Raw genomic sequence first — 57,671 nt, 5'->3', positions numbered from 1 at the left:
ATAACTCGGGCGCTGGCCTTGTGGCGTGGCGAGCCGTTCGCCGGCCTGGACGCCCCGTGGCTGGCGTCGACGCGGCGGCTGTTGCTCAACGAACGGTTCGCCGCCGAACTCGACCGTAACGACGTGTTGCTCCGGCTGGGCCGGCATGGCGAGCTATTGCCCGCCCTGTCCGCCGCCGCCGCCGCGTATCCGCTGGACGAACGGCTGGCCGAGCAGTCGATGCTCGCCCTCTACCGGTGCGGCCGCCAGGCCGACGCCGACGAGCAGTACCGGCGGATCCGCCGCAGCCTCGCCGACGAGCTCGGCAGCGATCCTGGCGCCGCGCTGCGCCGGCTGCACGAACGGATCCTCGCCGCGGACCCCACCCTGGGCGTCCCGGCGGGTGACGCCCGTGCCCCGGGTGTCCAGCTCGCCGCTCCCACGACGGTGCCGGCGCAACTGCCGGCGGACGTGCGCGCCTTCACCGGGCGTACCGGGGAACTCGCCGCGCTGGACCGGTTGCTCGCGCCGCCCGAGGGCGACGAGCCGCCGCTGACCGTCGCCCTGCTTTCCGGTACGGCCGGAGTGGGCAAGTCCGCCCTGGCCGTCCGATGGGCGCACCGCGTCCGGGAGGCGTTTCCCGACGGACAGCTGTACGTGAACCTGCGCGGCTACGACGCCGAACAGCCCGTGGCGGTCGCCGACGCGCTGGCCGGGTTCCTGACCGCGCTCGGCGTACGGGGTCCGGAGATTCCGCCGGGGGTCGACGAGCGCGCCGGCCGCTACCGGTCCGAGCTGACCGGCCGCCGGATGCTCGTGCTGCTCGACAACGCCTCCTCGGTGGAGCAGGTACGGCCGCTGCTGCCCGGCACCGGATCCTGCCTGGTGCTGATCACCAGCCGGGACTCGTTGCCCGGCATGGTGGCGGTGCATGGCGCCGAACGGGTCAGCCTGGATCTGCTTCCGCCGGCGGACGCGGTGGGGCTGCTGCGCCGCCTGATCGGCGCCCGGGTGGACCACGAGCCGTCGGTCGCCGCGGACCTGGCCGCGGCGTGCGCCCGGCTGCCCCTGGCGCTGCGGATCGCCGCCGAGCTGGCCGCGGCGCGTACCGATGTGTCGCTGGCCGAGCTGGTCGCCGAGCTGGGCGATCACCAGCTGCGGCTGGACCTGCTCGACGCGGGCGGCGATCCGCGTGCCGCGGTCCGCGCCGTCTTCTCCTGGTCGTACCAGAACCTGCCGGCCGACGCGGCCCGGGCGTTCCGGCTGCTCGGCCTGCATCCCGGCGACAGCGTGCACGTCGAGGCCGTGGCGGCGCTGACCGGCACGGACGTCGGCGAGGCCCGGCGACTGCTCGGCGTGCTGGTCCGCGCCAGCCTGGTACACGTCGGCCGCGGCGGCCGGTACGGCATGCATGATCTGCTGCGGGCGTACGCGGCGGAACTCGCGACGGTGCACGACGCCGCGCCGGCCCGGAAGGCCGCGCTGACCCGGTTGTTCGATCATTACCTGGCCGGTTCCGTCGCGGCGATGAACGCGCTCTACCCGGAGCAGGCCCCGGCCGCCGGTGACCCGGACGCGGCCCGGAACTGGATCGAGGCGGAACGGCCCAACCTGGCCGCCGCCTGCACGTACGGTGCCGCCCACGGCTGGTATCGGCACGCCATCGACCTCGCGGGAACCCTGTTCCGCTATCTCGACGCCGGTGGGCCGGTCGCCGAGGCCGTCACCGTCACCGCGTCCGCCGTGTCGGCGGCCCGCGCGGTCGGCGACCGGGCGGCACAGGCCCGGGCACTGTCCGATCTGGGCCGGTTGCACCGGCGGCAGGGCCGCCTCGGCGAGGCGGCCGAGACCTACCGGCAGGCCCTGGCTCTCAACGCCGACCTCGGCGAGCGCGCCGCCGAAGCGGTGGCGCTGCGCAACCTGGGCAGCGTCCACTGGCGACTCGGCGACTACCGGCAGGCCGCGGACCACTACCGGCGGGCCTGGACGCACCACCGGCTACTGGGCGACGAGGCCGGGCAGGCCGACGCCCTGGTCCGGCTCGGGCTGGTCGACGCCCGGCTCGGCGACGAGGCGCAGGCGACGGAGCGTCTCCAGGCGGCCCTGGAACTCTCCGCGCGGCTCGGCGACCGGTTCAGCGAGGCGTACGTGCTCTCCCTGCTCGCCCGGCTGTCCCGCCGGCCGGCTCAGCTCGAACGGGCCGCCTTCCAGCTCGAACAGAGCCTCGCCGCGGTCCGGCAGGCCGGAGACCGCACCGCGGAGGCGTACGCGCTGACCGATCTTGCCGCGGTCTACGCCCGCGGCGACCGGCTCGCCGACGCGGCCGGTCACCTGCGTCGGGCCCTGGTCCTGCACCGGCGGATCGGGGACCGGGCCAGCGAGGCCGAGGCGCTCAACGACCTCGGCCAGGTCCTGCGCGCCGCGGGCGCCGCGGCGGAGGCCCGAACCCAGCACGACCAGGCGCTGGTCCTGGCCCGGGAGATCGGCGACCGGTACGAGCAGGCTCGCGCTCACGACGGCATCGCCGCCACGTACGGCGACCGCGACGGCGGCCGGCCGCACCTGGATCTCGCCCGGCGCATCTTCGCCGACCTCGCGGTGCCCGCCGCGCCGAGCCTCGGATTTCGCGCGACCCCCGGCCGGTAGTCAGGCCCGGAGCACGCCGTCCACCCAAAGCACGGTGACCGGGAGCCCACGGGCCCGGGCATACGTGACGATGTCCGCGGTCCCGCCCAGGCCGCGGGCCGGGCGGCCGTCCCAGACGGCGAAGAGATGATCGCAGCGCTCCACCAGGGCCTGACCGGCGGCGAGGAAGGCGTGCTCGTTGGGCTCCGAGTAGGGCATGGTGATCACCGTCACCGCCGCTCGCCTGAGGTCCTCGAACCGCGCCCGGCTGTCGTCCGCGATCAGCGAGCCGGCGTAGCCCTCGCACGGCAGCACCACCTCGAGGGTGCCGCCGGCCGCCAGGACCTGGGTGGCGAACAGCTGGTCGGCGCCGTCGGCGAGGTTCGACACCCCGTGCAGCCGGGTGCTGGCGGGCAGAACCCGGCGCCAATGGTCCACCGCGTGGTCGACGATGCTCTGCGGGAGAATTCGATGACCTGTGACACCGAATCGCACATCGACCTCCGTACCAGGTCTCGTCAAGCTCGAGAGCACCATGACGATACGGTCTCCCGCCTTTCTGATGGGGGCAGATGCAGGGCACAATCTGTCGTCGCCGTACGTGCCGACCGCCGGGGGACCTGTAATGACCTTCAATGGGTTTATTTCGTACAGCCATGCCGCGGACGGGCGGCTGGCTCCCGCCGTGCAGCGTGGTCTGCACCGTCTGGCAAAGCCCTGGCATCGTCGGCGTGCCCTGTGGATCTTCCGGGATCAGACCGGACTGGCGGTGACCCCGGGGCTGTGGTCCTCCATCCAGACCGCGTTGGACGGCTCGGAGTACTTCGTGCTGCTCGCCTCGCCCGAGGCCGCGCAATCGCAATGGGTGAACCGGGAGATCGAGCACTGGATCGCCACGAAGTCGGCGGATCAGATCCTGCCCGTGGTGACCGACGGGGAGTGGGCGTGGGACCAGGAGCGGCACGACTTCACCGAGGACTCGACGGCGGTGCCCGCGGCACTGCGGGGGGTGTTCGCCGAGGAGCCGCTGTTCCTGGATCTGCGGTGGGCGCGGGGCAGCGAGCATCTCAGCCTGCAACATTCCCGTTTCCGGGACGCGATCGCCCAGCTGGCCGCCCCGATGCACGGGGTGAGCAAGGACGAACTGGAGGGTGAGGACGTCCGGCAGCATCGCCGGGCGCGCCGGCTGCGGTCCGGTGCGGTGGCGACGCTTGTGGTGCTGACCTTGCTGGCGGCGCTGACCAGCGTGTCGGCGGTGCGCAACGCGGACCGGGCGACGGCCGCGGCGGCGGAGGCGTTGCGTCAGCAGCAGGTGGCGGAGGCGCAACGCAGCAGCGCCGAGCGGTCCGCGGAGGAGGCGACCCGGCAGCAGGAGGCGGCGCAGCGGCAGCAGGCGCTGGCGGCGTCCGCGGCGGCCGAGGCGGAGCGGTCGGAGCGGTTGGCGCAGGAGTCGGAGCGGTTGGCGCAGGAACAGCAGAGGCTGGCGGATCGGGCGACGGCCGAGGCCCGGCGGCAGCAGCAGATCGCCGATCAGGCGGCGAGGCGGACCCGGGAACAACAGCGGCTGGCGAACGAGGCCGCCGTGCGGGCGCAGGAGCTGGAGCAGGAGGCGCGGCGGCTGGAGGCGGAGGCACGGCGGCTGGAGAAGATCGCCGAGGAGAACCGGCGGGCGGCCGACGAGGCGGCTGAGGAAGCCGCCAGGCAGCAGAAAAAGGCGGAGCACCAGCAACGGATCGCGATCAGCCGGCGGCTGACCACTCAGGCCAAGGCGACGCTCGTCAGCGAACCGAAGACCGCCCTGATGCTGGGGGCGGCCGCCCAGGCGCTCCTGCCCGACGACATTGAGACCCGCGGCGAGGTCACCGGCATCGTCACGGCGACGAGCTACGCCGGCACGATCAGCAACGTGACATCGGCCGTGTATGGGCCGGGCGGCGTCGTGGCGGCCCTCGGCACCGACCGCAGGGTGTCGCTGTGGAACGTTAAGGACCGGACGAATCCAGCCCGGATCGCCACGATCAGCGATCCGGTCGCGGCCGACACCGCCCTGACCTTCAGCCCGGACGGGCGGACCCTGGCCGTTGTCGACCCGCAGGACGCGGCGGTCCTGTTCGACGTGGCCGACCGGTCCCATCCGGTCCGGCTCGTCAGGCTGCCCGGCGACGCCGTGAACGCGGTGGCGTTCAACGGTGACGGGACCACCCTCGCCGTTGGCGACGGATCTGGGGCCACGACCCTGTGGGACCTGGCCGACCGATCCCGGCCACAGCAGCTCGGCACGTACGACGCTCCGGCGCCCGTCCCGGCGAATGGCCTTGTGTTCAGCCCGGACGGACGCACCTTGGTCGTGCAGTCCCAATCCTTGATCATCTTGGACGTGACCGATCGGGCCGATCCCGTCAAACTCCACACGCTTCCCGGCCTGAACGTGAGCTCGATGGCGTTCGATCCATCCGGTTCAGTCCTGGCGGTCGGGCACTCCGACGGCTGGGTGCAGTCGTTCGCCATGAGGCGTCCGGCTACCGCCCGGGTCATGCAGGATCCTGCGCCGCCGGGCATGCCCCCCGAGGATACGGACCCTGCCGACAAGGACGACTACGAACAGGTCAACGTGCTGACCGGCGTTGCCGGCATCCGCGCGATCGCATACAGCTCGGACGGGCGCTATCTGGCCGCCGGCGGCGTGCAGGGCACCGCGATGGTGTGGGACATGACGGATGTGAGTGAGCCGACGCGGATCCTCACCGCGCGGACCAACGGCGCGATCAACACGGTCTCCTTCGACCCGGGCGGGGCAAGGCTGGTCACCGGCGACAGCTCGGCGACGGCGACCCTGTGGGACACCAGGCTCCCTGGCACTCCGGACCCGCGCGCCGCGCTCACCGTCCCGGTTGGGCCGATTCGGGCGACGGCGTTCCGCCCGGACGGACGTACCCTGGTCGCCGCCGGCTCCGACGGAACGGCGAGTTCCTGGAGAGTCACCGACCCTGCCCGGCCGGTCCCGGGCGCCGGCCTGACCATCCGCGGCGGAGCTGTCACGTCGGTGGCGTTCAGCCCCGACGGCCGCACGGCGGCGGCCATCGGGCGGGATCGGCTGCTGACGCTGACGGATGTGACCCGCCCGGAACAGCCGGTGGTGCTCCCTGCCTCGATCGAGGGAGGGGGCCCGGTCGGCAACGCGATGGTGTTCAGCCCGGACGGGCGCACCCTCGCCGTGGTCGCCGGGCCCACCAGGCTGCTGCTGTGGAACGTGGCCGACCGGACCCGTCCCGCCCTGCTGGCCACGCTGAGTGACGGCGTCAGGTTCGGAGACGCGGTGGCCTTCAGCCCGGACGGACGCACTCTGGCCGCCGGCGGCGGCAACCAGGCCCTGACGCTGACGCTGTGGGATCTGACCGACCGCTCCGCCCCGACCCGGATCGGCACGATGGCCGGCCATAGCCAATGGCCGGATTCGGTGGCCTTCAGCCCGGACGGGCGCACCGTGGCGAGCGGCGGCTGGGACGCGGTGATGCTGTGGGACGTCACCGACCGGGCCCGTCCGCGCCGGATCGCCACGCTGACCGACCACGACCACCTGGTGACCACGGTGGCTTTCAGCCCGGACGGGCGCACCCTGGCAGCCGGAGACCGCCAGGAAGTGTTCCTGTGGGACACCGCCAACCCGGCCGTTCCGATCCGACTCGCCTCGATGCCGAGTCGCGGCGGCACGGAGCGTGGGGTGCTGTTCAAGCCCGACGGGCGCACCCTGACCGTGGCCACTCAGATCGGCAGCGAAAGCGGGAACATCACGCTGCAGAGTTACACGAAGCTGAACAGCATCCGCGCGGACCCGGCTGAATCTGCCTGTGCCACTACCGGCCGCGGCCTCAACGCCGGCGAATGGGCCCGCTACATCCCCGAGATCCCGTACCGGCGTACCTGCACCAGCTGACGGCTCGCCGCTCGCGACGGTGCCCGGGAACCCCATGCGTTCCCGGGCACCGTGCGGTAGCGAGGCTTACCCGGGGTGCTTCGCCCGCCACAACTCCCCGTGCCAGCAGCGCATTGCCGAGGGCTGCAAGCGAGAACACCACGACCACGCCGGCCTGAGTCAGGTGTTCCTCCGCGCTGGAACCCAGCTCCAGGACGTGCGCCAGCACCCCGGTCGACAGGGCGTCAGCCCACAGAGCGAGATAGATGAGGACACCCGCGGGCAGGGTCAGTGCGGCGCCGGAGGCGGCTTCTAGGTGCGCCACGTCGGCGGTGAGACCGAGGCGCTGGCCTCGATGCCGAGCCGGGCCGTCAGGTTTTTCAACGCCTCCTCGGTGCGGGCCGCCGCCGTGAACGCCTGGTCGGACCCACCGGCCGTGGCATCGACGTAGACGATGGCGTCGGGCGCGCCGTACATCGTGACGTTCGACCCCAGTTGCCGCCATGGTCGCAGGCCCAGCTCGGGCAGGTCGGCGTCGGCGAAGCCGGGCGGCGCCTCGTCGAGTGTGGCGGTGAAGCCGAGTAGGCGAGGGATCCGGTACACGGCTTGATGCAGGAAGAACCCGGACAGCGTGTCGGCCTGTACCGTCCAGCCATCGTCGGTGGTGACCAGAGCGACGGGGTCGGCGTGTGCGGCCTGTGCGGCGGGGTAGCCCCATACGTTGCAGTACTGGTACTCGGCCATGAACACGCACACCCGCCGGTCGTCGGTGCCGTGCAGCAGCGGGTCGTCGGCCGGTATCGGGCCCGCGTGCGACGTCGCCTCGAACTTCGGTGGGTAGACCGGGTGGACCCAATACAGCCGTGGCTGGTACAGAAAAGAGTTGTACGGCAGCCGCCACCACTCGTCGAGCGCGCGTGGCACCGGCAGAGCGGGGTCGACGCCGTCCAGCATGTCGTCGCCATCGGGTGGCGGGACGGTTCCGGCGAGGGCCCGGCGCGCGGTGTCGTACCACAGCGGTGGCATCTCGTCGTCCGGGTCGATGCCCCACTCACGCTGGAAGCGTCGCAGCAACGTCCAGCGTGCGCCGCGCCCGTCGCAACCGGCCAGCCACGTGGCGAACATCCCGTAGTCGACGACCTCGGCCATCTGCGCACCGTACCGGATCAGTGCCGGAGGCTGGGGTGGCGCTCGTCCCGTTCGTGCGCCGCCGTGATCTCCGGCTTCCACCCCGGGTCTATCCGGGCGGCGAGGTCGCGCAGCGCCTGCCGGGTACGCCCGACGGCCCACACGACCTCGCCCGGGTACCGGTAGACGATGGCGTCGGGCGCGCCGTACACCTCCACGGACCAGTAGCCGTCCTCTTCCCACGGGGGCAGGCCCAGCTGGGGTAGCCCGGCGCCGTCCAGCGCAGCGTCCAACTCCGGGGTGGTCTGCGGGACCTCTATGGCGAACCCGTGCCGCCACGGCAGGCGCATCACCGCCAGGTGGACCACGAACTCCGACAGCGACCGGCTCTGCACACTGCCCGGACTCAGGTCGCTGTGAACCACCGGCGGGTCGGCCTGGCCGGCCAGCGCCGCCGGGTATCCCCACCTGCTGTCGCTGAAGGCGCGACCGAGGAACCGCACCATCCGCAGGTCGGTGGCGCCCGCCAGGATCGGATCATCCGGTTCTAGGTCGTCGTCCTCGTCTTCTTCCACCCGCGGTGGATAGATCAGGTACGACCAGTACAGGTGCGGCTCGTCGGTGTAGGAGGTGGCGGGCAGCCGCAGCCATTCGTCCAGCGCCGCCGGCACCGGCAGGTGGGCGTCGACACCCTCCAGGTCCTCATCGACCAGGTCGTCGATCCACGAGAAGATCTCCGACGGCTGTGGCGTGACCCCCCACTCCCGCTCGAACTGCGCCAACAACGCCCACCGGCCGGCCCGGTCAGTGCAGGCGGCCAACCGCTGCGCGAACCGCCCGTAGTCGACGACACCATCCACCCTGCCAGCCTATCGACCCCGCACCCCGATTGGTTCGCACGCTGTCGATGGCGGCGCCGTCCCGCGTGTGGTCGTTTCCGAAAAGGGCCGGTGCCGCCGCCCCGCACGGTTCTGACTGCGCACGCCGGTAATGGCCGTGGATGCACCGGTGGCCGAAATGAGGATTCCTCGCGTCTGTGTGCGGGGGAAGAATGCTGCGCCATGGACTCGTCATTGACGGCCGTCGGGCTGCCCATCGCGCTCGGCATCATCATGCTTGGTCTCGGTCTGACCCTGACCGTTGCCGACTTCCGCCGCGTCGTGGGCTATCCCAGGCCGATCCTGATCGCGCTCGGTTGCCAGGCGCTGTTGCTGCCCGCGCTCTGCTTCGGGCTGGTCGTCGCGCTGAATCTGCGGCCCGCGCTGGCGGTCGGCATGATGCTGCTCGCGGCGTCGCCCGGCGGCACGACGGCCAACCTGTACAGCCACCTCTTCGGCGGAAAAGTGGCGCTCAACGTGACCCTCACCGCCGTGAACTCGGTGCTCGCGGTCGTCACGCTGCCGATCGTCGTGAACCTCTCGGCCGCGTACTTCCTCGACGACGCCGGATCCATCGGCCTGCAGTTCGACAAGGTGCTGCAGGTCTTCGCGATCGTCCTCGTGCCGGTCGCCATCGGCATGGTGCTGCGGGCGCGATCCCCGAGGCTCGCCGACCGCCTGGCCCGGCCCGTCAAGATCCTGTCCGTCGTCGTACTTGTCGCGGTCATCGTGGGTACGGTGCTCAAGGAGCGCGAGAACGTCGCGGACTACTTCGTCGCCGTCGGCGTCGCGGTCCTGATTTTCAACGTGGCGAGCCTCGCCATCGGGTACGGCGTGCCGAGGCTGGCCAGGGTCGGCAGGCGCGAGTCGATCGCCGTCGGCATGGAGATCGGCATCCACAACAGCACCCTGGCGATCACGATCGCGGTCAGCCCTGCCCTGCTCAACAGCACCGAGATGGCGATTCCCGCCGCCGTGTACGGCATCGTCATGTTCTTCACCGCCGCCGCCTTCGGATACCTCGTCACCCGGCGGAGGAAGCGGGAGGGCATCCCCGCGTGACCTGATATGGACCACCGCGGCGCCCGTGCCTCCTTCGCGCTGTGCCGACCCGTTGCCGGCGCGCAAGCCGCATCAACTGACGACGGTGTGCCCATCCGGTCCTGGCTCGCCGCAAATCGCCAGGCACGCGCGCTCGCTGTCGGCCGTCAGGTCATCGACAGCGGGTCGGGCGGGAAGAGCCGGTGCCCGTCCCAGGGGTCGACCGGCGGGGGATAGGCGGGCTCCGCCTTGGCCGGCTGGGCGGGGGCGGGTTCAGCCAGCAGGTTCGAGGCGGTGGCGCGTTCGTCGTTGAGCCGGGCGCGCGCGGCCTCGAAGACCGGCCCCGTGAGGCCGGCCGGCGGCTCGTCCCGCCAGCTGTCGAGCGCCCGGCGTATCTCGTCGGTCCCGTGTTCGGTCCGCGCCAGCGCGGCGCGGAAGGCTTCGGCGTCGACGGCGTTCTCGTCGGCGCGGAGCACGTACCCGGCGTCGGTCAGCGCGATGAGCGAGGTCCGCTGCGGGTCGAGGGCCCGGCGCAGCGCGCCTATATGCCGCTGCACCACGTCGACGCCGTTCTCCGGCGGATCGCCGCTCCAGAGCGCGGCGACGATACGGTGCACCGGCACGGGCCGGCCGGCGTCAAGCAGCAGCATGGCGAGGACCGCCTGTTGCCTGGGCGGCCCGAGGTCCACCGGTTCGGAGCCCCGGTAGGCGCGGAGCGAGCCGAGGATCTCGAACCGCAGCGCCACGGCAGACGAGCCGTCGGTCATCTCGATATCCCCACAGAGCAGCGGTCCTGGACTGCGGCGGTGCGGCAGCCAGCAGCAGCATAACGGGCGGCGCGACGGCGGAAACTCGACGATGCGGTGCGAGGTGTGGCGATCCAGGCCGACGTCGCGGCTACGCGGGCGCTGCCGGTGTCGACCTGGTCGTTCAGGCGCATACGACCCCGGCCGCGGATCGCCGGTGGGCGATCCAGCTTTCGGGTAGCGGACCCATTCGCAGCAGATCCGCCGGATCCGCATCCGTCTGCCTTCTACGCGACGACACCAGGGGAGTTGACCGTGGGGCTGTCAGCCGGAAGGTCCCGGTGGGCGCGGGTAGCCAGTTCCGGACCTGCTTGTGGGCCGGTGGTGGACTCTGTGGACCGTCCGCCGGCGCGAGAGGCATTCGGATCGCCTAACTCAAAGTGATGCACGCAACTGGTACTGCGACCTTGACATCGATCTCCCTAATTCACTTATAGTCACCGTCGTGAGTGGGAGTGTGCGACCCGTGTGTGTACCGCAAATCCATCTTGAACTGGGTGAGGGTGAAGTCGGCGAGGCGTGGGCCGAGACGCCCGCTTTAACCGAGATCGATACTCTCCGTGTTGAATTTGATGGCGGCGCGGAGGACTCGCTCGGGAACCGAATTCCCACTCTGGGTGACGACGGCGGCGGCGTGACCCAGGAACCGGCCCGGAACGCATGGCACCGATGGTTCAGTTCGGCTCACGACGGAGACGACGTGGGGCTGGATCTGCTCCCCTTCGATGACGAAGACTGGCACCCGTCGGCGGCCGATCCCGAACCGGAACCGGCGCGGCCGGTTCCGTCCGGCCGCAAGGCGCGCCGAACCGGGAAACCCGGATCCCGGCGAAAGCGGATCGTGCTGGTCGGGATCATGTCGCTTGCCGTGCTCAACTTGGGGGCCTCGCTCAGCGGTCCTGCCGGGGCGCCGAGACGATCGACGGCGCCCGGCGGCGTCGCTGCGGACCGTCCGGGAACGCCGCAGAATCAGGCGCACATCGACGGCCTCCGTTTCTTCCCGCTGCCGGCCCGGTCGTCGCTCGGGGCGCCCACCACCGGAACCGGGCCCGTCGCGCGACGGTGACCGGGAAGTGATCTTGCCGGCGGTGAATCCGCTACGATCCTTCCGCCTGCCGCGCCGCGGTCTCGTGCCGCGTGCGCAGGGCCCGGCCGGGCGCGCGGCGACGTACCCGGACCCGGCAGGAGGCGGCGAACCACAGTGGCCCATTTGCACTACCGGCATGCGGCGATGAACAGCGGCAAGAGCACGATGGTGCTGCAGTACCGGCACACGTACGCCGCGTGTGGCCGCCGTGGGCTGCTGATGACCCGCCTCGACCGGGCCGGCACCGGCATAGTCTCGTCCCGCATCGGCCTCACCGCCGACGCCCTCGAAATCGGGGCGGAGGCGGACCTCACCGACCTCGTCCTGCTGCGGCCCGGCCCGAGCGTCGACCACGTCATCGTCGACGAGGCCCAGTTCCTGTCGCCGGAGCAGGTCGACCAGCTCGCCGCCCTGGTGGACGATCACGATATCGACGTCTTCGCGTTCGGCCTGCTGTCGGACTTCCGTGGCCTGCAGTTTCCCGGTTCGGCCCGGCTGGTCGTGCTGGCCGACGTCGTGGAGGCGCTGCAGGTGTACCCGATGTGCTGGTGCGGCCAGCCGGCGCGGATGAACGCCCGGGTGGTGAACGGCGTGATGGTCCGCGACGGTGACACCGTCGTGGTCGGTGACACCGAGGCCGGGGTCGGCTACGTGGTGCTGTGCCGGCGCCACCACCGGGCCGGGCGGCCGTACGCCCCGGAGCGGACGCCGGTCGGCGCCGGCCACGTCGAGTAAGCCTCATCGGCGCCGCGCCCGCGCGATTGGGGCTGGAAGACGGTTGATCGGGCCTCCCTCGAGGGGTTCGGTCCAGATCGCCATGAGCCTGAACGCCTCCATGATGGACCGAGACGCAGCGTCACACTCCCGCTTTCATCTGCCCAGGGTGAGGACATCCGATGTGGTGTGAATGACGCTTGCCCCCGGCCGACCGTTGGCGCGACTCACCATCAGGTCGGAACCTGAATCCGACCGCCCGGGAGGTCCCCATGTTCGGTACACCTCGGTTCGCCGCCGCGCTCGCCGCCGGTTTGCTGGTCGTGTGCCCGCTTGCGGTAAGTCCCGCCTGGGGCGCCGATGCGCAGGCCTGGAACCACGACGTCGCGGATCCGGTTCGCGGACCCGCGGCCTGGGGGCTGGTGGACCCCAGCTTCGAGGCCTGCGCGTCGGGGCAGGCGCAGTCGCCTGTCGAACTCACCGTCACGCGGTCCGCCCGGCTGGCGCCGTTGCGGCTCGACGACCCCGCTTCTCCGCTCGTCGTGGAGAACACCGGGCACGTGATCGAGGTTCCGATCGGCGCGGAGGTCGGTGCGGTGCTTCGGGTGGGCAACGACGTCTACCGGTTGGAGCAGTTCCACTTCCACGCCCCTAGTGAGCATACGGTGCTCGGGCGTCATGCGGATCTCGAGGCACACCTGGTGCATCGGGACTCGGCGGGCCGGCTGGCAGTCGTCGCCGTCCTGATGAATATCGGCAGACAACCGAACGCCCTCGTCGACCGGATCGCCGCCGCGGCGCCGATGGAGGCCGGCGAGGAGCGGGACACCGGAACGGTTGTCTGGCCGACCGATCTGCTGGCCGTTCGATCCCACGTTGGGCGGGCCAGAGTGGACCGCTACCTCACTTTCGCCGGGTCGCTCACCACCCCGCCCTGTACCGAAGGTGTCCGGTGGTTCGTGGCTGAGCAGCCGACAATCGTTTCCGCGACCGCCGTGCGGCGGCTGCACCTGCGCATCATGCACTTCCCCGGGTACAACGGATACTCCGACAACAACCGGCCGACCCAGCCCCGCAACGAGCGATCCGTGCTTCGCTCCCGGCGTTGATCCGGCCGTCCTGCGCCGCCGTGAAGTCCTCGCTGACCACTCCCGATCGCCCGTCCACGACCTTCCGGGCACCGGGCATGGGACCGCGCGGAGCCCGGGTATGGGCGGAATGTCTGCATCCAATGATCTTCGGCCCTTGATCAACCCATTTGCATGCAGGATGTCTTGCGGTTCTACGGCTCTCACGCCGCACTTCTTCCCGTCGATGTCCCTCATTCATGCACATCATTGAATGTCACGTACTAGTCACAAAGCGTCCTAGCCTAGTGACATCGAGGGGTGTGAAACCCAATGATCCGCGGAGATGTGCCCGTACCCCCCGGGCGCCCATCTCCTCGGAGGACCCGTACGTGAGACAACAATCTTCTCGGCGCCGGCGGACCCTCACGGCCCTGCTCGCCTCTGGCGTGACCATCGGCGCGGCGGCCCTGAGCGCCTCCACGCCCGCGAGCGCCGTGCCCTCTCCCGCCCCGGCGCCCGTCGCCGAGGCCGCCACCCCGAAGGAGGCGCCGGCCGACGGGCTCGACTCGCACGACGCCGACCTGCTGGCCCAGGCCGAGGGCAGTGGTGTCCGCAACGTCACCCTGATCATCTCCACCGATTCCGGCAAGGCGGACGACGTCGCCGGGCAGGTCAAGAGCCTCGGCGGCACGGTCACCCAGCGCTACGACAAGGTCGGCTACGTGCTGGCCTCGGTGCCGACCGCCAAGGTGGTCAAGGCCGCGAAGCTGCCCGGTGTGTCCGCCGTGGACCTCGATGAGAAGATCCAGCTGCCGGACCCCGAACTCACCCACGGCGGCGCCAAGGGCGCCGCGCAGGGCGGCACGCTCCCCGGCCCCGGCGCGGGCACCCCGGCCGCGAACCCGTACATGCCGACGGACGAGATCGGCTCGGTCGAGTTCAAGAAGAAGCACCCGACCTGGGACGGGCGCGGCATCACGATCGGCATCATGGACTCCGGCGTCGACCTGGACCACCCGGCGCTGCAGAAGACCACGACGGGCGAGCGCAAGATCGTCGACTGGGTCACCGCGACCGACCCGGTGACCGAGGGCGACGGCTCCTGGCGGGCGATGGTCACCCAGGTGACCGGCCCGACGTTCACGTTCGGCAACCAGAGCTGGACGGCGCCGGCGGGCACCTGGAAGGTCAACCGCTTCACCGAGGCCATCACCGCGGGCGACGAGGCCGAGGGCGACGTCAACCGCGACGGTGACACCACCGACGTGTGGGGCGTCCTCTACGACCCGGAGAGCCACGACATCCGGGTGGACACCAACCAGAACCGCGACTTCACCGACGACGCCGTGCTGCGCCCGTACCGGGAGAAGTACGACGTCGGCCACTTCGGCACCGACAACCCGGCCACCCCGGTCGTCGAGAGCATGCCGTTCGTCGTCGAGTACCGCGAGGACGTCGACGCGTCGGTGGTGGGTCTCGGCACCGTCGACTTCGTCAGCATCGGCATCCCCGAGGGCATGCACGGCTCGCACGTCGCCGGCATCACCGCGGCCAACGACATGCTCGGCAACCGGAACTTCGACGGCCAGGCGCCCGGCGCGAAGATCGTTTCCTCGCGGGCCTGCTCGTGGGGCGGCGGCTGCACCGTGGCCGCGCTGACCACCGGCATGGTCGACCTGGTCGTCAACCGGCACGTCGACGTCGTCAACGTGTCGATCGGCGGCCTGCCGGCGCAGAACGACGGCAAGAACGCCCGCGCCGAGCTCTACGACAAGCTGATCAAGGACTACGGCGTGCAGTTCTTCATCTCGGCCGGCAACTCCGGCCCGGGTGTGAACACGGTCGGCGACCCGTCGGTCGTCTCCGATGTCGTCAGCGTGGCGGCCAGCGTCAGCAAGGACACCTGGCTCGCCAACTACGGCTCGGTCGTGAAGAAGGAGAACGCGCTCTTCAACTTCTCCTCCCGTGGCCCGCGCGAGGACGGCGGCTTCAAGCCCAACCTGACCGCGCCCGGTTCGGCGATCTCCACGGTCAACACCTGGCTGAACGAGCCGGGCGTCGCGGAGGCCGGCTACACGCTGCCGATCGGCTACGCGATGGCGAACGGCACGTCGATGTCGTCCCCGCAGGCCGCCGGCGCCGCGGCCCTGCTGCTGTCGGCCGCCAAGGCGACCGACCGGGGCATCACCCCGGCCCAGCTGCGGCGGGCGCTCTACACCTCCGCGGAGAAGATCAAGGACGTGCCGGTCGCCGCGCAGGGCAACGGCCTGATGGACGTCAACGGCGCCTGGTCGCTGCTGGCGCGCAAGGTCGAGGCCCGCACCTACACCTCGTCGGCGCCGGTCTGCACCCCGTTCTCGGCCGGCTTCACGACGCCGGGCCAGGGTGTGGGCATCCACAACCGGTGCGCGGCCGGCCAGGGCGGCCTCAAGGCCGGTCAGTTCAAGACCTACAACCTCAAGCTCACGCGTACGTCGGGAGCGAAGCGTTCCGTGCTGCACCGGCTCTCCGTGGCCGGTGACAAGGGCGCGTTCCACGTCCAGCCGCTGGTCCTGCTGCCGCTGGACAAGACGGTGACCGTGCCGGTGCTGGTCACCCCGAAGTCGGGCCTCAACAGCGCGATCATCGAGGTCGACGATCCACTGACGACGGTCACCGACTTCGAGGTGCTCAACACGGTCGTCACCGGGGCCGAGCCGGCCAAGCCCGCATTCGACATCCACGCCGAGGGTTCGGTCGACCGCAACTCGTCGACCTCGTACTTCATCACCGTGCCGGAGGGCGCGACCGCGCTGCAGGTGGATCTCTCCGGGATCGCGACCGGCTCGCAGACGCGCTGGATCGCGATCAACCCGTGGGGTGTCCCGGTCGAGAGCACGTCCAGCCTGTCCTGCTACAGCAACTTCTCCGACGAGAAGGCCTGCAAGCCGCAGGAGCGGGCGTACGAGAACCCGATGCCCGGCGTCTGGGAGCTCGAGGTGGAGTCCCGGCGGACCTCGCCGATGCTGCACAACCCGTATGAGCTGTCCGCCAAGGTGCAGGGCGTGACGGTGGAACCGGCGAAGGTCGAGCTGCCCAGCGTCACGGCCGGCACCGCGACACCGGTCACCTGGTCGGTGAAGAACAACTTCGGCCCGCTCAAGCTCACCGCCGTCGGCGGCACGCTGGGCAGCGCGCTCTCCGCGCGGCCGACCATCGCGGACAGCGAGGACCAGGAGTACACGGTCGAGGTGCCCGCGGGTGCGCAGCGCCTGTACGTGGCGATCGGCAACGTCAGCGACCCGGCGGCCGACCTGGACCTGACGGTCTCCTTCGGTGGCGCGCCGGTCGGGCAGTCGGCGGACGGCGACTCGGAGGAGTCCGTGTCGATCCCGAACCCGGCGGCGGGCACGTACACGGTCGCGATCAACGGCTACGCGGTGCCCTCGGGCAGCACGCAGTACGACTACCAGGACATGTTCCTGAGCCCGGCCCTCGGTGCGATGACCGTGCCGAACACGGTGCTCACGCTCGCGAACGGTGCCACCGCGCCGGTCAACGGCTCGATCACCGCGGCGGCCGTACCGGCCACCGGGCGCAGCCTGTTCGGTGAGATGGCGCTGACCACGGACGAGGGCGCGGTCGTCGGCCGCGGCACCGTCACGATCGGCGAGGTCCGGTAACAGAACGCAACGAGCCCGCTCCCGGTCAGACCGGGAGCGGGCTCGCCCTCGTAGGGCGGGAAATGACTAGGCACCCAGCGAGAGTGCCAACGCCTCATCGAACTTGGCACGGATGCGCGCCGCGGCCGCGCTGTCGGCGGGAACGAGGATTTCCAGCACGGACCCCCAGGCATGCCGGGCCGCGGTCAGGTCCCCGGCCGCCCGGTGCGTGTCGCCGAGGTGATCCAGGATTATCGACTCGCCGGGCCGGTCTCCGAGGTCGCGGACCAGCTTCAGCCCCGATTGGTAGCAGGCCACGGCATCGCGGTACTGGCCGAGGTGGTGGTGCACGAAGCCGATGCTGTCCCAGGCACTGGCCTCGCCGTACCGGTTGTTGATCCGCTGGTTGAGCGCGAGCGCCTCCCGGCACTGGATCAGGGCCTGCTGATAGTCGCCGGCCGCCGCGTACGACCAGCCGATCGCGCCCCAGGCGTGCGCCTGGCCGGCCAGGCGACCGGCGAGGCGGTACAGCTCGAGGGCGGACTCGGCGTACCGGCGGGCCTCGTCGTGGGCGGCGTGCTGCTCGCGGAGCCAGCCGAGCTTCATCAGCACGCTGGCCTGGCCCGCCGGGTCGCCTTCGAACAGGTCGTATGCCTGGCGCAGGTGCTCCTGCGCGTCTTCCGGGCGGTTCAGCCGTACGTATGCCTGCGCCAGGTCGCGGTGCGCGCGGGCCCGCAGGGTCCGGTCGTCGATGCGTTCTGCCGCGGCCAGCGCCGAGCTCTGCGTGTCGGCGAGTTCGGGGGAGTAGCCCTGCCAGTCGAGGAAGACGGCGATGGCGGCCGCCAGTCGGCAGGTGTAGTCGTCCAGCCCGCGCGCTACAGCCAGCTCCACCGCCCTGACCAGCACCGGGTGCTCGACGGCGAGCCAGGCCAGCGCCGGCTGCCGGTCGGCGAACCGCTCCGGCTCGATCCCTGGCAGGGCCCCGGTCAGCCCGGCGCTGTCGCGGTGCGGGTCCAACGCCTGGGCCGCCGCGTCCGCGCTGTGCAGGTAGTAGTCGAGCAGCCGGCGTACCGCCTCATCCCGGTCCGGCTCGGTGTCCCGTTCCGCGACCAGCTCCCCGGCGTACGCCCGGAGCAGGTCGTGGCAGGTGAACCGGCCGGTCGAGGGTTCGGTGAGCAGATGCGCCCGGGCCAGCTCGGTCAACCCGGCGCGCGCCGCGCCGGCCGTGACCCCCGCAAGGCCCGCTGCCGCGGAGATCGACACCTCCGGGCCGGGATGCAGCGCGACCAGCCGGAAGAGCCGCTGGGCGGCCGGGCTCAACACGCGGTACGAGGCGTGGAACGCGGCCCGGACGTCCGTGGCCGGGTCGTCGCTGCCCAGCGCGTCCAAGCCGACCCGGGCCTCGCGCAGCTCGCGGGCCAGCGTCTCGAGCGAGAAGTCCGGGTTGACCGCGACCCGCGCAGCGACCACGGCCAGGGCCAGCGGCAGCCGCGCGCAGCGTTCGATCAGGTCGGCCACCGCGGCCGGCTCGGCCACCACCCGCTCCCGGCCCAGCCGGCCGGCCAGCAAGGCCCACGACTCCGCCTCGGTGAGCATGTCGAGCCTGAGCGCCCGCGCGCCCTCGCCGGCGACCAGGCCGGTGAGCTGGTTACGGCTGGTCACCAGGGCCAGGCAGCCGGGCGAGCCGGGTAGCAACGGCCGGACCTGCTCGGCGTCGCGGGCGTTGTCCAGCAGGATCAGGACCCGCTTGCCGGCGAGCAGACTGCGGAACAGGGCGGCCTGCGCGGCCAGGCTCACCGGGACCTGCTGCGGCGGCACGGCGTACGCGTCGAGGAAGCCGCGCACGGCCTCGTCCGGGCTCAGCGCGGTACCCGCCGGGTCGAAGCCGCGGAGGTTGACGTACAGCTGCCCGTCGGGAAACCGGTCGGCCATCCGGTGCGCCCAGTGCACGGCCAGGGCGGTCTTGCCGACCCCGGCGGTACCGGACACCGCCGAGATGATCACGGCCTGCGCGGCGGCGGCCTCACCGATGATGGTGTCGAGAGTGGTCAGCTCGGCGTGCCGGCCGGCGAAGGCGGCGATGTCGGCCGGAAGCTGCCGCGGTGGGTGGTAAGCCGGCCGCGGAGTGTCGCGCTTCGCGGCGGGATCGGTGAGCAGGGCCGGGGCTTGCCGCAGGATCTGCTGTTGCAGGGCGTTGAGGGCGGGTGTCGGCTCCACGCCGAGCTCGTCGGCGAGCCGCCGGCGGATCCGGGTGTAGCAGTCCAGCGCCTCGGCGGCCCGGCCGCAGCGAAAGAGCGCCAGCATCAACTGGCCGGCGAGCCGTTCCGCCAAGGGGTGAGCCGCCACCTCGGTGGACAGTTCGATCAGTACCTCGGCATGGCGGCCCTGCGCGAGTTCGGCGTCGAAGCACGCGCTGAGCAGGGTGAGGCGCTCGCGTACGAGGGTGTCCCGGGTCGTGGTCGCCCAGTCGCCGCTGATGCCGGCCAGCGGGGTGCCGTGCCAGAGGCTCAGGGCCTGGCGGTACAGCCCGGCGGCGACCGCCGGGTCGCCGTCGCGGGCGGCGGCCTGCGCCTGCCCGGCCAGGACTCGGGAGTGGTGCAGGTCGATCCGCTCGGCCGGCAGGTCCAGTAGGTAGCCGGCGCCCGTGCGGTGCACGGTCAGACCCAGGGCGCGTAGCTGCGACAGGTACTGGTAGAGGGCGTCCCGGGTGGAACGGGGTGGGCTCTGCCCCCAGACCCGGTCGATCAGGCTCTCGATCGGTAGCGGCTGGCCGGGGCTGAACGCGAGCGCCGCGAGTACGCAACTTTGTTTGGCAGGGCCGGCGGTGACGAAATCCTCGTCCGCGGCAACCTGTATCGGACCCAGTACGCGTACGCGCAAACCTGACCCCCCGAGCACCCGGCTCGACCTCCGCCGTTCGGTCGAACCGGGTGGCGACCGTCCGGTTTTAGATCCGCTACCAGATCAACCAAAGGCGCACCGGCCATCCTGGGCGGTGCGCCTGATCCTACACATTGGAGTGGGCGGAGAGGATGCGGAGCGATGCGGTCGGCCGCGGGAGCGGGCGGGCGTACCGTGGCTTCCGACTATCGGGGGGCCGGCCGCCGGCAACTGCCCGCGATCCTCACCGGCCGGACTTCCGGCGTTCCGTCGAGGCTCGACGGAACGCCGGAGGGCTGGACGGTCGATCACCCGCAAGGGAAGGTGCAGTCTCCGAGAAAAATTCATCTTAACTCTATGTCTACGGTGTGACGTTTCTTACACTCGCCTTGCCCGGCCATGATCGAGCAAGGGAGCTTCCATGACAAGACTGCGCCGACTGGTCGCGGGCCTACTGGTGTTGGGGATGGTCGGTGGGCTGCCCGCGCCCGCCACCGCGGCTCCGGCCTGGACCTCCGCAACTGACCTGGAGGGCAGGTGCGCGACGCTCCAGGTGTTCGACGGATCGACGTCCCGCGGATACGTCCGGCGTGCCTCGGTCGGCTACGGCTTTACCAGCACCGCGTCGAGTGCCGAGCCGTTCCGGTTCGAGGCCACCCAGCTCGGTCGCTACCTGCTCCGGGACTCCACCGGCAAGCCGCCGTACCAGAGCGTGCTCGGCTGGGTGTGGGCCGGCGAGTCGTACGGCGACCGTGCCGACTGGACGGTCAGCGCCGCGGACGGCCGCTACCGCTTCGTGTCCACCGCGACCGGCCAGCAGCTGGGCGTCTACCTCGGCGGGCTCGGCGCCGGCAACGCCGACTCGACCGTCGCGCTCGCCCCGGCGAACGGGTGCGCGACGATCCCGGACATCGCCACTGGCGTCAGCGGAACCCCGGCTCCCGGCGTGGATCCCGACGGCAGGCTCGTCGGCTGGATCGACGCACATGCGCACATCACCGCGGCCGAGGCGTTCGGCGGATCACTGCACTGCGGTGATGCGTACGCGTCCGGCGGCGCCCCGGTCGCGCTCCAGGGTTGCCCGTCGCACGGGACCCTCGGCTGGGGCGCCCTGCTCGAGGCGATCATCGCCGGCACCGATCCGATCGACTCGGCGGAGGACGGCTGGCCCACCTTCAACGACTGGCCGCAACACGACACGATGCTGCACGAAGCCTCGTACTTCCGCAGCCTGGAACGCGCATGGCAGTCCGGGCAGCGGGTGCTCAACGTGCTTCTGGTCGCGAACCGGGTGATCTGCGGGCTGACGCTGGAACACACGTCCTGCGACGAGATGGACCAGATCCGGGCCCAGGCCACCTATCTGCGCCGGATGCAGGACTATGTGGACGCCCGCAGCGGCGGTCCCGGCAAGGGCTGGTTCCGGCTGGCCACCACCCCGGCCGCCGTGCGCCAGATCGCCGCCCAGGGCAAGCTGGCGGTCACCATCGGCGTGGAGAACTCCGAGATCTTCGGATGCCGGGAGATCAACGACGTGCCGCAGTGCACCCGGGCCCAGATCGACGCCGGCCTCGACGAGCTGGCGGGCATGGGCGTCAGCGGCTTCTACCCCGTGCACAAGTTCGATAACGCGTTCGGCGGCACCCGCTTCGACGAGGGCGTCACCGGCGCCGCGGTCAACGTCGGCAACCTGATCTCCACCGGCCACTGGTGGCAGGCGACCTCCTGCACCGGCCCGTCCGACAACGAGCAGCCCCTGGTCAGCGACGACCTCGCCCGGCTGCTGCAACTCGGGGTCGGCCTGCCTGCCGGCGCGATCCTGCCGGTCTATCCGAGCGGCAAGATCTGTAACGTACGCGGCCTCACCGATCTCGGCCGTTACCTGATCGAGCGGATGATGGACCGCGGCATGATCATTCACATCGACCACATGAGCGTGAAGGCGGCCTCCGCCGTGCTCGACATGGCTGAGCGGGCCGGATACCCCGGTGTCGCCTCGGTGCACAGCTGGTCCGACCCGTCCATGGTCAACCGGATGCTCGGGGTCGGCGGTTTCGTCGCCGGCTACGCGTTCTCGGCCGGCGACGACGGCCAGGGCACGCCCACCTTCCTCGAACAGTGGCGGGCCAACAAGAGCCTGGCCAACGGCTCGAAGATCACCGGGTACGGCGTGGGCACCGATGTGAACGGCCTGGGTTCGCAGGCGGCGCCGCGGCTGGACGCCGGCTCCCGCCCGCTCGCGTACCCGTTCACCGCGACAAACGGCACCCGGGTCGCCAAGCACGTCTACGAGTCCCGCACGTTCGACCTGAATACCGATGGCGTCGCCCAGTACGGGCTCTACGCGGACTGGATCGTCGACCTGATCAACCAGGCCGGCCCCGACGGGACGCTGCTGCGCCGGCATCTGCTCAACGGAGCGGAGGCGTACACCGTGATGTGGGAGAAAGCGCGCGGGTAGGCCGCCCGCGATCGGTGACGCATCGGCGAACGGCTGCTCCAGGCGTGGTCGCGCCCGGAGCAGCCGTGCGGGAGCGGCTGGTCCTACGCCCGAGGATTTCGTCAGGTAAGGGCAAGGCTGTCGTAGGCGGCCGCGGCCGAGACGGCGTCCCTCACCATCGCGGAGATGGCGCGCTCCCGGACGAGGAGGACGACCTTGCCGCGCGGAACAACGGCGATGTAGGGAATGCTCCTGTCGCCACTGGTGACGGCGACGGCGCCGGCCGGCAATCCCTTCACGCGGATCTGCTTGATTCCGCTGTCGCACGTACCGGTCCTGATTTCGTTCGCATACGCCTTCGGGTTCACCCCCGCGGTCTGGTTGATGATGACTACCGCCCGGTCTGAGCCGTCCGCGTTCTCGACGAGGTGGAACGCGGCCTGCCCGGCAGGGAACGCGGCACCGCAGATCGTCCCCACGCCCAGCTCGTCGGCGCGCGCAGTTCCCAGCACCTCGGTCTTGCTGCTGTCCGGGAATGCGACAGCGGCGACGACCTTCTTCAGCTTCGCGGCGGTCAGCGCCTTGTACGCCGATGCGGCCTGAGCCGGCACGGAGAAGGCCACGGCGAACGCGGCTGCTGATGCGGCGCAAGCAAACCGGAAGGTCATGGTGGAGGTTCGCATTACGTCGTTCTTCCTTCAGTCCGCACGATCGAGATCGGATCCTCACGGTCCCATAGTCCGGGTTTCCGGAAGCAGAAATCGACGAAAGAGCCGGGCCTCGAACCTTCGATCGGGTGATTCGATCGGCCGGCAAGTGCGGGCGCTACGGTCAAGTCAGCGGGTAGCGGAGAGGACCAGCATCTCGCACGGTCCGGTGAACCCGTCCGGGCCCTCGAACTGCCGCAACGCCTCCTCGATCTCGGCCCAGGCCGCCTCCCGTTCCGCCGGGGCCAGGCCGACCAGCATTTGCTGCAGCGCGCCGAAGGACTCCCGCTCGAACCGGACGCAGTCCGCGGCGGAAGCCATCCGTACCGGCGACGGAACCACCTCGACGCCGACATCTTGGAAACCGGCCTCGGTCAGGACCCGCTCGGCGACTCCCGGGCCGCCGAGGCTGAACGGCCCCGGCTGACCCGCCTGCGGCGGCGGAAGCTGTGCGCGGCGGCGGATGATGCCGATCGGGATGGAGAAGAACCCGTTCCGGTCCGCGGTCGAGTAGACGAGCGCGGAGATCCGTCCGCCGGGGCGCAGCGCGGCGCGCATTCCGGCCAGGGCCGCCTGCTGGTCCGGGAAGTAGATGAGGCCGACCCGGGAGATGACCGCGTCGAACGTGCCGGCGTCGACGGTGAGCCGTTCGCCGTCGAGTTCGCGGGTGGCGACATTGGTCAGGCCTGCCTCGGCAGCCGTCTTCGCCGCGTACTCGAGGATCGTCGGCGAGAGATCGGTGGCCAGCACGTGACCGGACGCGCCGACGAGCCGGGCCGCCGCGAGACTCTGCCCGCCGGCGCCGGCCGCGACGTCCAGCACCCGGCTGCCGTCGCCGACCCGGGCTGCGTCGAGCATCCGTGCGGTGGCGTCGCCGAGCCACGCCTCGATGGTGGGACCCCACCGGTGCCACGCGTCGGCGGCCTCCTCCCACTGTGCCCGGGTGGTGGTCTTGTAGTGGATCGGATCGAACGTGCTGGTCATGGTGTCCTCCGGAGTCGATCGGATCGGTGCTGACCCGTACGCGCCAGAAAGTCCATCCCATCCGCCAGAACCGGACTGGCAATTCCCGAACCCGCCTCGACCGGGCCACAATGCGGTGGTGTCACGCTTCGTCGGCCGGACCCAACCGCTGGACCGGCTGCTTGCCGCCCACCGGGCGTGTGCCGCCCCCGAGCCGGACCCGCGGTGGTCCGGGCTGGTCCTGGTCACCGGCGAGGCAGGGATCGGCAAGACCGCGCTGCTGAGCCGGTTCGCGGCCGAGGCGGCCGCCGGCTCCGGCGCGATACTGCGCGGTACCTGCTGGGACGACGACCGTGCGCCGGCCTGGTGGCCGTGGACCCAGGCATTGCGTGGCCTGCTGCACGCCCGCGAGGACCTTCGGCAGGGCGTCGACCCGGCCCTGGCCGCGATCGTTCCGGAGGCGGTCGGCCCGGCGCAGGGCGCCGGGCCCGACGACGCCAATCGGGTACGCATCTTCGACGCGGTGGGCTTGCTGCTGTCCCGGGCCGCGTCCGCCGCCCCCGTGGTGGTGATCCTGGACGACCTTCAGTGGGCCGACGTGTCGTCGGTGGATCTGCTGCGCTTCCTCGCCCGGCAGGCCCGGCCCGCCGGGCTGTTGCTCATCGGCGCGTACCGGCCCGGTGAGCCATCGGCCGGTGTCGCGGCGGCGCTCGCCGATCTCGCCATCGCGGCCGAGCCCATCAATCTCCGCGGGCTGGCCCCGGAGGAGGTGGCGGACCTGGTGCGGACGGTGTCCGGAGACGACGCGGCGGTGCGCTGGGCCGCCCTGGTACATCAGCGCAGCGCCGGGCACCCGTTCTTCGCGCGCGAACTGTGTCACCTGCTGCAGGCCGGTGGTACGGCCGCCGGTGTCCCGGCCGCGGTGCGCGACGCCATCGAACGCCGCCTTGCCCGGCTTCCGGACGGCTGCTCGACGCTGCTCGACGCGGCCGCGGTCGCCGGCGCGGCCCTTCTGCCGGACGTGTTGAGCGACGTCTGCTCGGCGCCGGTGGCCACGATCGCCGACCGGATCGACTCGGCGCGGGCCGCCGGGGTGCTGGTCGACGGCGCGGACGGGGATCCGGTGCGCTTCGCCCACGACCTGTACCGCGAGACGATCTACGCGGCCCTGCCCGCGGCGCGCCGGCTCGACCTGCACGACCGGGTCGGACAGGCGCTGCAGCGGCGGCACGAGCGCGGCGGCCCGGTGTTCCCGGCTGAGCTGGCCCGGCACTTCGCCGCCGCGATCGGGCAGTCCGGACCCGGTCCGGCAGTCACCTGGGCGCACGCGGCGGCCGACGCGGACACCGCCCGGTACGCGTTCGCCGAGGCGGCCGGGCATCTGAGCCGGGTACGCGCCGCAGCCGCCGACGCCGGCTGCCGGCTCACCGATGGCGACCAGGTTCATCTCCTGACCCGCGGGGCCGACCTGCGGCTGCGGGCCGGGGACGCGCAGGAGGCGAGGGCACTGCTCGACACCGCCCGGCAGGCGGCCGCGGCCACCGGCGACGGCGACCTGCTCGGCGCGGTGGCGCTTGGCCTGGACCGGGTCGGCGCCCGGTTCGCCATGCCGCGTACCGATCTGATCGCGGTGCTGGAAGCCGCGCGGGTGGCGCTCGACGGGCGGGGTACCCCCGCCGAGGCTCAGGTGACCGCGGCGCTGGCCCGTCAGTTGCAGCACTCCGTTCCGGCCGACCGCCCGCGGGCCGGGCCGTACGCCGAGCGGGCGGTGGCGATCGCCCGTCGCCTCGACGACGCGGCCACTCTGGCCAGTTGCCTGCTCGCCCAGCACGACACGGTGTGGACGCCCGGCACCGGTGCGCGACGGACCGGGATCGCCGCTGAGATCGCTGACGCCGCGCGGCAGGCCGGCGACCCTGAGCGATACGCCCAGGCGTTGCTGCTGTCGGCGACCGCGCACCTGGAGAACGGCTCGGCCGCCTTCCGAGCCGCCTTCGCCGAGTACGCCCATGTGACCGGCGAGCTGCGTCAGCCGCGGCATGATTACCTGCTGCTGACCCGGCGGGCCGCGCTCACGCTGCTGGAAGGCGACATCGAGGGCGGCGACCGGCTCAGCCGCGAGGCGGCGGCGATCGGCGAGGCGGTGGGCGACAGCGACACCGGCAACGTCCGGATGTCGCAACGCCTGGAGATCGTCCGGGCCCGCTCCGACCCCGACGAACTGCGCCGGACCGCCGCCGAGGCGGTGCACTGGTGGATCGGCGCCCCGGCGCACGCACACGCGGTCGCGGCCGGCTTCCTGGCCCGGGCCGGTGACCTGGTCGCGGCCCGGCGCGAGGTCGACACGGTACTGGCGCTGGACGACTGGCGGGCCGACCGCTCGTACCTCTGGTCGGTCTTCGTGGGCGAACTCACCGCCGCCGCCATCGCGCTGCGCGACCGGGCACTCTGCGAGCTGCTGTTGAACGATCTGATGCCGCTGGCGGACACGTGCGCGGTCAACGGCGCACTGGTCTGCTTCGGCGGTGCACACGCGCACCGTGTCGGGCTGCTCCAGGCCGCGCTCGGCGACCTGGCACCGGCCGCCCAATCGCTACACCAGGCGTCCGAAGTCCATCGGCGGCTGGGCGCCCGGATCTGGGAGGAGGAGAGTCGCCGCGCCCTGGCCGGCCTCGGTGTGCCGGCGCCCACCAGCGGCGCGACCATGCGGCGGGCCGGTGACCTGTGGCAGGTCGGCTACCGCGGCCGCATCGTCTACCTGCGGGACGCCAAGGGCCTTCGCGACCTGGCCGTACTGCTGGCCCGTCCCGGCACCGACGTGACCGCGATGGAACTGGCGGCGGCGGGCGGCCCGTCGGTGGTGGACCGGATCGCGGACGAGCCGATGCTGGACCCAGCCGCATTGCGGGCGTACCGTCGCCGCCTGGCCGACCTCGACGACGAGCTGGCCGACGCCGAGGCCGGTGCGGACCTGGCCCGTCGCCGGCGAGCCGGCGACGAGCGGGAACGGCTGCTCGCCGAGGTGCGCCACGCCACCCGGCCCGGCGGCGCCGTTCGCACGTTGGGCCCGACCGCGGCGGAACGGGCCCGCAAGGCGGTCACCGCCCGGATCCGGGACGCCATCCGGCGGATCGGTGCCGTGTTACCGGACCTGGGCACCCATCTGGACCGAAGCGTACGGACCGGCCACGCCTGCCGCTACGACGCCGAACCTGACGCCGCGCGGCACGGACAAAGCCGCTGACCGGCGGCCGGGCCCGCCCGGTTCGAGGGGCCGGGCAGGGCCGCCGCCGTCCCCGGCGGCGGCCCTGGTCTGCTGTGGAGGCCGACCCTGAAAGCCGGTGAGGCTCGAGATCAGCCGTTGTAGGCGGCGAAGATGCGGCTGAACTCGTACGGCTGCTGGGGGATGTTCGTGCACATGTACAGCGCCCCGGTGCAGGCGTTCTTGTCCCGGCCCAGCTCCCAGAAGCTCAGCATGCCGAGGTGCCTGCCCTGGGCGAAGGTGACCAGCTGGCGGGCGTCCGCCTGGTTGTAGATGCGGCCGTCGTCGTTCACGCCCAGCATCGGCGTCACGCCGACCATCTTCCACAGCTGGGCGTCGGTGCGGCCGGGGTACAGCGACCTCAGCTGGTTGAACGTCGAGTTTGCGGCGTCGACGGCGAAGTTGCCGTAGTCGCCGTTGCGGTAGTAGTCCATTGCCATGACGTTGACCAGGTCCACGGTGACGCCGGCGTCGCGCGCCGAGCGGACCACGTTGAGCCCGTCCGCGGTCAGGCCCTCGGGCAGTACCGGCAGGGTGAACGACACCCGCAGCCCGGGGTTGGCCCGCTGCAGGGCGGCCAGCGCCTGTGAGCGCCGGGTCACCGAGGCGGGGTCCGCGGTGGCGCTGCCCTCGATGTCCAGGTCGATGTACCTCAGCTGGTAGGCGGTGACCACGGCCTGGTACTCGGCCTGCAACGCGGACACGCTGGTGCACGCCTGCGCCAGCTCGATGCCCGTGGCGCCGCCGAACGAGATCTTCACGTCGCCGCCGCGGGCGCGGACCGCGTCGATCTGGTCACGTGCCCAGCCCTGCCGCGGGTCGTACGCGTTGAACCACATGGCCTTGCAGGCGGACGCCGTGATGAACGCCAGCGTCACGTTCTTGAGGTTCCCGCTGCTCACCATCGTGGACAGGCTGGGGGTCGGCCACGCGCCCATGTCGACGTACGGGGCATGGGGCAGCCCTGCCGTCGTCGGCGGCGGCGAGGTGGGTGGGGTGGTCGGCGGGGTGGTCGGTGGGGTGGTGGTGTCGCAGGCGCCGAGGTCCTCCCAGAGGGAGGCCGCCGCGACGGGATTCCATCCGGCGCCCACCGGCGGGGTGTGCGCCACCCGGGCCCGGTAGAGGCGCCCGGAGTAGGTCACCTGGGCGCCGGCGGCGTAGCTGGTGCCCTCGGCCCAGGCGGGGGCCGCGCAGGCCACCATGATCGCGCCGCTGGGTGCGGCGAAGACGGCGGGAGACGTCATGATTCCCGCGGCGATGGTCAGGGCGGCCGCGCCCAGCGCCGCCCAGCGGTGCAAGTGCCTCATCGCATCTCCTTGCTCGAAATTTAAATCGAGCGTGATGGATGTTACGGGCAACTGTCAACACTCTTAATAGTTCTCGTGCCTTGACGGTGTACGGTACCGTTTCGTACATGACGGAGAGACTTGCGATTGTGACCGGCGCGTCCGGCGGCATCGGCTTCCACACGGCACGCGAACTCGCGGCACGGAACTGGCGCGTCATCATCGCGTCGCGGCATCGGAACGACGGCATTCCGGGGGCCACGTGGTGGGAGCTCGACCTCGCCGACCTCGCCTCGGTGCGACGCTTCGCGCGGAGATTCCTCGATGGACACGGCCGGCTCGATCTGTTGATCAACAACGCCGGCGTGATGGCGCTGCCGCGGGCCGTGACCGTGGACGGGTTCGAGCGGCAGTTCGGCGTCAACCACCTTGGCCACTTCGCCCTGACCGGCCTGCTCCTGCCTGCGCTCCTGGCCGGCGACCAGGCCCGGGTCGTCACCGTGACCAGCGGGCTGCACCGGCGCGGCCGGATCGACTTCGACGACCTGATGGGTGAACGCCGTTACTCCAAGTTCGGCGCCTACACCCAGTCCAAGCTGGCCAACGTCCTGTTCGCCCTCGAACTCGGCCGCCGGACCCCGCTGACCAGCGTCCTCGCCCACCCCGGCGTAGCGCACACCGACCTGGCCCGCACCGGCAACCCGTTCCGGTCGGCGCTCATCGCACTGGCCCGGCTGTCGGCGCAGTCGGCCGGGGCGGGCGCCCTTCCCTCACTGCACGCGGCGACAAACCCCGAGGTCAAGACCATGGAGGCGTACGGGCCGGACGGTCCAGGTGAGCGCAGGGGCAACCCGACCCGGATCGAGGTGTCCGAACGCGGACTCGACGAGGGGGACGCCCGCCGGCTCTGGGCGATCTCCGAAGAGCTGACCGGGGTGCGATACGGTACGGTCACCGTCGCCGAGTGACCTGGAGGGCCGGTTGCCGCAGTCCCCGGCCACCACGCAGTACCGCCTCGATCCGGCACGTGAGCAGGCCATCCTCGACGCGGTCCGGGAGCTGCTGGCCGAGGTCGGCTACGACCGGATGTCGATCGACGAGGTGGCGCGCCGGGCCCGGGCCAGCAAGGCCACCATCTACCGCCGCTGGTCCGGCAAGCCCGACATGGTGTCCGCCGCCCTGCACGGCATGATGCTGGAACACCCACCGCTGGCCGACACCGGCTCGCTGCGCGGCGACCTCATCGCGGCGCTCAACACCTTCTGCCGCATCTACGAGCGCAAACATCCGATCGTGCTGAGCCTGCTGTCGGCGATCCGCACCGATCCCGCCCTCGGCCGGCTGTTGCACGAGCACGTCCTGGAGACCGGTGTCAACGACGCGGAGCTGGTCTTCACCCGCGCGATGGCCCGTGGCGAGCTGGCCGGCCCACCGGACGCCGGCGCCGTCATCGAGGTCTGCAAGGCACTGCTCTGGCACCGGCTGCTCCTCAGCGGGCAGCCGCTCGACGAGCCGTGGGTGATCCACGTGGTCGACGGCATCCTCCTGCCGATGCTGGGGCTTTCTGGGAACCTCCCGTGACGGGGTCTTGTCACCCGGCTGTCGTCGCGATTCGCTGGTACCCGCGCTACAACCTGTCCTCCCGCGACGCGCGACTTCACAATCCAGCGCGGCCGACCCGATCCCAGTAACCGATCAATGGAGTCATCAGTCACGAGCGCTTTCTCGTGGAAGCCTTGAACGCCGCGACGCCTGCCGCCGCCACCGCTGCGACACCCAGTCCGATAGCGATGACCTTGCAACTCTTCCAAAATGTGGCGGCACCCTTCAGGGCGGCTTTCTGTGCGTCCGCCGGACGTGGCCCATCCTTCAGATGCGTCAGGATGACGCCTGCCTGGTCACGCACCACACTGCCGTATCTGGCGAGTTCACCGGTGTCAAAGGGTAGGCAAGGCCGTCCGTCGTGCACGGCGGTGCAAGACGACCGGCGGGGCGTTCGGGTCAGCTCGTCACGCGGATCGAGAACTGGTTGTTCTTGTCGTAGTGCGGCTGCATCGTCAGGCCGCCGGTGACGATCGGTGGCATCACGTACGCGATGTCCTTGCGGGCCACGTCGTCCAGGAGCCGGCCGAGCCGGACCGCGGGTCGCCCCGGCGCGTAGCGCAGCCAAAGCTGCCAGGTGCCCGCGGGCAGCGCGTCGATCCGTACCGCGAAGCCTGAATCGGTGACGGTCCCCGGCAGCTCCCGGGTCGCGGTGCCCCGCAGTTCCAGCACCGGGTCGGCGGGCTCGGCGCCGACCATGCGCCCCTCGACCCGTAGGCCGTCCGCGTCGATAAGCACGTTGCCGATCTCGGCGTACACCGGCCGGTTCCAGACCCGCAGGCCGAGGCAGCCGTCGCCGAGCCGGTAGGGCAGATGGACGCGGGTGGCCGTGCCGGGAATCAGGGCCCGGGTGTCCAGCCGGCCGGCCCGGACCGCCGCACCGTCCGGGGTGCGGAGCTGCCAGTTCCCCTCCGCCAGGTCGCCGCCCACCGGCACCTTGTCGTCGTCGCTCCACCAGATCAGGTCCGCGTCGTCCGCCAGCACCAGGTCGCCGTCCGCGGTGACCACCGCGTCGACGGTCGGGACGGCGGACGTCGGCGCCGGGCCCAGCACCGGCTGCGGCGCGACCCGCCGTTCCCAGCGGGGCCACCAGCGCCGGCGGGCGGCCTTGCGGGCCGCGAGACGTTCGAACAGCTGCTCGTACTGCTCGGCGATCGGTGCCGGGTCGTAGCGTTGCGAGTTCTCCAGCGCGGCGGCGGCCATCGCCTCCCGTTGCTTGTCGTCGTTGATCAGTCGCAGCAGCGCGGCCGCCAGGGCGGCCTCGTCCCCGACCGGCGTGAGCAGGCCGTCCGTCCCGTCCTGCAGGATCTCGGCCGGACCGTGCGGCGCGTCCGTGCTGACCACCGGCACCCCGCACCGCATCGCCTCGACCAGGGTCATGCCGAACGGTTCCCGGTCGGACGGCACGGCCGCGATCGCGCCCTTCGCCCACTCCGTCTCGATCGGCGTGTACGGGCCCATCATCAGCACGTTGTCGTGCAGCCCCAACTCGGCGACCAGAGCGCGCAGTTCGTTTCCGACCTTGCCCTGGCCGTAGACCCGAAGCTGCCAGTCCGGACGTTCGGCCGCCACCGCGGCGAAGGCCCGGATCAGCAGGTCGTACCGCTTGCTGCGGATCAGCCGGCCGGCCGCCACCACGATCTTGTCCCGGCCGTGCGACCGTGGCACGGACGGCGCCGGCACGCTGTTCGGGATGAACGTCAGCTCGGTTTTCGGGAGCCGTACGTGCGCCCGGTAGTCCTCGGCGTCGCGCGCGGTGACGGTCACGAACGCGTCAAGCTTGCGCAGGTGGCGCGGCAACTCCTCGCGCATCGCCTTGCGCTGCTGAAGCCGGGTCAGGTGCTCCTGACCGATCCTGATCATCCGATCCGGGGCGAACCGGGCGGCGTAGGCGATCAGGCCGGCCCGGGTGGCGATCACCACGTCGGCGTCGCTGCCTCCCAGGTAACGCGCGTACCGCTCCTCGACCATGCGGTCGTAGTCGCTGGACCGGTAGTCGGCCTTCGGGTAGAACCTCGGCGGCAGGCCGCGTTGCGGATCGTCGGCGTCGTAGTCGGCATGACCGGTTCGGGTCTCGACGAGCGACATCAGCCGCACGGCCGGGTGCAGCGGTAGTTGGGGCATGTCGCGCCCGCGCGTGGTGCTGAGCACCTCGACCTGGTGGCCCCGCTCGGCGAGGGCGCTGCCGAGATTGAAGGTCGTGGTGATCGTGCCGCCGATACCGAAGCCGTCATTGAGCAGGAAAAGGATCTTCAAGGGTCGGAACCTCAGATCGGTCGTGCGCCGGCCGTCTATCCTGGCGCATCGATGCCCCGGCGGCATCAATGATCACCACGGTAGTCGCCGGAGGCCAGCATTCACGTTCACAGCCTCGGCGGTTCCGCCGCGACACTCGGAAACCTGCTCCGGAACCACGCGCTGATCGAGAACGCAGTGATCAGCCTTCCACGAGGCATGGCCGAGGAGGGCTGTGCCATCGTCCGAAGTGGGCTCTACAGTGCCGGGCATGACAGAGATCGGAACGGATTGGCGGGTGGTCGACGGCGTTGCGACGGCGTGGTTCGACGCGCCTTCGCTGGTCGAGGGGGCCGCGCTGGCCGGGCGCATCGTGGAGCTGTCGGCCGAGATCGTGGTCGACCTGCGCGCGACAGGCATCCGGGTGCGGCTCGACTCGGACGAGCACGCCGAGGCGGTGTCGGCGGCCGCGCGGGATCTCGGGCTGGCGGCGAACCCTGCGGTGCCGCAGCAGCTGAGCGTCGCGTTCGAATCCGCGAACCCGTCCGTGGCGAGGCGGTTCTGGCAGCGCGTGCTCGACTACGCGCCCGGGGAGGACGGCGGTCTGGCGGATCCGTTGCGGCGCGACCCCGCGATACGGATCCGGCAGTCGGCCAGGCCACGGCCGCTGCGAAACCGCATCCACCTCGACGTGGTGCGGCCGGCCGCGGCGGTCGAGCAGGCGGATCTCGGTGAGGCATCGGGACCGTTCGGGGTCCGTCACACCGACCCCGACGGCAACGAGGTCGACCTGGTGCCGGGCGCGGCGCTCGGCGAGAGGACCGGGACAGCCGACTGGCAGGCGGTGTTCAGCGCGATGGCGTGCTACCGCATCACCTCGTCGGCGCAGCAGCGTGACCTGGCCGCCGCGGCAGCGGCGCTGGCCGACGACGCCGGCTTCCCGCTGCTTGTCGACCTGCGCCCCGGGCTCGTGGTCATCGACAGCGGTAAGGACCGGTGGGAGGACGACGCCCACGGCCTCGAGCTCGACTTCACCGACCTCGCCGGCAACCTTCAGACCGCAGCCCGCGAACTCGGGGCCGCCGCGGATCCGGGGCTGCCGCGCTTCGCCCAGCTCTTCCTCGACGCCGCCGACGTCTCCGCGGTCCGCGAGTTCTGGGTCGCCGCGCTCGGATACACCCACGACCGGCGAGCCGGGGTCAGCGACATCCACGATCCGCGGCGGCTGAATCCGGTGCTGGTGTTCCAGGAGCTCGACGCTTCGGAGACGGAGCGGCGCCGGCAGCGCAACCGCATCCACTTCGAGCTGGCCGTGCCGTCGGACCTCGCGCAGGCGCGCCTCGCCACGACCGTCGCGGCCGGTGGCCGGCTCCTTGACGAGTCGGAGGATCGCTGGCGGGTCGCCGACCCCGAAGGCAACGAGATGGTGATCGTCAGTGGGGCATGAGCTCGCGTTCGGCGGGACGGCGGGCTGAGTCGTCCGTCACCGGGAGGTACCCCTCGGCGATGCGGGGTTCGACGTCGTCGAGGTGGACGAAGCCGGCCCCGTGCATCCCGGCCCGCTCGAAGACGTGCCGGCGGATGTAGTCGAAGTAGGTTCCGCCCGTCACCTGCTCGATCAGCATGCCGAGCAGCAGGTACCCGGAGCCGTTGTTGTGGTAGTGCTCGCCGGGCGCGGACCGCGGCGGCTGGTCAGCGAACAGCGGTACCCGGCGCGCCCCGTGGTCACGATCGGCCTGTTGTGCAGACCACTCGACATGATCCGCGCCGCAGGCCCGGCCAGGCGGAGAAGCGTGCGAATGATCTCAATACCGGCTCGGCGCCGCGAGGACCGACCTGGCCGAGACGTGGCACACCACGCCGAGATCTCAAGGGCCGTCTAGGGCGGTCGACGGGACGGGCATGACGCAGGGCCAGGTGTTGATTGCGCGGCGGCGTAGCCCGCTCGACGACCGCTCCATCTCCGGCAAGCTGTTGCCGCGGCTGTTCGCGCCGACCGGTATCGCCGGCGTGATCATCGGCCTGTCCGGCGTCGACGGCTATCGCGGATCGCTGGTGATCCGTGGGCTGATGGCCTGCGCGATCGCGGCGGCGATGTGGCGGGTGAACTGGGACCGGGTGCATCCCCAGGTGCTGCGGGTCATGGCCTACGTCGGAGTGATCATGATCGGGTTCGGGGCGGTAACCGCCCCGGAGACGTACTACCTGGTCCTGCTCGACTCGGCCGTCGGACTGGCCTGGGCCGGGTTCACCCTGGAACGGCGCGACGTGGTGGCGCTGTCGATCATCATGGGGATCCAGACCGTGGTGACGGAGTGGATGCTGGCGTCCCCGTGGACGGCCGTGTGGCACTCGGTGGCGATCTGGCTGCTGCTGACCACACTCTGCGTCGTGATGCACTGGCTGCGGCGGCTGCTCGACGACAGCGCCGCCCAGGTCGCCCAGGCACAAGCCGAGATCAGCGACCTGCAGGTGCGCACGCTGACGGAGCAGCAGCAGGCCGAGACCCGCCGGGCTGAACTGGCGGCTGCCCAGGTGGCCGAGCAGGCGCGCCTCCAGCGGCAGGTCGCCGAACAGGCGTCCGTGCTGGCGCAGTCGGCTGCCGAGGTCAGCCAGAACACCGGCACGGCGGCCACGGCGACCGAGCAGATGTCGTCCGCGCTGCGGGACCTGTCGCGGACCGCGCAGTCCACCGAGGAGATCACCGCCGCGGTGATGCGACAGGCGGACGGCGCCGCCACGGTGATCAAGGCGCTGGCCGCGTCCAGCGCACAGATCATGGCCGCCAGCGACATCATCCAGTCCATCGCCGAGCAGACGAACCTGCTGGCGCTCAACGCCACGATCGAGTCGGCCCGCGCCGGCGAGGCCGGCAAGGGCTTCGCGGTCGTGGCCAACGAGGTCAAGGATCTGGCCCGCCAGTCCGGCGCGAACGCCGACTCCATCAACCGGACCCTGACCGAGGTACGCGCCCAGGTCGACGTCGCGGTCACCGAGGTCATGGCGATCGCCGGTGGCATGGACGCGCTGTCGGCACACCAGAGCACGCTTGTCGCCGCGATCGAGCAGCAGTCCGCCGCGGTCGCGGAGGTGACCCGCACGGTCACCCACACCGTCGGCGAGACACAGACCATGGCCAGCGGCATCCGGGCCCTGGAGCAGATCTCGCGGGTGGGCTGACAACCCGCGCGGGCGGCGCGGCATATTCGCCGCCGTGGCGGTTAACGTGCGGAGGATGAAGGCCATCATCTACCGCGACAACGGCGGTACCGAGGTTCTCGAACTTGTCGACCGCGAGGTGCCGGCGCCCGGCCCGGGCGAGGTGCGCGTCCGCATCGCCGTGTCCGGCGTCAACCCGACGGACTGGAAGACCAGGTCCGGTGCGACCAACCCGAAGCAGTTCGCCGAGGTCGTCCCGCACCTCGACGGCGCGGGCACGATCGACGCGGTCGGCGACGGCGTCGATCCGGGCCGGGTCGGCCGGCGCGTCTGGGTGTTCATGGCGGCGGCCGGTCGGCCGACCGGAACGGCCGCCGAGTTCACCGTCGTGCCGGCCGCGCAGGTCGTGCCGCTGCCCGACGGGGCGGGCTTCGACCTCGGCGCCTCGCTCGGGGTGCCCGCGCTCACCGCGCACCGGGCGCTCACCGTCGCCGAGGACGGGCCCCGGCGGCTGCGGCCCGGCGCGCTGGACGGCAAGGTCGTGCTGGTCGCGGGCGGCGCCGGAGCCGTTGGGCACGCGGCGATCCAGCTCGCGCGGTGGGCCGGTGCCGCGGTGATCAGCACCATCAGCGGGCCGGAGAAGGCTCGCCTGGCCGTGGCCGCGGGCGCCCACCACACGATCAACTATCGGGACGGCGCTCCCGCCGCGGAGATCCGCGAGATCGCCCCGGACGGCGTCGACCTCGTCGCGGAGGTCGCGCTCGGTGCGAACCTCGCCCTCGACCTCGCCGTACTCCGTACGCGCGGCACGATCTCGACGTACGCGAACGACGGTGGCAAGCCGGTCGAGCTGGACGTGCGGCAGAACATGACGCTGAATACTCGCTTGCAGTTCCTGGTGCTGTACACGGTCGGCCCGCAGGCGCTCGCCGCGGCCGCCGAGGACGTGTCCGCCGCGGTCGAGGCCGGTGCGCTGCCGGTCGGCGCGGAGCACGGCCTGCCTCTGGTCCGCTTCCCGCTCGAGCGCACCGCCGACGCCCATCAGGCTGTGGAGAACGGCACCGTCGGGAAGGTTCTCGTCGACATCACCGCCTGACGACGAGGCCGGTACGGGCTTGCCGTGATCGGTGCGGGCCAATCCAGCCGTTGGTGGCCTCCGAGGGGACCCAGCAATGCGAGAATCGGCAGAGGGCAGACGAGCCCCACGGAGTAGGAGAGAGCACGTGGCCAGGTTGTGGGGTTCCAAGCCGGCGGCCGGTGGCGTACCCCCGATGCTGCAATCCGCCGACACGCTGCTTGCCGCGCTCGACAACGCTCCCGCCGTACTCCTGATCACCGATGCGGCCGGTGACATCGTCTACCGGAACAAGGCCGGCGATCGGATGGCCCGCGAAAGCCTCGCCAATCTCGGCGAGCAGGCTCTGTTGACGCTGCGTGACACCCTCAAGCACATCATCGCGACCGCCACCGAGTTTCCGGTCACCCGTAGCGTCCCGACCGAGGTCAACGGCAGGGCCCTGCACGGCGGCAGCACCGTCGACCGGATCCCCGGCGGCTACATCTGCACCTGGGTGGACGAGACCGCACAGGTCGAGACCACCGAGGTCGTCAACTCGATGGCCGTCGAGCTCACCCGGGCCAGCGCCGGGCTGGCCGACGCGGGTCAGGAACTGGCCGCGGCGGCCGGGCGGAGCGCCGAGCAGGCCGACGCGCTGTCGCAGGGCTCCGGCGAGATGGCCGCGAGTATCCGGGAGATCGCGTCGCGGGTCAGCAACGCCACGAGCAGCACGGATACGGCCGTCGAGTCGGCACGGAACACGGCGGGCAGCATGGAGCAGCTGCAGAAGTCGAGCACGGAGATCGGCAACATCACCAAGCTGATCACCGCCGTGGCCGAACAGACCAAACTGCTCGCCCTCAACGCGCAGATCGAGTCGGCGCGCGCCGGCGCGGCGGGCAAGGGCTTCGCGGTCGTGGCCGGCGAGGTCAAGGAGCTGGCCGGCCGCAGCGCCGACGCCACCCAGCAGATCATTCAGATGATCGAAGCCATTCAGGCCGAGAGCCAGCAGGCGGCCGGCGGCATCTCCGGCATCGTCGGGCTGATCGAGAACGTCGCGGAGCAGCAGACCATGATCGCCGCCTCGGTCGAGGAGCAGACCGCGACCAGCGCGGAGATGTCCGGCGGCATGCGCGCCGTCGCCGAGTCCGTCTCGGCGGCCGCAAGCGCCGCCGAGACCGTCCTCGCGGCGGCCGCCAGCCTTCGCGACCAGGCGGACCGGCTCCGTCAGCTCACCGCATAACGGGGGCTTGCGGCACACCGGCCGAGCGAGGCGCACGGCGGACCGGAATCGCAGGCGCCGTGCGCAAGACCCGGCGGCGGGTCAGCCGGCCAGGCCGAGAGCGAGCAACGCCGATGCCGGTGGAACGGCCTGGATCAGCGCGGCGCGGATCATCCGCCGGTCGGTGGCCAGCAGGACCAGGCCGGCGCCGGCCATCGAGGCGCAGACGAAGGTCAGCAGCACTCGTCCGGCGGTGTCCATGGTGACCGGCCCGGCGGCCACCAGCATCACCCCGACGAACGCGCCCAGGGCCAGGAAGAGGTTGTAGAAGCCCTGGTTGAAGGCGAACGCCCGGGTCGCGGCGAGTTCCTCGGCGGAGTTGACCTGGAACCGCCGGTAGACCCGCGGGTGATGGAACCACAGGCTCTCCAGGCAGAACACGAGGACGTGGATCAACGCTGCGACGATCGCGGCGGCCAGGGCAAGGGTGGTCATCACTGCTCCAGTTCTGTATCGTTCGGTGCAGAACGATAATGGATCGACCGGTACAGAACTGTCAATGAGGTGTGAGCCATGCCCCGACCCCGGACCTTCGATCTCGACGTCGCGGTCCGCGCGGCCTGCGACGTGTTCTGGCGCCGCGGGTACGAAGCGACCTCGCTGGCCGACCTGGAGCAGGCCACGGGCCTGAACCGGTCCAGCCTCTACCAGGCGTTCGACAGCAAGCACGGGCTGTTCCAGGCCGCGGTGCGGCAGTACCTGGACGAGGTGGCCGCCCCGCGGCTGGCGGCGTTGGAATCCCCTGGCGCCGGACTCGCCGAGCTCGCCGCGTACCTACGCGGGTTCGGCGCGTCGCTGCGGGCCGGCGCGGCCGCGGGGTCCCGTGGCTGCATGGTCGTCAACGCGATCGCCGAGGTCAGCGACCGGGACGCCTGGCTGCGCGAGCGCGGCGCGAGTTATCAGAACCGGATCCTCGAGGCGGTGGCCGGCGCGCTGCGGACCGCCGACCGCCGCGGGGAGATCACCACGGGCCGCGTCGACCAGCGGGCCCGGATGGTCACCGCGGCGGTCATGGGCGCCCTGGTCACCGCACACCTGGATGCCGTGCTGGCGGCCGAGATCTGCGAGGACACCGCCGGCGAGGTGGAGAGCTGGAGGGGGTCTGCCGGACACCGGCCCGGTGGAGACCTTCGGCCCTGACCCGCCTCGCAGCGACGATGCTCGGCGCGCCGCGCTGAAGGCGGGCTTCGGCACTGATGGCAGTCCGGTTCGTACACCGATGTGGACCCGAACAACCTGCACCTGCTGCGCGGCACGATCGGCCGTCCCGGCGCGAGCGTCGAACACCGTTGTGCGGATGCCGGACTCCACCTCGGGTGCCGGATGATCATTAGCGGTCGATCGCGCCGAGCGGGCGGCACTTGTAGGCCAGCATTGAACCAGCGGGAGTGGCACGCCGTTCATTCTGGTCGGACGATGCGGGCCGAGGGCAAGTAAGCGACAATAGCGTCATGGCGTTGGGTCCTGTGGAACTCATTGTTCTGACGTTCCCGGCAGCGGACCTGAGAAACGGCGTGCGGGCAGCGCTCGGCCAGCTGACCAAACTCGGTCACGTGCGCGTCGTCGACGTCCTGGTCGTTCGGAGCGATGCCGCCGGCAGAGCGTGCTCGATGGAGATCGATGACGTGCCCGGCCTCGCTGATGGCCACACCTGCTTCAGCGGGTTGACGTCCGGGCTGATCACCGAGACGGACGTCGACGATGTCGCCGCCCTGGTCGACCGCGGCACGGATGCGCTCGCCGTGCTGGTCCAGCTGCAGTGGGTCAATGACCTGGCCGACCTGGTGGCGACCACGAACGGCTCCGTCGTGGCGCTGACACCCGTGCACGCGGTGCACGTGGTGCCGCTCGGCGCCCCGGCCGTCCTGGACCGGGGCTGACCAGCCTCCACGCGGGTCGACCGCCGGGACAAGACGGCCTTCGTCTCGAGGACCGGGCTCGGGGGTGGATCAGAGGGTGTCGGCCGCGATCGTGGTGCGCAACTTGGCGAGGGCCCTGGTGAGCAGCCGAGAGACGTGCATCTGAGACACGCCGACCTGCTCGGCGATCTGCGTCTGGGTCTGGTTGCCGTAGAAACGCAGGATCACGATCCTGCGTTCGCGGTCGTCGAGCAGGCCGAGGGCGGGCTCGAGAGTGGCGCGCAGATCGGCCAGCTCGTAGTCGTTCTGCTTGTCGGCGATGGTGTCGCCGAGTTCCGTGGTGCCCTCGGTGCCGAGCGGGGTGGAGAGGCTGGTGGCGTTGTAGGCGCGGGCGCCCTCGAGGCCTTCGAGTACTTCTTCCTCGGTGACGCCGAGGTGCGTGGCGATGTCCGTGACCAGCGGGGACCGGCCCAGGGTGTGGGTGAGGTTCGCGTTGGCCTCGGTGATCTGCAGGCGCAGTTCCTGCAGGCGGCGGGGGACCCGGATGGACCAGGTGCGGTCGCGGAAGTGTCGCTTGATCTCGCCGATGATGGTGGGGATGGCGTAGCCGGCGAAGTCGACGCCGCGGTCGGGGTCGAACCTGTCGACGGCTTTGATCAGGCCGATGTTCGCGGTCTGAATCAGGTCGTCGGTCGGCTCTCCGCGGTTCGCGTAGCGGTGGGCGAGGTGCTTCGCCAGCGGCAGCCACGCCTCGATGGCCCGGTCGCGCAGGGCCGGGCGTGAGGGGTGGCCGGCTGGCATGGCGGCCATCGCGCCGAGCAGGTCGGAGGCGGTGTCGGCCGCGGCGGCGCTGGTCAGCGTGTCGTCCGGTTCGGCATCCGAGGTGGTGGCCGGTGCGGCGGTGTCCGCGATGGTCGTGGAGGTCATGTCGGTCTCCCTGCGTTGTCGCTCGCAGAGTCAGCCCACTGCGAATCGGTCACCGCCCGGCGCCCTGGCCGTTCGGTAGACCGACGATAGCCGATCAGTCGAGTTTGACCTAACCGAAAGTATGAGTCACCCTGAGTAGTTGGGCGGACACGGATGGGTGGGCGGCCGCGGCGGCATGGGATGCCGCCGTGAGGGGGCGATGAGCCGGGGCCCGCTGGGCAACGGCTGGTCAGGGCCGTAGTGTTCCGGCAGGTTGCTTGACACCTCGAGCGGTCGACGGCGACGGACGGGATCGGCGATGGTGACAACGACGATCGTGCCCCGGCCGGTGAGCTGCCCCCGCGTCCCGGCGAAAGATCGCGCTACCTGTCCGGCTGAGCGCCATCCCTGATCCAGAACTCGCCGTTCGGCGAGCCGTCGACGACGGGCTGCCCACCCGCCCGTACGGTCGCCGATCCGCCGTCGTCGAGCGCGATCAGCATGGCGAGACGCTGCCGGGATTCGGCGTCCCACAGGAGCACGGTCCCGTTGTCGCACCCCACGGCCAGCAGCCGGCCGTCGGGGGAGTAGGCCAACGACCGGATCAGGCCGGTGTGGCCCTCGAACCCCGCGTTCCCGCGGCCCGAGCCGGGGTCCGCGAACAGGTGCACCGCGTTGTCGTCGCTGCCGGCGGCGAGTGCCCCGCCGGGCGAGTACGCCAGCGCGCCGACCGTGTGCGTGTACGGCCGGGCCGGTTCGGTGCCGGCGGTCCGATAGAGCGACAGGGTGGCACTGCCGTACTCGTCGGAGGAGCCGATCGCGAAGCCTTGGCCGTCGGGTGCGATGGCGACCGCGTCCACCCGGTCGGTGAGCTCGGCGAGCTGCAGGACGAGCGCCCCGGTCGCGATGTCCCACAGGCAGACGGACTCGTCGTCGGCGACCACCAGGTGCCCGCCGCCGGGATGGAAGGCCGCGTACCAGGCGGGCCGGCCCTGTCCCTTCAGGACGCCGGCGGAACTCCCGTCGCCGGCCCACAGGTGGATGGTGCCGTCCGCGCCGGCGGTGGCGAGCGTCGCGCCGTCGGGCGAGTAGGCCAGCGCCAGGACGGGTGATCCGGTCGCGGGCAGGGCACCGGCGGGCGCGGCGGTTGCGGCGTCCCAGAACCGTACGGTCTCGTCGTCGGCGACGGCGAGCAGGCCGCCGCCCGGGCGGTACGCCACCGCGTTGACCTCACCCCGGTGCGCCGGCAGCCGGTGCGCCGGCCGTGCCGCGCCGACCTCCCAGACGCGGACCCGGTCGTCGGTGACCGTGCTGAGCCGCTGCCCGTCGGCACTGAACGCGAGCGCGTGCACCTCACGGGTCACGCCGCTCAGTTCGTACGCGAGCCGGCCGGTGAAGCTGTCCCACACCCGGATGATCGAGTCGTCGTCGTGGCCGGTGGCGAGGTACGCGCCGTCGGGGCTGAAGGCCATGACACCCACCGGGCCGGCGTCCTCGAGCGTGACGACCGGCTTCCAGGTGGCCGTGGAGTAGATCACGACGCCGGCGCCTTCGTCCTCATCCGCCTCGTCATCGAAGCCGTAGTCGAAGTCGTCTCCGCCGGTGACGGCGAGGCGGGTGCCGTCGCCCGACAGCGCGATCGTGGCCCCGTCGAGCCGGGCGACCACCTTCTCGGTGCCGAGATCCCACACCCGGGTGGTGTCGTCCTCGGCGATGACGCACCGCCCGCCGCCCGGCAGGAACACCACCTCGGACACCCCGTCGCCGGGGATCGCCAGGCGCTCGACGCCGTCCGCCGTGCTCCAGATCCGCACCGGCTCGTCCCGGTCCGAGAAGCTGTACGTCGCAAGCCAGGCACCGTCGGACGACAACGCGGCCCGGCCGAAGCGCTCGCCCGCCCCCGACAGCGTGCAGCGGACGGCCCCGGTGCCGACGTCGACGAGCACCTTCTCGGCCTTGCCGGCGGTGACCAGGTACTCCAGCCTGCCGTCCAGGCCGTACAGCCGGCACCCGAACTCGTACGGCCAGGCCTGCGACCGCGTCCGGCCGGTCCGCACGTCGGTGCGGTGCAGGACCCCGTCGGCGAAGTCAACGACGGTGGCCGGCTCGACGTCGAAGACGGGCTCGTCACCCCCGGTCCATTCCGCCAGGGGCGTCCGCGTCGCCAGGTCCCAGACCCGCTGCCGGTCGCCGGCGTGCGTGCTCATCAGGTACCGGCCGTCGGGGCTGAACTGGATCAGGAAGGTGTCGCCGCCGGTCGACGGCCGCACCTGCGGCCAGCTGCCGTCGTTGTCCGTGAACATCACTCTTCTCCGCTCCGCCGTCGGGCACCCTGCCTGCCGCGCCGCCCGGCACGGTACCGGAGCCGCGCATAGACCACGATCACCGCCATTGATCGTGTTAGCTAGCATCGGTGCGGCATTCGCGGGTGGAGGGAGAGGCCGTTGGTGCGCAAACGCTGGCGTACGGAGGATCGGCGCGAACCCACCGCGGACGCGCCCGCCGCCGCCCGCCGGACCGGCGGACCGTTCGGCGTCCCGCAGGCCGCCGGCTATGCGGCGTTCCTGACCGCCCTGGCCGTCTTCTTCGTCTGGACAACCGGGGTGCCCGGCCAGCTCAGCGTCCGAGGGCACGTGGACGCCGCCTACTCCCGCTCGCACGCCGACGACATCGGACGGGACGCTGTCGCGTACACGTCACCGCTGACTCCGACCCGGGTCGCCGGCGCCATCACCGACCGGTGGCAGCCGGGCCGTGGGGCGGCCGACGCCGACGGCGTCTATCTGCGGTACGCCGACGACAGCGTCGTGATCCTCCGCCGGCAGCACGGCTCGATAATCCTGGTCGAGAAGACCACCACCGCCTACCCGAGGTACCTGGATCATGTCGCTGGCCACTGGGACCGCTGACCCGCCGCGGCCGGCCCGGCGCAGGACCGGCGCCCTGCTCGTCGGCGTCTGCCTCGGCGCCGCCTTTCTGACCGCCATGGCCGGCGGCCTGCTGACTTCCGGCACACCGAGCCGGGTCGGCCCACCGGACCAGGCCGCGGCCGGCGCGACCGCGACCGAGCTGGCCCGGGCCACGCGGGCCCAGCACCTCTGCTACGGCTGGCAGCTGACCGATTTCCAGGGTGGGCACAGCCGGCCGCTGAGCGTCGGTTCGAACGCCGGCGACGGGGTCTCCGTACGCACCGCTCCCGGCTGCGACCGCTGGCTCGAGATCATCGCGGACGTCTCCGCGTCGTCGAAGCGCAACAAGGTCGTGCTGAACCTGGTCGACTCACGCGCCGCCGGCAAGGAGGTGCGGCTGCGGATCGGCTCCCTCGGCATGACCGAACAGACGTTTCTCGCCGACACCGGCGCGGCCGTCCTGCGGGCCGCCGGCGCGCTTCCGTTGATCGCCGCCGAGGAAGGCCTGTCCCAGCCGGTGTCCGCAGAGCCGGGCGCCCGGGCCGCCGCGCGTCCGCTGCCGACGGTCGGGTCCGACTTCTGGCGCGGGCGCCGCGACCTGCTGCGGGTCGCGCTCCCGGTGTCGTTCCTCGCCCTCGCGTCGTACGTGATGCTGGGGGTCGCGCTCCGGCGTCGCCGCCGGATCTGATCGATCCGGCCTCCGCGGGATGGAGGCGGCTAATGCACCCCGGCGGTGTGGCCGGGAGCGATCGACGCCTGCACGACGAGTGCCGCGGCACCGATGCTTGCGGCGTCGCGTGGTCGCGCGGACAGCTCGACGGCGATCTCGTGGCGGTGCCGGGCGTGCGCGGTCCGGGCCAGGTGGGCACGCAGCCGACGGGTGTAGATGGAGCCGGCGACCGCCATGCCCGGGCCGGTGAGGACGAGCCGGCCCAGGTCGAGCAGGTTCACCATCGATGTCACCGCCACGCTGAGGTGACGGGCCGCCCGGTCGATGACGGCGAAGGCCTCCGCGTCGCCGCCGACCGCGGCGCGGGCGATCGCGTCGTACGCGGAGAGGACGGTTCCACCCGGTCGCAGGCGAGCGGCCAGCCCTGGATACGTCCGGGCCTCCTCGACGGTTGCGGCCATCGAGGCGTATCGCTCCACGCACCCCCGGTTGCCGCACGGGCACGGGCGACCGTCGTACTGGATCGAGAGGTGCCCGAGCTCGCCAGCGTCGAAGCTCGCGCCGCGGAACAGCGCGCCCCCGACGACCAGGCCGGCGCCGATCCCGGTGGACAGGTAGACGCTGCCGAACGTCTGTTCCCGGGACACCCGCCGGCTCCAGAACTCGCCAAGTGCGGCGGCCGCCGCGTCATTCTCGACCAGGACCGGTAGACCCAGGCGCTCGGCCAGGTCGGCACGGACCGCGCCCCACTCGGGGTAGGCGGACCCGTCTCCCGGCTGGGCGGTGGGAGCCACGATGGCCAGCCCCTCGATGCGGTCGCGGGGCAGCTCGAGGTCGGCCGTGAAGTCGTGGAAGCGAGCCGCCAGCAGGTCGGTCCGGTCCGAGTCGTCGAGCGGCACCACCTCGCGGCCGACCACCCCGCCGGTGAGGTCGACGGCCACGCAGGTCACCGATTCCGCGCCGACCTCGAAGCCGATGCCGAAGCGGTTGGCCGGCTTGATGGCGAGCAGCTTGCGGGGCTTGCCACGAACCGAGTCCGCCAAGCCGGTCTCGTGGATGACGCCGTCGGCGATGAGGTCGCGGACGATGTTCGAGATCAACGGCTGCGTCAGGCCCGTCAGCTCGGCCAACTCCACCCGACTGATGACCAGGGCCGAGCGGATCACATCCACGATCAAGGCACGGCTGCCCGGACCTGCTGCGGGCGTTTCGCGACGTGCCATGGCGGTACGGTATCGCCTATACGAACTGAACTGGAGGCGCGGTGACACAGGCGCAGCGGAGGGTCGGCCTTGTTCTGGCACGCGCCTCCAAGGTGCTCGGCGAGGAGCCCTACTACCACGAGTTCGTCGAGGGGCTGGAGCGCGTACTCACCCCGGCCGGGGTCTCGGTACTGGTCAAGGTCGTCATCGACCGGCAGGCGGAGACGGAGACGTACGAGCAGTGGGCCGACCGGGGCCGGGTGGACGGCATCGTGCTCGTCGACCTGGCGCCGGACGACGAGAGGGTCGCCCTGGTGAACCGGCTCGGGCTGCCCGCGGTGGTGATCGGCGCTCCATCGACGGCATCGGGCCTGCCGACGGTCTGGACCGATGACGCCGGGTTCGCCCGGGAGGCGATCCGGTTCCTGGCCGAGCAGGGGCACGAGGCGATCGGGCATGTCAGCGGTCCACTGGCGTTCGTGCACACCCAGCTGCGCCGGGAGGGTGCGCGGGCGGAGGCCGAGGCGCAGGGCGTGCGGCTGCTGCACGCGGAGGGCGACTACTCCTACGAGTCCGGCCGCGTCGCGATCGAGGAGCTTCTCCAGGGGAGTCCGACGGCGATCGTCTGCGACAACGACGTGATGGCCATCGCGGTGCTGGACACGCTGCGGGAGAAGGGTTTGGCCGTGCCGGCCGACATCTCGGTGGTGGCCTGGGACGATTCCGCACAGTGCCAGCTGGCCGTGCCGGCCCTGTCGGCGATGAGCCATGACGTGGGCCGCATCGGCGAGCTCGCGGCGGGTGCCATGCTCGACGCGATGGGCGGGGCCGCTCCCGCCGTGTACGAGGCACCGGCCGCTCACATCGTCGTACGCGACAGCACCCGAACCCCTTCGCCCGCCTCGCGCTGAGCCGGCTTACCGCCGGCAGAACGCCGTCCGCGCATGAGAGCGCGGACGGCGTTCCCGGTGGTGCCGGTCGGTTGTCAGGGAATGCTGAACTCGCCGCGGTTGAGGACGCGGGGGTGGAAGTAGGCGGCCTGGATCTCGGCGTTGGAGTTGTTTCCGCGCAGCTGTTCGGACCAGATCATGAAGTAGGCCCACCGGGTCTGGCCGGTCAGCAACGCGGCGTTCGGCACCTTGCCCATCTCCGCAAGCGCGATCGGCTTACCGGCCGCGATCGACTGGATCTGCGAGTAGTCCGACGATGAGGGGTGGCTCTTGTACCAGACGTCGAGCGACACCACGTCGACGTAGTTGCTGCCGGGGTAGTAGTTCGCCCAGCCGCCGGCCGGGTTGTCCTGCACGTTCCACACCCAGATCAGGTTGTCCAGGCCCTGGCTGTCGAAGTAGTCGCGCATCTGCTGGTAGATCTTCGCGCCGCCGTTGGGGCCGGGACGCGCGCCCCACCAGTTCCAGCTTTCGTTCATCTCGTGGAAGGGCCGCCATAGCACCGGGACGCCGGCGTCCCTGAGCTGCCGCAGGTAGGGCACCACGGCCGCCATCCGACTGCGCCACGTGTTGTTCAGCGCGGTGCCGCCGGTGACGATCTGCTGGAACTGGGCGGCCGAGATGCCGGTCTTCACACCGCCGTCGAATTCGCAGGTGGCGCCGACGGTCGGTGAGCAGGCGTGCCAGGTGAGTGCGACAAGTGAGCCGGCCGCCCATTGCGCCTTGGCCTCGTTGATCACGCTCTGCCGGTTGCCGATGTCCGCGGAGCGGAACATCATGTCGCCGCCCCACAGGCCCGGCCACTGACCGGTGACGCTGTATGCCTGCTGGGTGTACTGCCGGGGCGAGCTGGCGGGTTCCTTGTTGTGCTGCCCGGAGATGATGCTCGTCCCGGTGATCGAGCGCAGGCGGTTGAGGACTGCCGACTTGCTGGAGGCGGGAAACGCCTGGGCGGAGCTGGACATCTGCACCGTCGCGGCGGTGAGCAGCAGCGTCGCGACGGCCGTGCAGGCCGCGGCGATCGCCCGGGGGGATGGGATGGCTCTCATTGGAGATTCTCTCCTCACGAGATGGATGGGGACGGGACCCGGGGAGGTCGTTGAGCCAGCATGAAACTCGCATTACCGCGGTGTCAACAGTAAATTACTAATTTAAGAAACTCGCGATCGGGGTGGTGGGCGGAACGTCCGGGCGGTTCTAGCCGGCCGGTTCGGGGGTGTGGCCGGGGGCGATGGAGGCCTGCACCATCAGGACCGCGGCGCCGATGCCGGCGGCGTCGCGCGGCTGGGCGGAGAGCTCGACCGACACCCGGTGCCGTTCCCGGTTGTGCGCCGTCCGGGCGAGGTGGGTGCGCATGTGGCGGGCATAGATCGATCCGGCAACGGCCACGCCGGGTCCGGTGAGCACCAGCCGGCCGAGGTCCAGGAGATTGACCATGGACGTGACTGCCACGCTCAGGAATTCGGCGGCTTGGTCCAGTACCTCGTAGGCGTCCGGGTCGCCATTGACGGCGGCCCGGGCGATGGCGTCATAGGCGCCGGAGTCGCTGCCCTGCAGGGCGAGCCGCGCACGCAGCCCGGGATGCTCACGGGCGGCGATCACGGTGGCCTGTGTCGACGCGTACTGCTGCACGCAGCCCCGATTTCCGCAGGGGCACGGCCGGCCGTCGTGATGGATGGACACGTGGCCGAGTTCGCCCGCGCCGAAGCTCGCGCCGCGGAACAGCGCGCCCCCGAAGACGAACCCCGCGCCGATGCCGTCGGCGAGGTAGATGCATCCGAAGGCCTGTTCGCGGGCGACGCGGCGGCTCCAGAACTCGCCGAGCGCGGCGGCCGCGGAGTCGTTCTCCACCAGGACCGGCACGCCGATCCGTGCCGTCAGTTCGGCCCGTAGCCCGGTCAACCCGGCGGTGGCGTCGGGCCGGCCGGGTACGGCGGCCGGTGCGACGATCGCCAGACCCTCGATGCGGTCCCGCGGTAGGTCGAGGCCGGCCGTGAAGTCGTCGAACCGTTCGGCGAGTCGATCGACCGGCCAGATCTCGTCCGGTAGCCGGGGAAGGGCCTCGCGGCCGATCACCCCGCCGGTGAGGTCGATCGCGACGCAGGTGACCGTTTCCGGTCCGAAGTGGAATCCGATGCCGAACCGGTTGGCCGGGTTGATGGCGATGAGCTTGCGGGGTCTGCCCTGCGCGGAGTCGGTCGAGCCGATCTCGTGGATGATGCCGTCGGCGATGAGGTCGCGCACGATGTTGGAGATGGACGGCTGGGTGAGGCCGGTGAGGTCGGCCAGCTCGCCCCGGCTGATTGTCGCCGCGGAACGGATGACGTCGACGATCAGGGCGCGGCTGCCCGGTCCTGCCGCGGGCGATTCTCGACGGGCCATGGCGGGTGATGTTCTCCGGTCTCGTGCCGTGGGCGGGAGACCCGCTCAGTCGATACCGTACCTGGCCGTCGGGGGGTTCCCGCGGACCTCGTCACCCGCGTCTTAGGTTCAATTAAATTAGTAATCTAACCTTGACACGCCCGCGACGGCCGTCTCATGCTGGGCCCCCACCGAGTCAGCAGGACGGATACCGGCATGATCAATAGAAGGCAGTTCATCGGCGCCGGCGCGGCCGCCACCCTCGCCCTGGTGGCCGGGTGCACCGGCGGGGCGGGTAACGAGTCCGAGGGGTCGACCGGCGGCTTCGCCGGCGACGTCAAGGGCGACATCACGGTCCTGACCAACCGGACCGACCTGGCGAACACGACGCTGCCGGAGTACGCCAGGAAGTTCGAGGCCAGGTACCCCGGCACCAAGGTCACGTTCGAGGCCGTGACGAACTACGAGGATGACGTCACCACGCAGCTCAGCGGCGGCGAGTACGGCGACGTGCTGCTGATCCCGAACACCGTCGCCCTCAGCCAGTACGGCCAGTTCTTCGAGCCGCTCGGCAGCGTCGAGGAGCTCAAGGCGAAGTACCGGTTCATCGAGCCGGGGTCGTACGAAGGCAGGGCGTACGGGTTGTCGCTCGGCGGCGTCGCCAAGGGATTCGTCATCAACAGGAAGGTCTGGGCGCAGGCCGGCGTCACCGCGCCGCCGAAGACGCCGGAGGAGTTCCTGGCGGGGCTCAAGGCCATCGTCGACAAGACCGACGCCGTGCCGTACTACACGAACTACAAGGACGGCTGGCCGCTGAGCGAGTGGAACAACCACCGGGCCGTCCTGGCCGACCCGAAGATCAACGACACCTTCCCGGCCGACCCCGATCCCTGGCAGCCGGGCAAGATCCAGTACCTCACCGACAGCCTGCTCTTCGACCTGGTCAGCCAGAGGCTCAACGAGAGGGACCCGCTGACCACCAACTGGGAGGCGGCCAAGCCGCTGATCGCCACCGGCAAGATCGGGGCCATGCTGCTCGGCTCCTGGGCCGTTCCGCAGATGCAGGAAGCCGCCAGGGCGTCCAAGGCGAATCCCGACGACATCGGCTTCTGGCCCTTCCCGTACCAGACCGGCGGCAGGTTCCACGCCGCCATCGACGGCGACAAACTGGCCGCGGTCAGCAGGAACTCCAGGAACAAGGCGACGGCCCGGGCCTGGCTGGACTGGTTCGTCAACGAGTCCGGCTTCGCCGCGGACCAGCAGGCCATCCCGCCCGCCGTCGACCAGGCGCTGCCCGCGGGCCTGCAGGCCTTCACCGCCACCGGCGTCGAGCTGGTGGAGGTCCCGGCGGCGACGACCAACGCCGGCAGGGAAGACGAGATCATCAAAGAGTCGGAGATCGACCTGAAGGGCAGCATCTACAGGCAGAAGCTTGTCGACATCGCCCGCGGCGCCGCCGACGGCACGAAGGACTCGTACTTCGCCGAGCTGAACAAGCGGTGGGGTGCCGCGCAGTCCCAGGTCATGAAGTGACGATCGCCGCGTGGTGGCGGCGGCAGTCGCCCTGGCTCTATCTCGTGCCCGCGCTGACGTTGCTGATCGTCTTCACCTACGTCCCGGTCGGGAACATGGTCTGGTACAGCTTCCACAAGTGGGACGGCCTGGACGTCACCATGGACCCGGTCGGCCTCGACAACTACGTGCGGGTGTTCACCGACGAGCGGTACTGGCGGGTCTTCCTGGTCAGCCTCTACTACTTCGTCGCGTCGTTCGCACAGATCGCCATCGCCCTCTACTTCGCCGTGGTCCTGTCGTTCAACGTGCGCTTCCGCAACCTGTTCAAAGGCATCCTGTTCTTCCCGTACCTGCTGAACGGCGTCGCGGTCGGCTTCGTCTTCCTCTACCTCTTCCAGCCGGACGGCACGCTCGACTCGGTGCTGCGGCTGGTCGGGCTGGGCGGCCACACCGAGCTCTGGCTGGGCGACCCGGACATCGCCAACGTCTCGCTGGCCGGCACGTCCGTGTGGCGCTTCACCGGACTCAACTTCGTGCTGTTCCTCGGCGCCATCCAGTCGATCCCCGGCGAGATCTACGAGGCGGCCGACATCGACGGCGCCAACCGGTGGCACCGGTTCCGCTACATCATCGCGCCGGGCATCCGGCGGATCATCAGCCTGTCGTTCATCCTGGCCGTCTCCGGCAGCCTCGCGGTCTTCGAGATCCCGTTCATCATGACCGGCGGCGCGAACGGGACGCGCACCTTCGTCGTCCAGGCGTACCAGACGGCCTTCCAGTTCCGCCAGATCGGGCTCGCCTCGGCGATGGCGGTCGTCCTGCTCGCCGTGGTCCTGGCGCTCACCTGGATCCAGCGCAAGGTGCTGCCCGACGACGAGGTGAACCTGTCATGAGTAAGACGGTGGCGCGCTCCGCCAAGTACGTCTCCCTGGTGCTGGCGTCGATCATCGTGATCGTTCCGCTGCTGGTCGTCCTGTTCGCCTCGTTCAAGACGCACACCGAATACAACACCACCGGTCCGCTCACGCCGCCGCGGAACTGGTTCAACCTCGACAACTTCGCCACCGCCTGGACCGACGGCGACATGCTGCGCGGTTTCTGGAACACCTCGGTCATCCTCGCGGTCTCGCTGACCGGCACCGTGTTCGTCGGCACCATGGCCGCGTACGCGATCAGTCGCTTCGCCTTCCCGTTCAAGCGCCTGGTCCTTGGCCTGTTCCTGGTCGCCGCGCTCGTGCCCGGCGTCACCACCCAGGTGGCCACCTACCAGATCGTCAAGTCGATGGGCCTGGTCAACACGTCGTGGTCGGCCATCGTCCTGTTCATGGGTACGGACATCGTCTCGATCTACATCTTCATCCAGTTCATGCAGTCGATTCCGCGGAGCGTGGACCATGCCGCGATGATCGACGGCGCCTCCCGGTTCACCATCTACCGCAAGATCATCCTGCCGCTGATGAGGCCGGCCATCGCCACCGTGGTGATCATCAAGGGGATCGCCGTCTACAACGAGTTCTACATCCCCTTCCTCTACCTGCGCTCGCCGGACCTCAACGTCATCTCGACCGCGCTGTTCCGCTTCAAGGGTCCCTACGGAGCGCAGTGGGAGACGATCGCCGCCTGCACCATGATCGTCATCCTGCCCACCGTGGTGATCTTCCTGCTGCTCCAGCGCCTCATCTACAACGGCATCACCGCCGGGGCCACGAAATGAGGATCCGATGACCTTTTCCGAAGACCTCGGCGGCGCCTGGGAGCTGCGGGTCGACGTTCGGGGCGAGAGCGCGGCGACGCTTCCCGAGCAGGCGCGGGCGCTGGCGGACGTCACCGTGCCGGCGGCCGTACCCGGATGCGTCCACGCCGACCTGATGGGCGACGGCCGGCTCGAGGATCCGTTCCTGAACGACAACGAGACCGCGGTCGCCTGGGTCGGCCGGACCGACTGGATGTACAGCCGCGACGTGGCGTGGATCGGACCCGGACACGAGCGCGTCGATCTCGTCTTCGAGGGACTCGACACGGTGGCCGGCATCGAGTTGGGTGGCGTCACCCTCGGCTCGACCCGCAACATGCACCGCACCTACCGCTACGACGTCACCTCGCTCGTCGGCGCCACCCCCCGGCCGCTCCAGGTGCGTTTCACCTCCGCGTACACCGAGGCGGAACGCGTCCGCGACGCGCTCGGGCCGCGACCCAACGCCTACCCCGAGCCGTTCCAGTTCATCCGCAAGATGGCATGCGCCTTCGGCTGGGACTGGGGCCCGACCCTGGTCACCGCCGGCATCTGGCGGCCGGTACGCCTGGAGGGCTGGAGCACCGCGCGATTCGCCACCGTGCGCCCCCTGGCGACGTACGCGGACGGCACCGGCCGGCTCGACCTGACCATCGAGGTGGAACGCACCGGGGCGCGGCCCCTGAGCGCCGAGGTGTTCCTCGACGGCCGGGTCGTCGAGGCCATCGACATTCCGGCCGGCGACACCGTCGTGCGGACCGTGCTGCCCGTGCCCGCGGTGACGCCCTGGGCACCGCGTGGCCACGGCGACCCGGCGCTGTACGACCTGACCGTCGAACTCACCGACGACCGGGGCGCGAGCCTGGACAGGTGGCAGCGGCGGACCGGCTTCCGCACCGTGGAGCTCGACCGGACCGCGGGCGCGTTCGTGTTCCACCTCAACGGGTCGCCGGTGCTGGTCAAGGGCGTCAACTGGATCCCGGACGACATCTTCCCGGCCCGGATGACCCGCGAACGCTACGAGCGACGGCTTCGCGAGGCGGCTGACGCGGGGGTCAATCTGATCCGGGTCTGGGGCGGTGGCCTGTACGAGAGCCGCGACTTCTACGAGGTGTGCGACGAACTCGGGCTGATGGTGTGGCAGGACTTCCTGTTCGCCTGCGCCTGCTACCCCGAAGAGGAGCCGCTCTACTCCGAGGTGGTGGCCGAGGCCCGCGACAACGTCGGCCGGCTCGCCCCGCACCCCAGCCTGATCACCTGGAACGGCAACAACGAGAACCTGTGGCTGCACGGGGCCATGGGCTGGGCCGACGAGCCCGGAGGGGAGTCGACCTGGGGCGAGCGGTACTACCTCGAGACGCTGCCGGCGATCGTCGCCGAACTCGACCCGTCCCGGCCCTACCAGGCGGGCAGCCCCTGGTCGGGCTCCCGGGAAGTCGCGCCCAACGACACGGACCACCAGACGTTCCACTCGTGGGAGGTGTGGAACCGCGAGGATTACCGCAACTACCGCGCCTCGACGCCTCGATTCGTGGCCGAGTTCGGGTGGCAGGCGCCGCCGGCATGGACCACGCTGCGCGACGCGGTCTCCGACGAGCCGATGCTGCCCGACTCGCCCGGCGTGCTGCACCACCAGAAGGCCGAGGACGGCAACGGCAAGCTGGCCCGCGGCCTGGCACCGCACTTCCCGGCACCAAGCGGCACCGAGGCCTGGCACTACCTGACCCAGCTCAACCAGGTACGGGCCGTCCGCACCGGCATCGAGCACTGGCGCTCGCACTGGCCGCACACCGCCGGAACCATCCTGTGGCAGCTCAACGACCTGTGGCCGGTGACCTCGTGGGCAGCGATCGACGGAGCCGGGCGATACAAGCCGCTCTACTTCGCCCTGCGCGAGTTGCACGCCGAGCGCGCATTGACGATCCAGCCCCGCGTGGGCGGCCTGGTGGTGGCCGTCCTCAACGACCACGCGGACGAATGGACCGGAATCGTGCTCATCGAGCGCCGCGACACCCGCGGTGCGGTCCGGGCCACCTCGGTCCTGCCGGTGTCCGCTGCTTCTCGATCCGTGGCGCTGGTAGAGGTGCCGCCCAACGTGGCCCGAATCGGCGATCCGGCGTCGGAACTCCTGGTCGCTCGGCTGGGAGATACCCGCGCGCTGTGGTTCGCGACGGAGGACCGGGATTTCGCGTACGACGACCCGGGGCTGACCGTCGACGTGGAAACGGCCCCCGGCGGGCTCGACGTGCACGTGCACTCGGTCGGCCTGGCTCGCGACGTCCTGCTTCAACCCGACCGCGTGCATCCTCTCGCGGTGGTCGACCGGGGCTTCATCGACCTGCTGCCCGGAGAATCCGCCGTCCTTCACGTGCGCGCACCGATCGACCTGGACGCCGGCCTGATCAAGGCGCCTTGGGTGCTCACCGACCTGGCAACGGTGCTACGCGGATAGGTTGCCGACCGAGACGTGCTTCAGCGGGTGATGAGTGGAGGTGATCAATTCGAGGCGTTTAGATGTCAGGGAAGGAGGTAGCTGGTGCGGCGGTGGCGGTGGACTCTTCTCATCCTGTCCGTGATCGCTGCTGCGTCGGCTGCGACGCTCGTGGCCGTCGCTGTCAATGTGGCAACGGGCGGAAGCGCGCCGTGGTTTCCTGCGGTGGAGCAGCGGCCGCTCTGGTGGGCCGGATTCGGAACCGCAGGGACAGCCGTGGCGGGCCTGGCAGGCTCGTGGGCGCAGCGGCTCATCGAGCATCAGCTGCCCATGGTGCCGGCGGAGCAGCGCCCCGAGTCCTGGATCATCGAACGTCCCGTCGAGGTCGACCGGATCGTGGAGGGATTGCGCCGGCGCGGCAGCCGAACCGTGGGAGTGACCACCGCACTGCAGGGTGCGGGAGGATTCGGCAAGACCACGGTCGCGAAGCTGGTGCGCTCCGACAGGCGGATACTTCGCCGGTTCGGTGATCACGTGTACTGGGTGACCCTCGGGCGAGATGTCCGCCGAGGGACTCTCACCGACAAGGTCAACGACCTGATCCAGGCGATCGACCCGGATCGGCAGGCATCATTCACGGACGCCCAGCAGGCCGGCCAATACCTGTCGGCGTTGCTGCGGGCTGGACCGCCGCGGCTCCTCGTCCTGGACGACGTGTGGTTTCCCGAGCAGCTCGAAGCGTTCCCGCTCGCCGGCCGCAGCGCCCGCCTGATCACGACGAGGAACGCGTCCCTGGTCGGAGGCGACGCAGCCTCCGTCCGAGTGGACCAGCTTTCATTGATGCAGGCCCGAGCGGTCCTACTGGCGGACCTGCCGGACCTGCCGGCTCACATCGTCGGTGACGTTCTCGATGAGACCGGGCGGTGGCCGCTGCTGCTGCGTCTGATCAATCGCGTTCTGGTCAACCAGGCTCGTCTCCACACCGACCTCGCAGCCGCGGGGCAACAATTGTTGGACCGGCTGCGCCGCGACGGCATGTCCCAGGTCGACAACCTCACCGGGGCGGCGGGCCAGGAACTCGACGTCAATGATCCACGACAGCGACAGCATGCCATTGCGGCAACCGTCGATGCCAGCATCGGCCTGCTTCGCCCTCCGGACCGGGTCCGCCTTGCCGAGCTGTCGGTCTTCGCTGAGGACGAGTCCATACCGGTGCTGATGGTGGCCGGCCTGTGGAATGCCACGGATGGGCTGGATGGAGTGGCGACCCGCGCGTTGTGCGCCCGGCTGGAGGACCTGTCGCTGATATCCCTGACGCCTACCGCTGATGGTGGCGCGTTCAGTCTCCATGACGTGATCCGCGAGGTTCTGCGCCGGGAACTCGGCTCCGAGCGACTCCGAGCGCTCCACCACCTGCTACTGGCGGCCGCAGCCGGCCAAGGACCGGCGGCATCGGACATGTCAGCGGACGGCGACGCACCCGCCGTGGAATGGTGGTCGCTGCCGGAGCTCCACCCGTACCTGCAAGACCACCTGATCGAACACCTCCAGGCCGCGGGACGCAGCAGAGAGGCTGCAGCGCTGGCATGCGACGTCCGCTGGGTGACCGCACGACTGGAGCAGTCCGGAGCCGTGGCACCCTTGTCGGATCTCGCCCTGATCCCGGGCCCGACCGCTGCGCACCTGAGGCGCCTGTTCGGCCAGACCTCCCACCTCCTGACCCCCACCGATCCGCCGCACTGCCGGGTCGACATCCTCTATGCCCGGCTCGAACACGATGCCGTGTGGGGAGCACAGGTCAGAACGCTCAGCCGGGAACGGAGATCGCTGGCACTGCTCAACGACTGGCCGCTTCCCGATCTGCCGGAGCCGGCGTTGCGTCGTACGATCACGGGGCACACCGCACCTGTCCGGGCCATCGCGATCTCGCCCGACAGCGGCTGGCTTGTTACTGCCAGCGCGGACCGCTCCGTCCGGCTGTGGAACGCGTCCACCGGCGCGGAACGGCTGGCGCTGACCGGGCACACCGACCGAGTCAATGCCGTCGCGATCGCGGCGGACGGTACCTGGCTGGCAACCGCCGGTGCGGACAGGTCCATCCGCACCTGGGATGCCACCACCGGCGCACTGCGAGCGAAACTTACGGGCCACAAAGCGCAGGTCAACGCGGTAGCGATTGCTCCCGACGGTACCTGGCTGGCAAGCGCCGGCGACGACCTCTCCGTGAGGATCTGGGATGTGAGCACCGGCGCGCAGCGCGCCAAGCTGACAGGCCACAGCGACCGGGTCACATCGGTGGTCATCGACCCCGGCAGCGGTTGGGTGGCCACCACCAGCGATGACCGTTCCGTGCGCGTCTGGGATGTCACAACCGGACGAGAGCAGCGCAGACTGGTCATCTCCACCGACTGGGTTCGATCGGTCGCCATCGCACCCAGCGGCACCTGGCTAGCGGTAGCCGGGTGGTCGCTGCGCATCTGGAACCCCAACACCGAGGAACAGCGCACCGACTTCATCAGCCGCTTCGACGAGCTGTTGAACGCCATCGCCATCTCACCCGACGAGACCTGGCTGGCCAGCGCCGGCGACGACCGGACAGTCAAGATCTGGAACGTCGCAACGGGCGAGGAGCAAGCCCTTCTGCAGGGGCACATCGATCCGGTCAACGCCGTCAACATCGCCCCCGACGGAACCTGGCTGGCCACCGCGAGTTCCGACTGGTCCGTCCGCGTCTGGGATGCCGTCGCCAACCCGAACCCCGGTCGCGGAAAGGCAGATCGTGCCTACGCCGGCGGTCGGTCAATCGGCGAACGGTCGAAGTGGTACTTCGATGTGGCCTGGTCCCTGGATGGGGAATGGCTTGCCACAGGGAGCACCGACAGTTCGGTACAGTTCTGGAACGCCGCTACGGGAGAACAACGCCACAATTCAGTCGATCAGGCCGGCCGGACCGGCCGCGTCAACGCCGTCGCGATCTCACCGGACGGCACCTGGTCAGCCACGGCCGGCTGGTCGGTCCGCATCTGGGACGCCAAGCGTGAAGTACAGCGCACCGAAATCCTGGGACACATCGGACGAGTCTTCGCGGTGGCGATCGCTTCGAACGGCACGTACCTGGCGACCGGTGGAGACGATCGCACCGTACGGATCTGGGACGCGGTGACCGGTGCTGAACGCCGTACGCTCGTCGGTCACGCTGACCGGGTCAACTCCGTCGCTGTGGCACCGGACGGCAGTTGGCTCGCCTCCGCGAGCTCCGATCGCACCGTACGGATCTGGGACGCCGTGACCGGTGCTGAACGCCGTACGCTCGTCGGTCACGCTGACCGGGTCAACTCCGTCGCTGTGGCACCGGACGGCAGTTGGCTCGCCTCCGCGAGC

41 protein-coding genes and 1 pseudogene (1 of these 42 only partly in view) are annotated in these 57,671 nt (G+C 70.8%); 25 read left to right on the top strand and 17 right to left on the bottom strand.

What is annotated here, in order from left to right; all coding sequences use genetic code 11:
• Nucleotides 1–2,625 carry the 3' portion of a BTAD domain-containing putative transcriptional regulator gene (locus tag AB0B58_RS37805; protein ID WP_360234513.1) on the top strand. 366 nt of this gene lie to the left of the window's left edge, so 2,625 of the gene's 2,991 nt are visible here — the last part of the coding sequence; its start codon lies beyond the left edge, outside the window; its stop codon occupies nt 2,623–2,625.
• On the opposite strand, the gene AB0B58_RS37800 is transcribed toward AB0B58_RS37805, so the two are convergent.
• Nucleotides 2,626–3,099: a hypothetical protein gene (locus AB0B58_RS37800; RefSeq protein ID WP_360234510.1), complete on the bottom strand. Its 474-nt coding sequence runs from the start codon at nt 3,097–3,099 to the stop codon at nt 2,626–2,628.
• 130 nt (nt 3,100–3,229) lie between these two features.
• Between AB0B58_RS37800 and AB0B58_RS37795 the strand changes: the two genes are divergently transcribed.
• The gene (locus AB0B58_RS37795) at nt 3,230–6,538 is read left to right on the top strand and encodes a TIR domain-containing protein (RefSeq protein ID WP_360234507.1); all 3,309 of its coding nucleotides are present in this window, start codon (nt 3,230–3,232) and stop codon (nt 6,536–6,538) included.
• Between the two features lie 291 nt (nt 6,539–6,829).
• Here AB0B58_RS37795 and AB0B58_RS37790 read toward each other — a convergent pair whose 3' ends face one another.
• Together AB0B58_RS37790 and AB0B58_RS37785 are read right to left on the bottom strand one after the other, a co-directional pair.
• Entirely contained in the window at nt 6,830–7,666 is an 837-nt protein-coding gene (locus AB0B58_RS37790; protein ID WP_360234504.1) for a hypothetical protein, read from the bottom strand.
• A 17-nt stretch (nt 7,667–7,683) separates the two neighbouring features.
• Nucleotides 7,684–8,505 (bottom strand): hypothetical protein, encoded by an 822-nt coding sequence (locus tag AB0B58_RS37785; protein ID WP_360234501.1) that lies wholly within the window; start codon nt 8,503–8,505, stop codon nt 7,684–7,686.
• Between the two features lie 201 nt (nt 8,506–8,706).
• Here AB0B58_RS37785 and AB0B58_RS37780 point away from each other — a divergent pair, with 201 nt between their 5' ends.
• On the top strand, nt 8,707–9,585 hold the full coding sequence (locus AB0B58_RS37780) for a bile acid:sodium symporter family protein (RefSeq protein ID WP_360234498.1): 879 nt from the start codon (nt 8,707–8,709) through the stop codon (nt 9,583–9,585).
• A 146-nt stretch (nt 9,586–9,731) separates the two neighbouring features.
• On the opposite strand, the gene AB0B58_RS37775 is transcribed toward AB0B58_RS37780, so the two are convergent.
• Nucleotides 9,732–10,331, bottom strand: a complete 600-nt coding sequence (locus AB0B58_RS37775; protein ID WP_360234495.1) for a winged helix-turn-helix domain-containing protein — start codon at nt 10,329–10,331, stop codon at nt 9,732–9,734.
• A 484-nt stretch (nt 10,332–10,815) separates the two neighbouring features.
• On the opposite strand from AB0B58_RS37775, the gene AB0B58_RS37770 reads away from it, so the two are divergent.
• From AB0B58_RS37770 to AB0B58_RS37755, 4 genes are all read left to right on the top strand, one after another.
• Nucleotides 10,816–11,436 (top strand): hypothetical protein, encoded by a 621-nt coding sequence (locus tag AB0B58_RS37770; RefSeq protein ID WP_360234492.1) that lies wholly within the window; start codon nt 10,816–10,818, stop codon nt 11,434–11,436.
• A 135-nt stretch (nt 11,437–11,571) separates the two neighbouring features.
• Nucleotides 11,572–12,192, top strand: coding sequence for a thymidine kinase (locus AB0B58_RS37765; RefSeq protein WP_360234490.1), 621 nt, complete (start codon nt 11,572–11,574; stop codon nt 12,190–12,192).
• Between the two features lie 179 nt (nt 12,193–12,371).
• The gene (locus AB0B58_RS37760; protein ID WP_360234487.1) at nt 12,372–13,280 is read left to right on the top strand and encodes a carbonic anhydrase family protein; all 909 of its coding nucleotides are present in this window, start codon (nt 12,372–12,374) and stop codon (nt 13,278–13,280) included.
• 350 nt (nt 13,281–13,630) lie between these two features.
• Nucleotides 13,631–16,903: a S8 family serine peptidase gene (locus AB0B58_RS37755; protein WP_360234484.1), complete on the top strand. Its 3,273-nt coding sequence runs from the start codon at nt 13,631–13,633 to the stop codon at nt 16,901–16,903.
• Nucleotides 16,904–16,969: 66 nt separating this feature from the next.
• Here the strand turns inward: AB0B58_RS37755 and AB0B58_RS37750 are convergent, their stop codons facing one another.
• Nucleotides 16,970–19,762 carry a BTAD domain-containing putative transcriptional regulator gene (locus tag AB0B58_RS37750; protein WP_360234481.1) on the bottom strand — a complete coding sequence of 931 codons (2,793 nt, stop codon included), beginning with the start codon at nt 19,760–19,762 and terminating at the stop codon, nt 16,970–16,972.
• A gap of 421 nt (nt 19,763–20,183) precedes the next feature.
• On the opposite strand from AB0B58_RS37750, the gene AB0B58_RS37745 reads away from it, so the two are divergent.
• On the top strand, nt 20,184–22,223 hold the full coding sequence (locus AB0B58_RS37745; RefSeq protein WP_360234478.1) for a hypothetical protein: 2,040 nt from the start codon (nt 20,184–20,186) through the stop codon (nt 22,221–22,223).
• A 101-nt stretch (nt 22,224–22,324) separates the two neighbouring features.
• Here AB0B58_RS37745 and AB0B58_RS37740 read toward each other — a convergent pair whose 3' ends face one another.
• Both AB0B58_RS37740 and AB0B58_RS37735 read right to left on the bottom strand, forming a co-directional pair.
• The gene (locus AB0B58_RS37740) at nt 22,325–22,885 is read right to left on the bottom strand and encodes a hypothetical protein (RefSeq protein WP_360234475.1); all 561 of its coding nucleotides are present in this window, start codon (nt 22,883–22,885) and stop codon (nt 22,325–22,327) included.
• A 153-nt stretch (nt 22,886–23,038) separates the two neighbouring features.
• On the bottom strand, nt 23,039–23,893 hold the full coding sequence (locus AB0B58_RS37735) for a class I SAM-dependent methyltransferase (RefSeq protein WP_360234472.1): 855 nt from the start codon (nt 23,891–23,893) through the stop codon (nt 23,039–23,041).
• Between the two features lie 118 nt (nt 23,894–24,011).
• On the opposite strand from AB0B58_RS37735, the gene AB0B58_RS37730 reads away from it, so the two are divergent.
• Nucleotides 24,012–27,116 carry an AAA family ATPase gene (locus AB0B58_RS37730; protein WP_360234469.1) on the top strand — a complete coding sequence of 1,035 codons (3,105 nt, stop codon included), beginning with the start codon at nt 24,012–24,014 and terminating at the stop codon, nt 27,114–27,116.
• 110 nt (nt 27,117–27,226) lie between these two features.
• On the opposite strand, the gene AB0B58_RS37725 is transcribed toward AB0B58_RS37730, so the two are convergent.
• Nucleotides 27,227–28,441 carry a carbohydrate-binding protein gene (locus AB0B58_RS37725; RefSeq protein ID WP_360234466.1) on the bottom strand — a complete coding sequence of 405 codons (1,215 nt, stop codon included), beginning with the start codon at nt 28,439–28,441 and terminating at the stop codon, nt 27,227–27,229.
• Between the two features lie 107 nt (nt 28,442–28,548).
• On the opposite strand from AB0B58_RS37725, the gene AB0B58_RS37720 reads away from it, so the two are divergent.
• Together AB0B58_RS37720 and AB0B58_RS37715 are read left to right on the top strand one after the other, a co-directional pair.
• The gene (locus AB0B58_RS37720; RefSeq protein WP_360234463.1) at nt 28,549–29,388 is read left to right on the top strand and encodes an oxidoreductase; all 840 of its coding nucleotides are present in this window, start codon (nt 28,549–28,551) and stop codon (nt 29,386–29,388) included.
• A gap of 13 nt (nt 29,389–29,401) precedes the next feature.
• The gene (locus AB0B58_RS37715; RefSeq protein WP_360234460.1) at nt 29,402–30,001 is read left to right on the top strand and encodes a TetR/AcrR family transcriptional regulator; all 600 of its coding nucleotides are present in this window, start codon (nt 29,402–29,404) and stop codon (nt 29,999–30,001) included.
• A 130-nt stretch (nt 30,002–30,131) separates the two neighbouring features.
• Here the strand turns inward: AB0B58_RS37715 and AB0B58_RS37710 are convergent, their stop codons facing one another.
• Together AB0B58_RS37710 and AB0B58_RS37705 are read right to left on the bottom strand one after the other, a co-directional pair.
• A complete protein-coding gene (locus tag AB0B58_RS37710) occupies nt 30,132–30,326 on the bottom strand; it encodes a hypothetical protein (protein WP_360234457.1) in 195 nt (64 codons plus the stop codon).
• A 95-nt stretch (nt 30,327–30,421) separates the two neighbouring features.
• Nucleotides 30,422–32,278, bottom strand: a complete 1,857-nt coding sequence (locus AB0B58_RS37705) for a glycosyltransferase (RefSeq protein WP_360234454.1) — start codon at nt 32,276–32,278, stop codon at nt 30,422–30,424.
• A gap of 250 nt (nt 32,279–32,528) precedes the next feature.
• On the opposite strand from AB0B58_RS37705, the gene AB0B58_RS37700 reads away from it, so the two are divergent.
• Nucleotides 32,529–33,704, top strand: coding sequence for a VOC family protein (locus AB0B58_RS37700; RefSeq protein ID WP_360234451.1), 1,176 nt, complete (start codon nt 32,529–32,531; stop codon nt 33,702–33,704).
• Here AB0B58_RS37700 and AB0B58_RS37695 read toward each other — a convergent pair.
• Nucleotides 33,691–33,996: pseudogene (locus tag AB0B58_RS37695) on the bottom strand (serine hydrolase); the annotation flags it as partial. The gene AB0B58_RS37700 and the pseudogene AB0B58_RS37695 overlap by 14 nt on opposite strands.
• Nucleotides 33,997–34,159: 163 nt before the next feature.
• Here AB0B58_RS37695 and AB0B58_RS37690 point away from each other — a divergent pair.
• The 3 genes from AB0B58_RS37690 to AB0B58_RS37680 all read left to right on the top strand — a co-directional run bounded on the left by AB0B58_RS37690 (nt 34,160) and on the right by AB0B58_RS37680 (nt 37,716).
• On the top strand, nt 34,160–35,437 hold the full coding sequence (locus AB0B58_RS37690) for a methyl-accepting chemotaxis protein (protein ID WP_360234448.1): 1,278 nt from the start codon (nt 34,160–34,162) through the stop codon (nt 35,435–35,437).
• A gap of 55 nt (nt 35,438–35,492) precedes the next feature.
• Nucleotides 35,493–36,512: an NADPH:quinone reductase gene (locus tag AB0B58_RS37685; RefSeq protein ID WP_360234446.1), complete on the top strand. Its 1,020-nt coding sequence runs from the start codon at nt 35,493–35,495 to the stop codon at nt 36,510–36,512.
• 127 nt (nt 36,513–36,639) lie between these two features.
• On the top strand, nt 36,640–37,716 hold the full coding sequence (locus AB0B58_RS37680) for a methyl-accepting chemotaxis protein (protein WP_360234443.1): 1,077 nt from the start codon (nt 36,640–36,642) through the stop codon (nt 37,714–37,716).
• An 81-nt stretch (nt 37,717–37,797) separates the two neighbouring features.
• Here AB0B58_RS37680 and AB0B58_RS37675 read toward each other — a convergent pair whose 3' ends face one another.
• Entirely contained in the window at nt 37,798–38,190 is a 393-nt protein-coding gene (locus AB0B58_RS37675) for a DUF1304 domain-containing protein (RefSeq protein WP_360234440.1), read from the bottom strand.
• 78 nt (nt 38,191–38,268) lie between these two features.
• Here AB0B58_RS37675 and AB0B58_RS37670 point away from each other — a divergent pair, with 78 nt between their 5' ends.
• Together AB0B58_RS37670 and AB0B58_RS37665 are read left to right on the top strand one after the other, a co-directional pair.
• Nucleotides 38,269–38,895 carry a TetR/AcrR family transcriptional regulator gene (locus AB0B58_RS37670; RefSeq protein WP_360234437.1) on the top strand — a complete coding sequence of 209 codons (627 nt, stop codon included), beginning with the start codon at nt 38,269–38,271 and terminating at the stop codon, nt 38,893–38,895.
• A 311-nt stretch (nt 38,896–39,206) separates the two neighbouring features.
• Nucleotides 39,207–39,635: a DUF6325 family protein gene (locus AB0B58_RS37665; protein WP_360234434.1), complete on the top strand. Its 429-nt coding sequence runs from the start codon at nt 39,207–39,209 to the stop codon at nt 39,633–39,635.
• Nucleotides 39,636–39,704: 69 nt separating this feature from the next.
• On the opposite strand, the gene AB0B58_RS37660 is transcribed toward AB0B58_RS37665, so the two are convergent.
• Nucleotides 39,705–40,541: a SigB/SigF/SigG family RNA polymerase sigma factor gene (locus tag AB0B58_RS37660; RefSeq protein ID WP_360234431.1), complete on the bottom strand. Its 837-nt coding sequence runs from the start codon at nt 40,539–40,541 to the stop codon at nt 39,705–39,707.
• 362 nt (nt 40,542–40,903) lie between these two features.
• The gene (locus AB0B58_RS37655) at nt 40,904–42,823 is read right to left on the bottom strand and encodes a WD40 repeat domain-containing protein (RefSeq protein WP_360234428.1); all 1,920 of its coding nucleotides are present in this window, start codon (nt 42,821–42,823) and stop codon (nt 40,904–40,906) included.
• Nucleotides 42,824–42,967: 144 nt separating this feature from the next.
• Here AB0B58_RS37655 and AB0B58_RS37650 point away from each other — a divergent pair, with 144 nt between their 5' ends.
• On the top strand, nt 42,968–43,429 hold the full coding sequence (locus tag AB0B58_RS37650) for a DUF4247 domain-containing protein (RefSeq protein WP_360234425.1): 462 nt from the start codon (nt 42,968–42,970) through the stop codon (nt 43,427–43,429).
• Nucleotides 43,404–44,117 (top strand): hypothetical protein, encoded by a 714-nt coding sequence (locus AB0B58_RS37645; protein WP_360234422.1) that lies wholly within the window; start codon nt 43,404–43,406, stop codon nt 44,115–44,117. Before AB0B58_RS37650 ends, AB0B58_RS37645 begins: the two co-directional genes overlap by 26 nt.
• Nucleotides 44,118–44,146: 29 nt before the next feature.
• On the opposite strand, the gene AB0B58_RS37640 is transcribed toward AB0B58_RS37645, so the two are convergent.
• Nucleotides 44,147–45,322 (bottom strand): ROK family transcriptional regulator, encoded by a 1,176-nt coding sequence (locus tag AB0B58_RS37640; RefSeq protein WP_360234419.1) that lies wholly within the window; start codon nt 45,320–45,322, stop codon nt 44,147–44,149.
• 41 nt (nt 45,323–45,363) lie between these two features.
• Between AB0B58_RS37640 and AB0B58_RS37635 the strand changes: the two genes are divergently transcribed.
• Entirely contained in the window at nt 45,364–46,212 is an 849-nt protein-coding gene (locus AB0B58_RS37635; protein WP_360234416.1) for a substrate-binding domain-containing protein, read from the top strand.
• A 74-nt stretch (nt 46,213–46,286) separates the two neighbouring features.
• Here the strand turns inward: AB0B58_RS37635 and AB0B58_RS37630 are convergent, their stop codons facing one another.
• Both AB0B58_RS37630 and AB0B58_RS37625 read right to left on the bottom strand, forming a co-directional pair.
• Nucleotides 46,287–47,300 carry a glycosyl hydrolase gene (locus AB0B58_RS37630; RefSeq protein WP_360234413.1) on the bottom strand — a complete coding sequence of 338 codons (1,014 nt, stop codon included), beginning with the start codon at nt 47,298–47,300 and terminating at the stop codon, nt 46,287–46,289.
• A 148-nt stretch (nt 47,301–47,448) separates the two neighbouring features.
• On the bottom strand, nt 47,449–48,633 hold the full coding sequence (locus tag AB0B58_RS37625; RefSeq protein WP_360234410.1) for an ROK family transcriptional regulator: 1,185 nt from the start codon (nt 48,631–48,633) through the stop codon (nt 47,449–47,451).
• Nucleotides 48,634–48,828: 195 nt separating this feature from the next.
• Here AB0B58_RS37625 and AB0B58_RS37620 point away from each other — a divergent pair, with 195 nt between their 5' ends.
• From AB0B58_RS37620 to AB0B58_RS37600, 5 genes are all read left to right on the top strand, one after another.
• A complete protein-coding gene (locus AB0B58_RS37620) occupies nt 48,829–50,145 on the top strand; it encodes an ABC transporter substrate-binding protein (protein WP_360234407.1) in 1,317 nt (438 codons plus the stop codon).
• Nucleotides 50,142–51,020 carry a sugar ABC transporter permease gene (locus tag AB0B58_RS37615; protein ID WP_360234404.1) on the top strand — a complete coding sequence of 293 codons (879 nt, stop codon included), beginning with the start codon at nt 50,142–50,144 and terminating at the stop codon, nt 51,018–51,020. The genes AB0B58_RS37620 and AB0B58_RS37615 overlap by 4 nt, the downstream gene beginning before the upstream one ends.
• Complete coding sequence (locus tag AB0B58_RS37610; RefSeq protein WP_360234401.1) at nt 51,017–51,841, top strand: carbohydrate ABC transporter permease; 825 nt, start codon at nt 51,017–51,019, stop codon at nt 51,839–51,841. The genes AB0B58_RS37615 and AB0B58_RS37610 overlap by 4 nt, the downstream gene beginning before the upstream one ends.
• A 7-nt stretch (nt 51,842–51,848) precedes the next feature.
• Complete coding sequence (locus AB0B58_RS37605) at nt 51,849–54,311, top strand: glycosyl hydrolase 2 galactose-binding domain-containing protein (RefSeq protein WP_360234398.1); 2,463 nt, start codon at nt 51,849–51,851, stop codon at nt 54,309–54,311.
• 120 nt (nt 54,312–54,431) lie between these two features.
• On the top strand, nt 54,432–57,671 hold a 3,240-nt coding region (locus tag AB0B58_RS37600), incomplete at its 3' end, for an NB-ARC domain-containing protein (protein ID WP_360234395.1).

This window comes from Actinoplanes sp. NPDC049118 (assembly GCF_040648555.1).
Taxonomy (GTDB): Bacteria; Actinomycetota; Actinomycetes; order Mycobacteriales; family Micromonosporaceae; genus Actinoplanes.
The sequence above is the reverse complement of the archived record's forward strand: the minus strand, read 5'-3'. Positions and strand labels throughout refer to the sequence as shown.

Coding starts and splice junctions, on each gene's coding strand:
- AB0B58_RS37795 (WP_360234507.1), top strand. CDS start 3,230: ATGACCTTCAATGGGTTTATTTCGTACAGCCATGCCGCGGACGGGCGG.
- AB0B58_RS37790 (WP_360234504.1), bottom strand. CDS start 7,666: ATGGCCGAGGTCGTCGACTACGGGATGTTCGCCACGTGGCTGGCCGGT.
- AB0B58_RS37780 (WP_360234498.1), top strand. CDS start 8,707: ATGGACTCGTCATTGACGGCCGTCGGGCTGCCCATCGCGCTCGGCATC.
- AB0B58_RS37775 (WP_360234495.1), bottom strand. CDS start 10,331: ATGACCGACGGCTCGTCTGCCGTGGCGCTGCGGTTCGAGATCCTCGGC.
- AB0B58_RS37745 (WP_360234478.1), top strand. CDS start 20,184: ATGACAAGACTGCGCCGACTGGTCGCGGGCCTACTGGTGTTGGGGATG.
- AB0B58_RS37740 (WP_360234475.1), bottom strand. CDS start 22,885: ATGCGAACCTCCACCATGACCTTCCGGTTTGCTTGCGCCGCATCAGCA.
- AB0B58_RS37735 (WP_360234472.1), bottom strand. CDS start 23,893: ATGACCAGCACGTTCGATCCGATCCACTACAAGACCACCACCCGGGCA.
- AB0B58_RS37725 (WP_360234466.1), bottom strand. CDS start 28,441: ATGAGGCACTTGCACCGCTGGGCGGCGCTGGGCGCGGCCGCCCTGACC.
- AB0B58_RS37720 (WP_360234463.1), top strand. CDS start 28,549: ATGACGGAGAGACTTGCGATTGTGACCGGCGCGTCCGGCGGCATCGGC.
- AB0B58_RS37700 (WP_360234451.1), top strand. CDS start 32,529: ATGACAGAGATCGGAACGGATTGGCGGGTGGTCGACGGCGTTGCGACG.
- AB0B58_RS37690 (WP_360234448.1), top strand. CDS start 34,160: ATGACGCAGGGCCAGGTGTTGATTGCGCGGCGGCGTAGCCCGCTCGAC.
- AB0B58_RS37685 (WP_360234446.1), top strand. CDS start 35,493: ATGAAGGCCATCATCTACCGCGACAACGGCGGTACCGAGGTTCTCGAA.
- AB0B58_RS37675 (WP_360234440.1), bottom strand. CDS start 38,190: ATGACCACCCTTGCCCTGGCCGCCGCGATCGTCGCAGCGTTGATCCAC.
- AB0B58_RS37670 (WP_360234437.1), top strand. CDS start 38,269: ATGCCCCGACCCCGGACCTTCGATCTCGACGTCGCGGTCCGCGCGGCC.
- AB0B58_RS37665 (WP_360234434.1), top strand. CDS start 39,207: ATGGCGTTGGGTCCTGTGGAACTCATTGTTCTGACGTTCCCGGCAGCG.
- AB0B58_RS37660 (WP_360234431.1), bottom strand. CDS start 40,541: ATGACCTCCACGACCATCGCGGACACCGCCGCACCGGCCACCACCTCG.
- AB0B58_RS37655 (WP_360234428.1), bottom strand. CDS start 42,823: ATGTTCACGGACAACGACGGCAGCTGGCCGCAGGTGCGGCCGTCGACC.
- AB0B58_RS37645 (WP_360234422.1), top strand. CDS start 43,404: ATGTCGCTGGCCACTGGGACCGCTGACCCGCCGCGGCCGGCCCGGCGC.
- AB0B58_RS37640 (WP_360234419.1), bottom strand. CDS start 45,322: ATGGCACGTCGCGAAACGCCCGCAGCAGGTCCGGGCAGCCGTGCCTTG.
- AB0B58_RS37630 (WP_360234413.1), bottom strand. CDS start 47,300: ATGAGAGCCATCCCATCCCCCCGGGCGATCGCCGCGGCCTGCACGGCC.
- AB0B58_RS37625 (WP_360234410.1), bottom strand. CDS start 48,633: ATGGCCCGTCGAGAATCGCCCGCGGCAGGACCGGGCAGCCGCGCCCTG.
- AB0B58_RS37620 (WP_360234407.1), top strand. CDS start 48,829: ATGATCAATAGAAGGCAGTTCATCGGCGCCGGCGCGGCCGCCACCCTC.
- AB0B58_RS37610 (WP_360234401.1), top strand. CDS start 51,017: ATGAGTAAGACGGTGGCGCGCTCCGCCAAGTACGTCTCCCTGGTGCTG.
- AB0B58_RS37605 (WP_360234398.1), top strand. CDS start 51,849: ATGACCTTTTCCGAAGACCTCGGCGGCGCCTGGGAGCTGCGGGTCGAC.